At 73.4% G+C, this 55,725-nt stretch carries 62 protein-coding genes and 1 pseudogene (2 of these 63 running past the window's edge); 40 read left to right on the top strand and 23 right to left on the bottom strand.

Annotated features, from left to right (window positions below; all coding sequences use genetic code 11):
• The 5 genes from EKG83_RS04050 to EKG83_RS04070 all read left to right on the top strand — a co-directional run.
• Positions 1-419, top strand: the final stretch of a protein-coding gene (locus EKG83_RS04050; RefSeq protein ID WP_033430434.1) for an ABC transporter ATP-binding protein. It extends 766 nt beyond the left edge of the window; the window shows 419 of its 1,185 coding nt (coding positions 767-1,185); its start codon lies off the left edge, out of view; the stop codon is at positions 417-419.
• Complete coding sequence (locus EKG83_RS04055; RefSeq protein ID WP_051765490.1) at positions 416-1,480, top strand: ABC transporter ATP-binding protein; 1,065 nt, start codon at positions 416-418, stop codon at positions 1,478-1,480. Before EKG83_RS04050 ends, EKG83_RS04055 begins: the two co-directional genes overlap by 4 nt.
• A gap of 311 nt (positions 1,481-1,791) precedes the next feature.
• Positions 1,792-2,631, top strand: a complete 840-nt coding sequence (mshB, locus tag EKG83_RS04060) for an N-acetyl-1-D-myo-inositol-2-amino-2-deoxy-alpha-D-glucopyranoside deacetylase (protein WP_033430433.1) — start codon at positions 1,792-1,794, stop codon at positions 2,629-2,631.
• Positions 2,628-3,020 (top strand): hypothetical protein, encoded by a 393-nt coding sequence (locus EKG83_RS04065; protein WP_033430432.1) that lies wholly within the window; start codon positions 2,628-2,630, stop codon positions 3,018-3,020. The genes mshB and EKG83_RS04065 overlap by 4 nt, the downstream gene beginning before the upstream one ends.
• The gene (locus EKG83_RS04070) at positions 3,001-3,735 is read left to right on the top strand and encodes a hypothetical protein (protein WP_033430431.1); all 735 of its coding nucleotides are present in this window, start codon (positions 3,001-3,003) and stop codon (positions 3,733-3,735) included. The genes EKG83_RS04065 and EKG83_RS04070 overlap by 20 nt, the downstream gene beginning before the upstream one ends.
• On the opposite strand, the gene EKG83_RS04075 is transcribed toward EKG83_RS04070, so the two are convergent.
• Positions 3,711-4,505 (bottom strand): GNAT family N-acetyltransferase, encoded by a 795-nt coding sequence (locus EKG83_RS04075; protein ID WP_033430430.1) that lies wholly within the window; start codon positions 4,503-4,505, stop codon positions 3,711-3,713. The genes EKG83_RS04070 and EKG83_RS04075 overlap by 25 nt on opposite strands.
• A 157-nt stretch (positions 4,506-4,662) precedes the next feature.
• On the opposite strand from EKG83_RS04075, the gene fdxA reads away from it, so the two are divergent.
• Positions 4,663-4,989, top strand: a complete 327-nt coding sequence (gene fdxA / locus EKG83_RS04080) for a ferredoxin (RefSeq protein ID WP_033430540.1) — start codon at positions 4,663-4,665, stop codon at positions 4,987-4,989.
• Positions 4,986-6,071: a succinyldiaminopimelate transaminase gene (gene dapC, locus EKG83_RS04085; protein WP_033430429.1), complete on the top strand. Its 1,086-nt coding sequence runs from the start codon at positions 4,986-4,988 to the stop codon at positions 6,069-6,071. Before fdxA ends, dapC begins: the two co-directional genes overlap by 4 nt.
• Positions 6,072-6,206: 135 nt before the next feature.
• Here the strand turns inward: dapC and dapD are convergent, their stop codons facing one another.
• Entirely contained in the window at positions 6,207-7,178 is a 972-nt protein-coding gene (dapD, locus tag EKG83_RS04090) for a 2,3,4,5-tetrahydropyridine-2,6-dicarboxylate N-succinyltransferase (protein WP_033430428.1), read from the bottom strand.
• 25 nt (positions 7,179-7,203) lie between these two features.
• Here dapD and dapE point away from each other — a divergent pair, with 25 nt between their 5' ends.
• From dapE to EKG83_RS04105, 3 genes are read left to right on the top strand one after another with little or no spacing between them, the layout of a single operon-like run.
• Complete coding sequence (gene dapE, locus EKG83_RS04095; protein WP_033430539.1) at positions 7,204-8,265, top strand: succinyl-diaminopimelate desuccinylase; 1,062 nt, start codon at positions 7,204-7,206, stop codon at positions 8,263-8,265.
• 27 nt (positions 8,266-8,292) lie between these two features.
• Positions 8,293-9,060: an LOG family protein gene (locus EKG83_RS04100; RefSeq protein ID WP_033430427.1), complete on the top strand. Its 768-nt coding sequence runs from the start codon at positions 8,293-8,295 to the stop codon at positions 9,058-9,060.
• Positions 9,057-9,608 (top strand): LOG family protein, encoded by a 552-nt coding sequence (locus EKG83_RS04105; RefSeq protein WP_033430426.1) that lies wholly within the window; start codon positions 9,057-9,059, stop codon positions 9,606-9,608. Before EKG83_RS04100 ends, EKG83_RS04105 begins: the two co-directional genes overlap by 4 nt.
• On the opposite strand, the gene EKG83_RS04110 is transcribed toward EKG83_RS04105, so the two are convergent.
• From EKG83_RS04110 to EKG83_RS04120, 3 genes are read right to left on the bottom strand one after another with little or no spacing between them, the layout of a single operon-like run.
• Positions 9,601-10,650, bottom strand: coding sequence for a DNA glycosylase AlkZ-like family protein (locus EKG83_RS04110; RefSeq protein ID WP_033430425.1), 1,050 nt, complete (start codon positions 10,648-10,650; stop codon positions 9,601-9,603). The two genes, EKG83_RS04105 and EKG83_RS04110, sit on opposite strands and share 8 nt — an antisense overlap.
• The gene (locus EKG83_RS04115) at positions 10,643-11,023 is read right to left on the bottom strand and encodes a DUF3224 domain-containing protein (protein WP_033430424.1); all 381 of its coding nucleotides are present in this window, start codon (positions 11,021-11,023) and stop codon (positions 10,643-10,645) included. The genes EKG83_RS04110 and EKG83_RS04115 overlap by 8 nt, the downstream gene beginning before the upstream one ends.
• A gap of 36 nt (positions 11,024-11,059) precedes the next feature.
• Complete coding sequence (locus EKG83_RS04120; protein WP_033430538.1) at positions 11,060-12,550, bottom strand: CocE/NonD family hydrolase; 1,491 nt, start codon at positions 12,548-12,550, stop codon at positions 11,060-11,062.
• 124 nt (positions 12,551-12,674) lie between these two features.
• On the opposite strand from EKG83_RS04120, the gene folP reads away from it, so the two are divergent.
• Entirely contained in the window at positions 12,675-13,538 is an 864-nt protein-coding gene (folP, locus tag EKG83_RS04125) for a dihydropteroate synthase (protein ID WP_033430423.1), read from the top strand.
• A 56-nt stretch (positions 13,539-13,594) separates the two neighbouring features.
• On the opposite strand, the gene EKG83_RS04130 is transcribed toward folP, so the two are convergent.
• Positions 13,595-14,362 carry an ATP-binding cassette domain-containing protein gene (locus EKG83_RS04130; protein ID WP_194282994.1) on the bottom strand — a complete coding sequence of 256 codons (768 nt, stop codon included), beginning with the start codon at positions 14,360-14,362 and terminating at the stop codon, positions 13,595-13,597.
• 206 nt (positions 14,363-14,568) lie between these two features.
• On the opposite strand from EKG83_RS04130, the gene EKG83_RS04135 reads away from it, so the two are divergent.
• Entirely contained in the window at positions 14,569-14,757 is a 189-nt protein-coding gene (locus EKG83_RS04135) for a hypothetical protein (RefSeq protein ID WP_153277864.1), read from the top strand.
• A gap of 286 nt (positions 14,758-15,043) precedes the next feature.
• Here EKG83_RS04135 and cydD read toward each other — a convergent pair whose 3' ends face one another.
• The 3 genes from cydD to EKG83_RS04150 are packed head-to-tail and all read right to left on the bottom strand — an operon-like array spanning position 15,044 to position 18,537.
• Complete coding sequence (gene cydD / locus EKG83_RS04140) at positions 15,044-16,531, bottom strand: thiol reductant ABC exporter subunit CydD (RefSeq protein ID WP_153277865.1); 1,488 nt, start codon at positions 16,529-16,531, stop codon at positions 15,044-15,046.
• Positions 16,518-17,363, bottom strand: a complete 846-nt coding sequence (locus tag EKG83_RS04145) for a cytochrome d ubiquinol oxidase subunit II (RefSeq protein ID WP_033430421.1) — start codon at positions 17,361-17,363, stop codon at positions 16,518-16,520. The genes cydD and EKG83_RS04145 overlap by 14 nt, the downstream gene beginning before the upstream one ends.
• 10 nt (positions 17,364-17,373) lie before the next feature.
• Positions 17,374-18,537 carry a cytochrome ubiquinol oxidase subunit I gene (locus EKG83_RS04150; protein WP_033430420.1) on the bottom strand — a complete coding sequence of 388 codons (1,164 nt, stop codon included), beginning with the start codon at positions 18,535-18,537 and terminating at the stop codon, positions 17,374-17,376.
• Positions 18,538-18,625: 88 nt separating this feature from the next.
• Here EKG83_RS04150 and EKG83_RS04155 point away from each other — a divergent pair, with 88 nt between their 5' ends.
• From EKG83_RS04155 to EKG83_RS04175, 5 genes and pseudogenes are all read left to right on the top strand, one after another.
• Positions 18,626-18,964, top strand: a complete 339-nt coding sequence (locus tag EKG83_RS04155) for a PadR family transcriptional regulator (protein ID WP_033430419.1) — start codon at positions 18,626-18,628, stop codon at positions 18,962-18,964.
• The gene (locus tag EKG83_RS04160; protein ID WP_051765485.1) at positions 18,946-19,623 is read left to right on the top strand and encodes a permease prefix domain 1-containing protein; all 678 of its coding nucleotides are present in this window, start codon (positions 18,946-18,948) and stop codon (positions 19,621-19,623) included. Before EKG83_RS04155 ends, EKG83_RS04160 begins: the two co-directional genes overlap by 19 nt.
• A 27-nt stretch (positions 19,624-19,650) precedes the next feature.
• Positions 19,651-19,932, top strand: a pseudogene (locus EKG83_RS04165) (DivIVA domain-containing protein); the annotation flags it as partial.
• A 147-nt stretch (positions 19,933-20,079) separates the two neighbouring features.
• Positions 20,080-20,490 carry an SRPBCC family protein gene (locus EKG83_RS04170; RefSeq protein WP_033430418.1) on the top strand — a complete coding sequence of 137 codons (411 nt, stop codon included), beginning with the start codon at positions 20,080-20,082 and terminating at the stop codon, positions 20,488-20,490.
• Entirely contained in the window at positions 20,487-21,053 is a 567-nt protein-coding gene (locus tag EKG83_RS04175; RefSeq protein WP_033430417.1) for a DNA-3-methyladenine glycosylase I, read from the top strand. The genes EKG83_RS04170 and EKG83_RS04175 overlap by 4 nt, the downstream gene beginning before the upstream one ends.
• On the opposite strand, the gene EKG83_RS04180 is transcribed toward EKG83_RS04175, so the two are convergent.
• The gene (locus EKG83_RS04180; RefSeq protein WP_033430416.1) at positions 21,050-21,829 is read right to left on the bottom strand and encodes an enoyl-CoA hydratase-related protein; all 780 of its coding nucleotides are present in this window, start codon (positions 21,827-21,829) and stop codon (positions 21,050-21,052) included. The two genes, EKG83_RS04175 and EKG83_RS04180, sit on opposite strands and share 4 nt — an antisense overlap.
• A 31-nt stretch (positions 21,830-21,860) precedes the next feature.
• Complete coding sequence (locus EKG83_RS48875) at positions 21,861-22,640, bottom strand: PaaX family transcriptional regulator (RefSeq protein ID WP_033430415.1); 780 nt, start codon at positions 22,638-22,640, stop codon at positions 21,861-21,863.
• 263 nt (positions 22,641-22,903) lie between these two features.
• On the opposite strand from EKG83_RS48875, the gene EKG83_RS04190 reads away from it, so the two are divergent.
• A complete protein-coding gene (locus tag EKG83_RS04190) occupies positions 22,904-23,071 on the top strand; it encodes a DUF3117 domain-containing protein (protein ID WP_012783412.1) in 168 nt (55 codons plus the stop codon).
• Positions 23,072-23,196: 125 nt separating this feature from the next.
• Positions 23,197-24,648, top strand: a complete 1,452-nt coding sequence (locus EKG83_RS04195) for a leucyl aminopeptidase family protein (protein ID WP_033430414.1) — start codon at positions 23,197-23,199, stop codon at positions 24,646-24,648.
• A gap of 358 nt (positions 24,649-25,006) precedes the next feature.
• Here the strand turns inward: EKG83_RS04195 and EKG83_RS04200 are convergent, their stop codons facing one another.
• The gene (locus EKG83_RS04200) at positions 25,007-26,365 is read right to left on the bottom strand and encodes a hypothetical protein (protein ID WP_033430413.1); all 1,359 of its coding nucleotides are present in this window, start codon (positions 26,363-26,365) and stop codon (positions 25,007-25,009) included.
• Between the two features lie 96 nt (positions 26,366-26,461).
• The gene (gene glgA / locus EKG83_RS04205; protein WP_033430412.1) at positions 26,462-27,625 is read right to left on the bottom strand and encodes a glycogen synthase; all 1,164 of its coding nucleotides are present in this window, start codon (positions 27,623-27,625) and stop codon (positions 26,462-26,464) included.
• A 91-nt stretch (positions 27,626-27,716) separates the two neighbouring features.
• On the opposite strand from glgA, the gene glgC reads away from it, so the two are divergent.
• Positions 27,717-28,931 carry a glucose-1-phosphate adenylyltransferase gene (glgC, locus tag EKG83_RS04210; RefSeq protein WP_033430411.1) on the top strand — a complete coding sequence of 405 codons (1,215 nt, stop codon included), beginning with the start codon at positions 27,717-27,719 and terminating at the stop codon, positions 28,929-28,931.
• A 24-nt stretch (positions 28,932-28,955) separates the two neighbouring features.
• On the opposite strand, the gene EKG83_RS04215 is transcribed toward glgC, so the two are convergent.
• Entirely contained in the window at positions 28,956-29,582 is a 627-nt protein-coding gene (locus tag EKG83_RS04215) for an O-methyltransferase (RefSeq protein ID WP_033430410.1), read from the bottom strand.
• A gap of 188 nt (positions 29,583-29,770) precedes the next feature.
• Between EKG83_RS04215 and sigE the strand changes: the two genes are divergently transcribed.
• From sigE to tatB, 4 genes are all read left to right on the top strand, one after another.
• A complete protein-coding gene (gene sigE, locus EKG83_RS04220) occupies positions 29,771-30,370 on the top strand; it encodes an RNA polymerase sigma factor SigE (RefSeq protein WP_033430534.1) in 600 nt (199 codons plus the stop codon).
• Complete coding sequence (locus EKG83_RS04225) at positions 30,367-30,960, top strand: anti-sigma factor family protein (protein WP_051765483.1); 594 nt, start codon at positions 30,367-30,369, stop codon at positions 30,958-30,960. Before sigE ends, EKG83_RS04225 begins: the two co-directional genes overlap by 4 nt.
• 68 nt (positions 30,961-31,028) lie before the next feature.
• Positions 31,029-32,555, top strand: a complete 1,527-nt coding sequence (locus EKG83_RS04230) for a S1C family serine protease (protein WP_033430409.1) — start codon at positions 31,029-31,031, stop codon at positions 32,553-32,555.
• 51 nt (positions 32,556-32,606) lie between these two features.
• Positions 32,607-32,984, top strand: a complete 378-nt coding sequence (gene tatB / locus EKG83_RS04235; RefSeq protein WP_033430408.1) for a Sec-independent protein translocase protein TatB — start codon at positions 32,607-32,609, stop codon at positions 32,982-32,984.
• A 6-nt stretch (positions 32,985-32,990) separates the two neighbouring features.
• Here tatB and EKG83_RS04240 read toward each other — a convergent pair whose 3' ends face one another.
• From EKG83_RS04240 to EKG83_RS04255, 4 genes are all read right to left on the bottom strand, one after another.
• Positions 32,991-34,205: a helix-turn-helix domain-containing protein gene (locus tag EKG83_RS04240; RefSeq protein WP_033430407.1), complete on the bottom strand. Its 1,215-nt coding sequence runs from the start codon at positions 34,203-34,205 to the stop codon at positions 32,991-32,993.
• 395 nt (positions 34,206-34,600) lie between these two features.
• Positions 34,601-34,879 (bottom strand): hypothetical protein, encoded by a 279-nt coding sequence (locus EKG83_RS04245; protein ID WP_033430406.1) that lies wholly within the window; start codon positions 34,877-34,879, stop codon positions 34,601-34,603.
• A 110-nt stretch (positions 34,880-34,989) separates the two neighbouring features.
• A complete protein-coding gene (locus EKG83_RS04250; RefSeq protein WP_153277868.1) occupies positions 34,990-35,142 on the bottom strand; it encodes a hypothetical protein in 153 nt (50 codons plus the stop codon).
• A 97-nt stretch (positions 35,143-35,239) separates the two neighbouring features.
• Entirely contained in the window at positions 35,240-36,373 is a 1,134-nt protein-coding gene (locus EKG83_RS04255; RefSeq protein WP_033430405.1) for an Mrp/NBP35 family ATP-binding protein, read from the bottom strand.
• A 135-nt stretch (positions 36,374-36,508) separates the two neighbouring features.
• Between EKG83_RS04255 and EKG83_RS04260 the strand changes: the two genes are divergently transcribed.
• On the top strand, positions 36,509-36,970 hold the full coding sequence (locus EKG83_RS04260) for a MarR family winged helix-turn-helix transcriptional regulator (protein ID WP_033430404.1): 462 nt from the start codon (positions 36,509-36,511) through the stop codon (positions 36,968-36,970).
• Here the strand turns inward: EKG83_RS04260 and EKG83_RS04265 are convergent.
• Genes EKG83_RS04265 through EKG83_RS04280 form a run of 4 tightly spaced genes read right to left on the bottom strand, consistent with a single transcriptional unit; the run spans position 36,965 to position 39,936 of the window.
• A complete protein-coding gene (locus EKG83_RS04265; protein WP_033430403.1) occupies positions 36,965-37,465 on the bottom strand; it encodes a DUF1003 domain-containing protein in 501 nt (166 codons plus the stop codon). The genes EKG83_RS04260 and EKG83_RS04265 overlap by 6 nt on opposite strands.
• Positions 37,458-38,711, bottom strand: a complete 1,254-nt coding sequence (locus EKG83_RS04270; RefSeq protein WP_153277870.1) for a magnesium transporter MgtE N-terminal domain-containing protein — start codon at positions 38,709-38,711, stop codon at positions 37,458-37,460. The genes EKG83_RS04265 and EKG83_RS04270 overlap by 8 nt, the downstream gene beginning before the upstream one ends.
• 50 nt (positions 38,712-38,761) lie before the next feature.
• The gene (locus tag EKG83_RS04275; RefSeq protein WP_033430401.1) at positions 38,762-39,604 is read right to left on the bottom strand and encodes an aminoglycoside phosphotransferase family protein; all 843 of its coding nucleotides are present in this window, start codon (positions 39,602-39,604) and stop codon (positions 38,762-38,764) included.
• Complete coding sequence (locus EKG83_RS04280) at positions 39,601-39,936, bottom strand: hypothetical protein (RefSeq protein WP_228122496.1); 336 nt, start codon at positions 39,934-39,936, stop codon at positions 39,601-39,603. Before EKG83_RS04280 ends, EKG83_RS04275 begins: the two co-directional genes overlap by 4 nt.
• 115 nt (positions 39,937-40,051) lie before the next feature.
• On the opposite strand from EKG83_RS04280, the gene EKG83_RS04285 reads away from it, so the two are divergent.
• The 13 genes from EKG83_RS04285 (at position 40,052) to EKG83_RS04345 (ending at position 53,495) form a co-directional block, all read left to right on the top strand.
• Positions 40,052-41,011: an HpcH/HpaI aldolase/citrate lyase family protein gene (locus tag EKG83_RS04285; protein WP_033430400.1), complete on the top strand. Its 960-nt coding sequence runs from the start codon at positions 40,052-40,054 to the stop codon at positions 41,009-41,011.
• Between the two features lie 44 nt (positions 41,012-41,055).
• Entirely contained in the window at positions 41,056-42,159 is a 1,104-nt protein-coding gene (locus tag EKG83_RS04290) for an AAA family ATPase (protein WP_033430399.1), read from the top strand.
• Positions 42,156-42,818, top strand: coding sequence for a DUF4276 family protein (locus EKG83_RS04295; protein ID WP_033430398.1), 663 nt, complete (start codon positions 42,156-42,158; stop codon positions 42,816-42,818). The genes EKG83_RS04290 and EKG83_RS04295 overlap by 4 nt, the downstream gene beginning before the upstream one ends.
• A gap of 99 nt (positions 42,819-42,917) precedes the next feature.
• Positions 42,918-43,082 carry a hypothetical protein gene (locus tag EKG83_RS04300; protein WP_153277871.1) on the top strand — a complete coding sequence of 55 codons (165 nt, stop codon included), beginning with the start codon at positions 42,918-42,920 and terminating at the stop codon, positions 43,080-43,082.
• 326 nt (positions 43,083-43,408) lie between these two features.
• Positions 43,409-44,605: an acyl-CoA dehydrogenase family protein gene (locus EKG83_RS04305; RefSeq protein ID WP_033430397.1), complete on the top strand. Its 1,197-nt coding sequence runs from the start codon at positions 43,409-43,411 to the stop codon at positions 44,603-44,605.
• A gap of 437 nt (positions 44,606-45,042) precedes the next feature.
• A complete protein-coding gene (locus EKG83_RS04310; protein ID WP_051765482.1) occupies positions 45,043-45,534 on the top strand; it encodes a general stress protein in 492 nt (163 codons plus the stop codon).
• A gap of 179 nt (positions 45,535-45,713) precedes the next feature.
• On the top strand, positions 45,714-46,967 hold the full coding sequence (locus EKG83_RS04315) for an ABC transporter substrate-binding protein (RefSeq protein WP_033430396.1): 1,254 nt from the start codon (positions 45,714-45,716) through the stop codon (positions 46,965-46,967).
• A complete protein-coding gene (locus tag EKG83_RS04320) occupies positions 46,964-47,911 on the top strand; it encodes a carbohydrate ABC transporter permease (RefSeq protein WP_033430395.1) in 948 nt (315 codons plus the stop codon). Before EKG83_RS04315 ends, EKG83_RS04320 begins: the two co-directional genes overlap by 4 nt.
• Positions 47,911-48,756 (top strand): carbohydrate ABC transporter permease, encoded by an 846-nt coding sequence (locus tag EKG83_RS04325; RefSeq protein ID WP_033430394.1) that lies wholly within the window; start codon positions 47,911-47,913, stop codon positions 48,754-48,756. The genes EKG83_RS04320 and EKG83_RS04325 overlap by 1 nt, the downstream gene beginning before the upstream one ends.
• A 6-nt stretch (positions 48,757-48,762) precedes the next feature.
• Positions 48,763-49,956, top strand: a complete 1,194-nt coding sequence (locus tag EKG83_RS04330; RefSeq protein ID WP_033430393.1) for an ABC transporter ATP-binding protein — start codon at positions 48,763-48,765, stop codon at positions 49,954-49,956.
• A 252-nt stretch (positions 49,957-50,208) separates the two neighbouring features.
• Positions 50,209-51,096: an SDR family NAD(P)-dependent oxidoreductase gene (locus EKG83_RS04335; protein ID WP_033430392.1), complete on the top strand. Its 888-nt coding sequence runs from the start codon at positions 50,209-50,211 to the stop codon at positions 51,094-51,096.
• 33 nt (positions 51,097-51,129) lie between these two features.
• On the top strand, positions 51,130-52,146 hold the full coding sequence (locus EKG83_RS04340; RefSeq protein WP_228122498.1) for a hypothetical protein: 1,017 nt from the start codon (positions 51,130-51,132) through the stop codon (positions 52,144-52,146).
• Between the two features lie 263 nt (positions 52,147-52,409).
• The gene (locus EKG83_RS04345) at positions 52,410-53,495 is read left to right on the top strand and encodes a DUF2332 domain-containing protein (RefSeq protein WP_033430391.1); all 1,086 of its coding nucleotides are present in this window, start codon (positions 52,410-52,412) and stop codon (positions 53,493-53,495) included.
• Positions 53,496-53,645: 150 nt separating this feature from the next.
• Here the strand turns inward: EKG83_RS04345 and corA are convergent, their stop codons facing one another.
• Positions 53,646-54,722, bottom strand: coding sequence for a magnesium/cobalt transporter CorA (corA, locus tag EKG83_RS04350; protein ID WP_033430390.1), 1,077 nt, complete (start codon positions 54,720-54,722; stop codon positions 53,646-53,648).
• Positions 54,723-55,021: 299 nt separating this feature from the next.
• Here corA and EKG83_RS04355 point away from each other — a divergent pair, with 299 nt between their 5' ends.
• Positions 55,022-55,528, top strand: a complete 507-nt coding sequence (locus tag EKG83_RS04355) for a MaoC family dehydratase (RefSeq protein ID WP_033430389.1) — start codon at positions 55,022-55,024, stop codon at positions 55,526-55,528.
• A gap of 72 nt (positions 55,529-55,600) precedes the next feature.
• On the top strand, positions 55,601-55,725 hold the 5' portion of the coding sequence (locus EKG83_RS04360) for a DUF2332 domain-containing protein (RefSeq protein ID WP_033430388.1). Its footprint extends 961 nt past the window's final position; 125 of the gene's 1,086 nt are visible here — the first part of the coding sequence; it begins with the start codon at positions 55,601-55,603; its stop codon lies beyond the right edge, outside the window.

Consider the following 55,725-nt stretch of genomic DNA (forward strand, 5'->3'; position numbering starts at 1 on the left):
GCGCGGTGGACGAGGTCTTCGAGGCCCAGCGCATGCCCTACACGGTCGGCCTGCTCGGCTCGATCCCGAACCCGAGCATGCTGGGCAAGCGGCTCACCCCCATCAAGGGCGCGCCGCCCTCGCTGATGAACCTGCCGCAGGGCTGCACGTTCTCGCCGCGCTGCCCGCTCGTGATCGACGAGTGCCGGGAGGCCGAGCCGAGGCTGCTGGAGACCGACCGCGCCGGTCACTTCGCGCGGTGCCACCGCTCCGCGCACCTGGCGACCATCGAGAACCCGCAGCGCCTGTTCGCGCACGACGAGATCGGTGTCGTGGAGAACCCGGCCGCCCTCACCACGGCGAACCCGGACATCCCGGTGACCGAGACCGTCGACGAGGTGGAAGCGCGGATGCACGAAGAGGAGAAGCCGACCTCATGACCACGTCCACCGATGTGAACCCGCAGGCAGGCGGCGCCGCCTCCGGCCGGCCGGGTGAGACCCCGCTGCTGGAGGTCCGGGACCTGGTCAAGTCCTTCCCGGTGCGCGGCGGCGGCATCATCCCGCGCACGGTCGGGCAGGTGCAGGCCGTGTCGGGCGTCACCTTCGACCTGTACCCGGGCGAGACCCTGGGCCTGGTCGGCGAGTCCGGCTGCGGCAAGTCCACCACCGGGCGCGCGATCCTCCAGCTGCACAAGCCGACGTCCGGCTCGGTGAAGTTCGAGGGCCGCGAGCTGACGCAGCTGCGCGGCAGGCAGCTGCGCGGGGTGCGGCGGGACATGCAGATCGTGTTCCAGGACCCGTACGCCTCGCTCAACCCGCGCTGGCAGATCAACGAGCTGATCTCCGAGCCGTTCAGGATCCACGGCACCGGCGGCAACGGCCGGGACGTGCAGTCGCGGGTCAACGAGCTGATGGAGCTCGTCGGCCTCAACCCGGAGCACCGCAACCGGTACGCGCACGAGTTCTCCGGCGGCCAGCGCCAGCGCATCGGCATCGCCCGGGCGCTCGCGCTGAACCCGAAGCTCGTGGTGCTGGACGAGCCGGTGTCGGCGCTGGACGTGTCGGTGCAGGCCGGCGTGGTGAACCTGCTGGAGGAGCTGCAGGAGCGCCTCGGCCTGGCGTACCTGTTCGTGGCGCACGACCTGTCGGTGGTGCGGCACATCTCCGACCGGGTCGCCGTGATGTACCTCGGCAAGATCATCGAGATCGGTGCGCGCGAGGACATCTACAACCGGCCGATGCACCCCTACACGCAGGCGCTGCTGTCGGCGGTGCCGGTGCCCGACCCGAAGCTGGAGCGCAGGCGGCAGCGGATCGTGCTCACCGGTGACGTGCCGTCGCCGGTGAACCCGCCCTCGGGCTGCCGGTTCCGCACCCGCTGCTGGAAGGCGCAGGACATCTGCGCCGTCGAGGAGCCGAAGCTGGAGCGCCGCGGCGACGGCGAGGGCACGCTGTCCGCGTGCCACTTCGCCGAGGTCAAGCCCCTCCTGGTCGGCTGACCGACCCCGGCGGGAGAACCGACGCGGTCGGGGCGACCCCGACGCGCGGACCGGCCCGTCGGGACCGCTCCCCGCGCGCGGACCGGCCCGTCGGGACCGCCCCCCGCGCGCGGACCGGCTTCTCGGGGCCGACCCCCGCCGCGAGGCCGCGTCGGTGGTTCGTGGCTCATCCCACGGCGATCACGCTCTTCGATCGTCGTGGGATCAGCCGCGAGCCACCGACTCCAGGCGGCCGAGCCGCGCTGCCGGAGGCGGCGCCATCCAACGCAGCCCCCGATCGCGTTGTCGTACCCGCCCCTTACTCTGATCCGGTGACGCTCACCGCACCACCACGGTTGCTGCTGGTACACGCGCACCCCGACGACGAGAGCCTGTGGACGGGCGGCACCATCGCCCGCTACTCGTCGCTGGGCGTGCACGTCACCGTGGTCACCTGCACCCTCGGCGAGGAGGGTGAGATCATCCCGCCCGCGCTGCGCAACCTCGCCGCGGACGCCGCCGACCAGCTCGGCGGGTACCGGGTCGCGGAGCTGCGCTCGGCGTGCGCCGCGCTGGGCGTGACCGACCACCGGTTCCTGGGCGGCATGGGCCGCTGGCGCGACTCCGGCATGGCCGGCGTCGAGGCCAACGGGCACCCGCGCGCGTTCGTCCAGGGCTCGTTCGACGAGCAGGTCGAGGAGCTGGCCGGGATCATCGCCTCGGTCAGGCCGCAGGTCGTGGTCACCTACGACGCGTTCGGCGGGTACGGGCACCCCGACCACATCCGGGCCCACCAGATCACCACCGCCGCGGCCGGCGACGTCGACCGCGTCTTCCACGCCGTCACCTCCCGCGCGGCCACCGCCGCGGGCGTGGCGAAGCTGGCCGGGATGCCCGACCTGCCGTGGCGGCTGCCCGCCGAGGGCGAGCTGCCGGTGACCGACGACGAGGCCATCACCACCGTCGTCGACGTCGCCGAGCACGTCGGCGCCAAGCTGCGCGCCCTGCGCGCCCACTCCACGCAGGTCAGCGTGTGGCAGGACGGCGCGGGCGGCGCGGCCTACGCGCTGTCCAACGGCATCGCGCAGCCGGTCGTGGACACCGAGCACTACGTGCTGGCCAAGGGGCCCGCCGAGGGCGCGGGCACCGACCTGTTCGGGGGGCTGGATTGACCGATCGCCTGGCCCTGGTCGGGATCGCGGTCGCGGCGGCCGTGCTCGCGGTGCTGGAGCTGTTCTTCCTGCCGCTGAGGCTGGACGGCACCCTGCTGCCGCGGCTGAACGACTGGCCGTTCCCGATCACGGTGGTGCCGGCGGTCGTGACGACCCCGCTGCTGGTGGCGCTGGCCTCCCGGTACGCGCGCACCACGCCCGGCGCGGCGTCGCCGCTGCTGGTGTGGATGGGGACGCTGCTGGTGTTCGGGCTGCTCGGGCCGGGCGGCGACGTTTTGCTGCTCGCCGACTGGCGCACCCTCCTGCTGTTCGCCGGCGGCGTGCTGCCCAGCGCCGTCGCCGTGGGTGCGTTCATGGGGAGGCAGGCCCGTGGCGGAAGCGATCACTGACCGGGACGTGGTGCGCGCGTTGCGCCCGTTCGTGCGCGCCACCGGCCCCCTGCTGGACACCCTGCGCGAGGCCAACCTGCTCGGCCTGCGCGACCGCGAGGTCGAGCACGGCGCCGACCGCCGCCTGGTCGACCGGCTGTGGGACCGGTTGGCGCAGGTCGAGGTGCCGGGCACGGCCGGGTGGGCGCGGATGGGCGTGCGGCAGCGCGACGACTGGTGGCTGGGCCGGTTGGGTCGCCTCCTGTCGCTGCTGGCCGCGATCCCCGGTGTCGGCGGCGCGCTGGCCGACCGGCTGCCGATCCAGGCCGCGCTGGGCGCGGCGGGCCAGGGCCTGCTGCTGTCGGCGATGGCGGGCGAGCGCGGGTTCACCTCGACCGAGGACCGGGTGCGGCTGCTCGCGCACGTGCTGTTCCGGCGCGAGGTCGACGGCCTGGCCGTGGACCCGGTCGAGGACGAGGACCGGCGCACCCGCGAGCTGACCGAGGAGCTGCGCGCCGAGCGGTCCACGTTCCGGGCCGTCGGCGCGACGGTCTGGAAGCTCGCCAGGGTCCTGTGGCGGCTGGAGGACGAGCTGGACAAGCGGCCGCGGGGGCGGCTGCACCACCAGGCGCTGGGCATGCTGCCGGTGGTGGGCGTGCTCGGCGACTACCTCGGCGAGCGCTGGGCGCTCAGGCGGGTCCGCGCCGACGCCTACGCGTGGTTCGGCACCCAGTAGCGGTAGCGGTGGTGCTCGACGCACCCCAGCGACGCGTACAGCGCGATCGCGGCCGCGTTGTGCTCGGCCACCTGCAACGCGCAGTGCTTCGCGCCCCGTTCCGCGCCCCACGCGGCCAGCCCGCCCATGAGCAGCCGCGCCAGCCCCCGCCTGCGGGCCTCGGGGCGCACCGCGAGCCGCGCGACGTGCAGCAGGTCGCCGACCACGGCGCCGCGCACCGCCGCCAGCACCTCGCCGTCCCGCACGACCGCGCCGAAGCCCACCGCGTCGAGCCCCGCCGCCCCGGGCCCTGAGGCACCGGGTTTCGTCGTGCCGGACCCCGTCACGCCCCCGGTCAGCACGTGCCGCTGCGCCGCCGTCGGCTCCGGCTGCGCGACCAGTTCCCACCAGCCGGGAAACGGGGCGTCCGCGACGACCACGTCGGGCCGCTTCGGGGTGGCGAACCCGGCCGGCTCGCCCGTCATCACCAGCGACTCGACCCCGCCGGGGTGCTCCAGGTCGGGGCGCCAGCCGGCCCGCCCCACCGCCGCCTCCACCGGGGCGCCGACCACCACGTGGGCGGTCGGCCGGATGCCGTTGCGGCGGGCGAAGTCGATCACGCGGTCCAGTGCCGCGGGCACCGGCAGACCCGGGTCGCCCGTGGTCAGGGCGCTGTTGGCGCGCCCGGTGAACCCGCCGGCGGCCCGCAGCCGCCACCGGCCGAGCGGCACGTCCACCACCGCGGGCCACGCGTCCGCGCAGCGCTGCTCCAACCCGGTGACGTCGTGCACCCCGGCATGGTCCCCCACGGGCGCGCCCCCGCGGGTGTGAACTGGAGCACTGTCGCGGTATGGGCTGATAAGGCAAGCCTGAGCGTTGGACAATCGACTCCGCCGCGTACTCTCCGGCTTGCGCGGTGTGGACCAGAACAAGAAGCAGGAGAGCGCAGTGACCTATGTGATCGCCCAGCCGTGCGTGGACGTGCTCGACAAGGCGTGCATCGAAGAGTGCCCCGTCGACTGCATCTACGAAGGCGACCGGATGCTCTACATCCACCCGGATGAGTGCGTCGACTGTGGTGCTTGCGAGCCGGTGTGCCCCGTCGAGGCCATCTACTACGAGGACGACGTGCCGGACGAGTGGAAGGAGTACACGAAGGCGAACGTGGACTTCTTCGACGAGCTGGGGTCCCCCGGCGGCGCGTCCAAGGTGGGCAAGGTCAGCGCGGACCCGGCGTTCGTCAAGGCTCTCCCGCCGCAGGCGTCCCACGAGTGACCAGGAAGCTCCCGGACTTCCCCTGGGACTCGCTGGCCGACCACGCCGCCAGGGCGCGCGCGCACCCCGGCGGTGTGGTCGACCTGTCCATCGGCACGCCGGTGGACCCGGTCCCGGACGTGGTCCGGCGTGCCCTCGGCGCGGTCGCCGACCTGCCGGGCTACCCGACCACGCACGGCACCCGCGCGCTGAGGGAGGCCGTGGTGGGCGCGCTGGCCCGGCGGTACGGCGTCGACGGGCTCGACCCGGTGGCGGTGCTGCCGACCATCGGCTCCAAGGAACTCGTGGCGTGGCTGCCGACGCTGCTCGGCCTCGGCCCCGGTGACGTGGTCGCCTTCCCCGCGCTGGCCTACCCCACCTACGAGGTCGGGGTGAAGCTGGCGGGCGCGACGCCCGTGCGGCTGGCCGACGGCGAACCGCCACCCGAGGGCACCCGCCTGCTGTGGCTGAACTCCCCGTCCAACCCGACGGGGCGGGTGCGGTCGGCGTCCTCGCTGGCCCGCGCCGTGGCCGACGCGCGGGAGGTCGGCGCGGTCGTCGCGTCCGACGAGTGCTACCTGTCGCTGCCGTGGACGGCCTCCCCGGTGTCGGTGCTGCGGCCCGAGGTCAGCGGCGGCCGGCTGGACGGCCTGCTGGCCGTGCACTCGCTGTCGAAGTCCTCCAACCTCGCGGGCTACCGGGCCGGGTTCGTCACCGGCGACCCGGCGCTGGTCGCGTCGCTGCTGGAGGTGCGCAAGCACGCGGGCATGATCGTGCCGCGGCCCGTGCAGGAGGCCATGACGGCGGCGTTGACCGACGACGCGCACGTGGCCGAGCAGCGCGAGCGCTACCGCGCGCGGCGCGACCTGCTGCTGCCCGCGCTGACCAAGGCCGGTTTCGCCGTCGACCACTCCGAGGCGGGCCTGTACCTGTGGTCGACCCGCGACGAGCCCGCCTGGGACACCGTGGCGTGGCTGGCCGAGCGCGGCGTCCTGGCCGCACCCGGCACGTTCTACGGCCCGACGGGCGACCGGCACGTCCGCATCGCCCTGACCGCCACCGACGAGCGCATGGCCACCGCCGTCGAACGCCTCACCACCTGACCCACCACGAACGCAGAACTCGGGTGTCCCGAACGTTCGACACGACGGTCCCGGAGGTTCGACTCGCGCGAGTCGAACGTCCAGGCCCCTCGTGTCGAACCTCCGGGACCGGTGAGTTCCGCGTTCGTGGCGGGATCAGTCGTTGGCGTGGAGGGCGGCGTTCAGCTCGACGCCGGTGCCCTTGCGGGGCAGGACCTTGACCACGCCGGTGGTCGAGTCGCGGATGAACAGCAGGTTCGACATGCCCGACAGCTGGGCCGCCTTGACCACGGCGCCGTCCGCGCCGGTGACCTTCGTGCCCGCGGTCAGGTAGAGGCCGGCCTCGACCACGCAGTCGTCGCCCAGCGAGATGCCCAGGCCGGCGTTCGCGCCGATCAGGCAGCGCTCGCCCACGGAGATGACCTGCTTGCCGCCGCCGGACAGGGTGCCCATGATCGACGCGCCGCCGCCGACGTCCGAGCCGTCGCCCACGACCACGCCCGCCGAGATCCGGCCCTCCACCATGGACGCGCCGAGCGTGCCCGCGTTGAAGTTCACGAAGCCCTCGTGCATGACGGTGGTGCCGGGCGCCAGGTGCGCGCCCAGGCGCACGCGGTCGGCGTCGGCGATGCGCACGCCGCCCGGCAGCACGTAGTCCACCATGCGCGGGAACTTGTCCACCCCGTGCACGGCCACCGGCCCGCGCGAGCGCAGCCGCAGCCGGGTGTCCTCGAACCCCTCGACCGCGCACGGCCCGAAGTTCGTCCACACCACGTTGTTCAGCAGCCCGAAGATGCCGTCGAGGTTGGCCCCGTGCGGCTCGACCAGGCGCGACGACAGCAGGTGCAGCCGCAGCCAGACGTCGTAGGTGGACGCGGGCGGGTCGGCCAGCGAGGCGATGCCCACCCGGACGCCGACCACCTCGACGTCGCGCTCGGCGTCCGCGCCGAGCTGCTTCGCCGCGGCCTCGCCGAGGGCGGCGGCGACCTCCGGGGACGCCAGGAGCGCCGTCCCGGTGGTGGCCTCACCCAGCTGCGGTGCGGGGAACCACGTGTCCAGCACGGCGCCGGAAGGGGTGACGGTGGCGAGTCCGACGCCGTACGCGCCGGTGGGGTTCGCAGTGCTCACGGGGGTCAACGGTAACGTGCGGCGGGTGGCCGACACCCTGCACCTCGCCGCCGACCCCGTCGAGCTGACCGCCGCCCTGGTCGACATCCCCAGCGTGTCCGGGGACGAGCAGCGCATCGCCGACCTCGTGGAGCGGTCGCTGCGCGAGCAGACCGCCCTGGAGGTGGTGCGCTCCGGCAACGCCGTGCTGGCCCGCACGAACCTCGGCCGCCCCACCCGCGTGGTCCTCGCCGGCCACCTCGACACCGTGCCGGTCAACGACAACCTGCCCTCCCGCCTGGAGGACGGCGTGCTGCACGGCTGCGGCACCGTGGACATGAAGGGCGGTGACGCGGTGATGCTGCACCTGGCCGCCACCACCCCCGAGCCGCGCCACGACCTGACCTTCGTGTTCTACGACTGCGAGGAGGTCGAGGCGGTCCGCAACGGGCTCGGCCGCGTCGAGCGCGAGATGCCGGAGTGGCTGCGCGGCGACCTGGCGATCGTGTGCGAGTCGTCCAACGCCGTGGTCGAGGCCGGCTGCCAGGGCACCATCCGCGTCGAGGTGCGCGCCAGGGGCGTCCGGGCGCACACCGCGCGCGGCTGGATGGGCGTGAACGCCGTCCACGCCCTCGGCGAGGTCCTGCGCCGCCTGGAGACCTACGAGCCGCGGCGGGTCGACATCGACGGCTGCCTCTACCGCGAGGGCCTGCAGGCCGTGCGGGTCGCCGGCGGCGTGGCGGGCAACGTGGTGCCGGACGAGGCCGTGCTCACGGTCAACCACCGGTTCGCCCCCGACCGGTCGCCCGAGCAGGCCGAGCGGCACCTGCGCGAGCTGTTCGACGGCTACGAGGTCACCGTCACCGACGTGTCCGCGGGCGCCCTGCCCGGCCTCGCCCACCCGGTGACCCGGGAGCTGGTCGAGGCGTCCGGCGGCGCGCCCGTGGCCAAGCTCGGCTGGACCGACGTGGCCCGGTTCGCCGCCCTGGGCATGCCCGCGGTGAACTTCGGCCCCGGCGACCCGACCCTGGCCCACACCAAGCAGGAGAACGTCCCGGTGAACCAGGTGCGGCGGTGCGTCGAAGTCCTGCGTCGCTTCCTGGGCTAGGCCGATCCGCCCACTACACTCCGGCTGATGAGCGACAACGGCGTGGACGAGCACCCGAGGGAGAAGCAGCGCGGACCGGTCGTCCTGCGCCGCGGGCGCCGCGAGGAGCTCACGACCACGGACCAGCGCCTGCTGGACTCCCGCGGCCACAGCGACTGGGTGCACACCGACCCGTGGCGGGTGCTGCGCATCCAGGCGGAGTTCGTGGAGGGCTTCGGCGCGCTGGCCGAGGTGCCCAGCGCGGTCACCGTGTTCGGCTCGGCCCGCACCGGCCGCGACCACCCCGAGTACCAGATCGGCCGCGACCTGGGGCGGGCGCTGGCCGAGGCCGGGTTCGCCTGCATCACCGGCGGCGGCCCGGGCGCGATGGAGGCGGTCAACCGCGGCTGCTCGGAGGCGGGCGGGTTCAGCGTCGGGCTGGGCATCGAGCTGCCGTTCGAGCAGGGCCTGAACCCGTGGGTCGACCTGGGCGTGAACTTCCGCTACTTCTTCGTCCGCAAGACCATGTTCATCAAGTACTCGCAGGCGTTCATCTGCCTGCCGGGCGGGTTCGGCACGCTCGACGAGCTGTTCGAGGCGCTGACCCTGGTGCAGACCAAGAAGGTCACCAAGTTCCCGGTGGTGCTGTTCGGCACCGAGTACTGGCAGGGCCTTTACGACTGGGTGAAGGGCTCGGTGCTGGGCGGCGGCAAGGTCGGCGAGAAGGACGTGGACCTGCTGTACCTGACCGACGACATCGAGGACGCGGTGCGGATCGTGCGCGAGGCGCACCAGGCGTGGGCGGACGCGCATTGACCGCCGGGGAGGGCATCTCGGTCACCGTCTACTGCGGTTCGCTGCGCACCGTCCCGGAGTCCTACCTGGAGCTGGCCGCCGAGGTGGGTCGGCAGATCGCCGCGCGCGGCTGGTCGCTGACCTGGGGCGGTGGCCGGACGTCGATGATGGGCGCGGTGGCGCGGGCGGCCCGCGAGGGCGGGGCCCGCACCACCGGCGTCATCCCGCGCGGCCTGGTGGACCGCGAGGTGGCCGACTCCGACGCCGACGACCTGCTGGTCGTGGACACCATGCGGGACCGCAAGGCGCTGATGGAGGCGCACGGCGACGCGTTCCTGGCACTGCCCGGCGGCATCGGCACCCTGGAGGAGGTGTTCGAGGTCTGGACCTCCAGGGTGCTCGCCATGCACGCCAAGCCGGTGGTGCTGCTCGACGTGGACGGCCACTACCAGGGGCTGCTGGAGTGGCTGGCCGAGCTGCACCGGCGGGGGTTCGTCTCGCGGTTCGCGCTGGACTCGCTGGTGGTCACGGAAGACGTGACCACAGCGCTCGATGCCTGCGCTAGCTGATCACGGCCTCCTCCAGCCCCCGGGCGCGGGCCAGGCGGGCGGCCTCCTCGGCGAACATGTCGACGTCGAGCGACACGAACGGCGACACCTTCACGTCCAGCCGCCCGCCCGCGGCCCTGGCCTGCCAGGTGCCCAGGACCTCGCCGTCCACCAGCAGCGCGCCGCGGCGGCCCAGCACGCGCCACACCTGCTTCTGGTGCTCCTCGTCGGGCACGAGCAGGTCGCGGTCGCGGGCGTTGAGGTACGGGTCGAGCGGCGGCAGCAGCCGCACGACCTCGGGCTCGGGCGGGTCCTCGAAGGCGTCGACCCGGTCGGCGGGCAGCCAGGACTTCTTCGAGATCGCGACCAGGTCGTCGGGCCAGGCGGCCTTGACGTCGCGGACGGGCGCGCCGAAGTACTGGGCGACCTCGGCGTACCCGGCGGGGCCGTGCAGCCGCAGGTAGTCGGTGACCAGGTCGCCGAACCCCTCGGCGCGGGCCGGCACCTCGCGGCGGTGCTCCAGCGGCACGAACGTCACGGTCTGCTCCGCCGGGTCGAACCGGAGGCCGGCGGGCAGCACGGCGAGCCGGAACACCGGGTCGTGCACGTGGGTCGCCTCGCAGCCGCGGCACCAGCCGGTGACCTCGGGCGGCACCAGCGGGGTGAGCCGGGCGGACGCCTCGCCCTTGGTCATCGGCCCGGTCACCACGTCCCGCAGCGCCGAGGCGACCTCGTGCAGCACCCGCAGGCCCTCGGTGACCGGCGGCCGGTTCATCCGGGCCACCGCGTCGGCGTCGCCCAGCGGCCACAGCCGGGCCGCGAGCGCGGGCACCTCGCCGGCGCGGTGCCAGTGCGGCGCGCCCCGCACGGTCCAGGTGAGGGTGAACGCGCCGCCGTCGAGCGGGGGCACGGTCTCCAGCCGGGCGGCCAGTGCGGGCACGGCCGAGCGCTCGGAGTCCTGCAACCCCAGGTCGAACACCCGCAGCCGGGCGGCGTCGGCGGTGGCGCGGTCGAACTGGTGGGCGGCGACGCGGTAGGCGATCACCCGCTCGCGGTCAGCCAAGGCCGGTGCCCCCGAACGCGACGTCCAGGGTGATCAGCTCGTGCGCGAGCCGCACCTCGCCGCCGATGCCCGCCGGTTCGCCGGTGCCCGAGCCGGGCACGACGTGGCCGAAGCTGCGCGCCCCGTCGGCGGGGACGACGCCGCCGTGCCGCACGACGAACGACCCGGTGCGGCCCTCCGGCGTGCCGGTGAACCGCTCCGTGCCGACGTACCCGGCCTGCCCCTCGGACGGCTGGCAGGTGGTCGGCTCGGCGACGCCCGTCCCCGCCATGAGGCCGGTGCAGGTCTTCTCGACGAGCACCCGGGCGAGGGCGGGCGCCGCGGCGTCCCGGGTGGTCTCGCCCCACCGGGTGATCGTGAACTTCGATTCCATGGGCGCGATCCTGGCAGGGATACCTGTCAACCGCCGTCAGCCCAGCGGCACGGCCAGCGTCGAGTCCGCGCCGAAGGCCACCGTGGCGCCGGGGGTGCTGGTACCCCGGTAGCGGGCGTCGACCGTGTCGACCACCAGCACGAGCCGGTTGCCCGCGCCGACCCGCCACACCACCGGCTCCAGGTCGAGGTCCACCACGCGGGTGCCGGTGCCGGCCAGGGTGACCGGCTTGTGCGTGACCAGGGCGCCCAGGCCGAGCGCGTTCACCTCGTAGAGGTAGGCGTACAGGGTGGTCCGGTCGGCACTCGGGGTGACGGTGAGGCGGGCGCGGGGCGTGCCGCTGACCGTGGTCGGGGTCCACCGCACCGGGGTGTGCCACACGGCCGCCGCGCTCCGGTCGATCAGCGGCGTGGACACGCCGACGGGAACGCGGAAGTAGCCCTGGAGCGCGCCGGACAGCAGGACCGTGCCGCTCTCGGCGATGGTGGGCCGGCCGGCGCCGATCCGGTCGGCGGCCAGCGGCAGCACCTCGGTGCTCCCGGTGGCCGCGGCCCACGACGGGTGGGCGCGCCACGCGCCGCCGTTGTTGGGCTTGACCTGCACGGGCTGCTCGCGGTCGATGCCGTTGGCCACGCCCTTGAGGTGGTGGTCGAACCAGCGGCCGACCGACTCCCAGACCTCGTTGGGCAGGCCGGCCGCGCCGAACAGCTCGGCGGTGGCGTGGTCGCCGGGGGAGAGCATGAGCCGCTTGGGCCCGGTCAGCCGGGCGAAGAAGTCGGTGACCTGGCTCGGCGGGAACAGCCCGTCGTTCCACGCGTTGGCGATCAGCACGGCGGCCTTGATCGACGACACCCCCGTGGCGGGGGAGCGGGGCGGTGAGATGGGCAGCACGTCGGTGAACCGGCCCTGCCGGTAGGCGGCCTCGGCCTCGCGCAGCACCGGTCCCGGCCGCCCGGTGAGGTGGCCCGCGGCCAGCAGCAGCTCCACCGCCTGCCCGCTGACGGTCTCGTTCGGGTAGAGCGAGCGGGCCAGGTCGGTCCACGTGCTCAGCGACGCCACCGCCTTCACCCGCGGGTCGGCCGCGGCGGCGAGCAGCGCCTGACCGGCGCCGTAGGAGATGCCGCCGACGCCGACCCGCGCCGGGTCGCCGTGCGCGTGCGCCACGCCCCAGTCGATCACCCGGCTCACGTCGGCCACGGTGTCGGGGCCCGCCACGTCGATCTCGCCGCCCGAGTCGTGGAAGCCGCGGCTGGTGTAGCTGATCACCGAGTAGCCGGACTCGTAGGCCAGCTTCGCCGCCGCGCCGACGTACTCCAGGTTGGGCAGGCCCCAGCTCGACGGCAGCACGACCAGCGGGAACGGGCCGCCGCCGCGTCCGGTGGGCGTGATGACGAACGCCTTGAGCGGGGTGCCGCCCGCGCCGGGGATCGTCTCGTACGAGGCGCTGAAGCCGGGCGCGGCCTGCGCGGGCGGCGCCAGGACCAGCGCCAGCAGCGCGGCGAGCAGCAGGGGGAGCGGTCGGCGCACGAGGTCCTCCTTGACCGTGACCGGCATCACGCGTGGTGCCGAGAAGTCAACACCACTGCTACTGGCGGGTAGCAACGGCCTGTGACGCGGATCACCGGAGAGCGGTTCGTGGCACGATGCGCTCATGCTGCGGTTCGGTGCACGGCAGGTCGCCCACGACCGCGCGCTGGTGATGGCCATCGTCAACCGGACGCGCGACTCGTTCTACGACCGCGGCGCGACGTTCGAGGACGCCGCCGCCATGGCCGCGGTCGACCGGGCGGTCGCCGAGGGCGCGGACATCGTCGACATCGGCGGGGTGCGGGCGGGGTCCAAGGGCGAGGTCGTGGACGCGGCCGAGGAGGCGCGGCGGGTGGTGCCGTTCGTGGCGGCCGTCCGCGAGCGCCACCCGGACCTGGTGATCAGCGTGGACACCTGGCGGCACGAGGTGGGGCGCGCGGTGTGCGAGGCGGGCGCCGACCTGCTCAACGACACGTGGGCGGGCGCGGACCCCCGGCTGGCCGAGGTGGCGGCCGAGTTCGGCGTCGGCATCGTGTGCTCGCACACCGGGGGCCTGGCGCCGCGCACCGACCCGCACCGGGTGCGGTACCGGGACGTGGTGGCGGCGGTGGTGGCCGAGCTGGTGGAGCGGGCGGAGCGGGTGGTGGCGCTGGGCGTGCCCGCGGCGGGCGTGCTGATCGACCCGACGCACGACTTCGGCAAGAACACCTGGCACGGGCTGGAGCTGCTGCGGCGGCTGGACGAGCTGGTGGGGACCGGGTGGCCGGTGCTGATGGCGCTGTCCAACAAGGACTTCGTGGGCGAGACGCTGGACGTGGGGGTGGAGGACCGGGTGGACGGCACGCTGGCCGCGACGTCGGTGGCGGCGTGGACGGGGGCGAAGGTGTTCCGGGCGCACCAGGTGCGGCGGACCCGGATGGTGCTGGAGATGGTGGCGAGCATCGCGGGCACCCGCCCGCCGGCGCGGGTGCTGCGGTCGATGGCCTGACGGCGCGGGTGCCGTGGTGGACGGCCTGACGGCGCGGGTGGGCCTGACGGCCCGGCTCACTCCACTGTGGAGGGGACCGCGGCGCGTTCGGCCAGCCAGCGGTTCCGGTAGTACCCCGGCTCCGCGACCAGCTCGGCGTGCGTGCCCCGCCGGGTGACCGCGCCGCCCTCGAACACCAGCACCAGGTCGAAGTCGACCAGCGGCGCGAGCCGGTGGGTGACCAGCACGACGTCCCCGGCGGCGGCCAGCACCCGGTCGAGCACCGCGTCGCCGTGCCCGACCGCCAAACCCTCCACGGGTTCGTCGAGCAGCAGCACCCCCGGCCGCGCGAGCAGGGCGCGGGCCAGCAGCAACCGCCGCCGCTGGCCGCCGGACAGGGCGTCGCCGTCCTCGCCGACCACGGTGTCCCACGGCACGTCCAGGTCGACCAGGGCGGCCACCCGGTCCAGCTCGGCGCGGGTCGCGCCCGGGCGGGCCAGCCGCACGTTGGCCTCGACGGTCGCGTGGAACACGTGCGCGTCGTCCAGCACGCCCTTCGCGGCGGGGTGCGCGGCCAACGCGCGCAGGTACGTGCTCTTGCCCGCCCCGCTCGGCCCCACCACGCCCACCCGCCCGCGCGGCGGCTCGACCGGCACGGGCGCGGGCGCGGCCGGTGCCGCCAGCGCCTCCCGGACCCGGCGCACCGACCCGCGCACCTCCGCCCAGTGCCGCGCCGCGGCGGCCAGCGGCGCGGTCGCCTCCAGCACGGCCACCGAGCCGAGCAGCACGTGCGCCGGCGCGCCCGAGCGCAGCAGCGCCAGCGCGACGCCGCCCTGCACCAGCACGACCACCGCCGCCGGCGCGGCGGGCGAGGCGGTCCACCAGGGTCCCGGCCGCGGCCAGCTCCCGGTCCAGGGCGCCGAACGCGGTCAGCTCGTCCGCGCCGTCCAGCAGGACCGCGGTCCGCTCGGCCAGCGCCGACCGCAGCGGCGCGAGCGCGCGCAGGTGCCGCGACACCAGGGCGTGCACGACGGCCGGCACCACGCCCACCGTGATCACCAGGCCCACCGCGAGGGGCGCGGCGAACCCCGTGGCGACCAGCCCGGCCAGGCCGACCGCGACCGCCACCGCCGCGGGCAGCAGGCAGCGCAGCAGGGCGTCCCGCACGGCGTCCACATCGGACACCAGGCGGGTGAGCGCGTCCCCGTCGCGCAGGGGGCGGCGCAGCAGGGAGTCGTAGACGCGGCCCCGCAGCCCGGCCAGGTGCCGCAGCACGGCCGAGTGCCCGGCGAGCCGTTCGGCGTACCGCAGGCCGCCGCGCGCGAGGGCCAGCGCCCGCACGGCCACGATCGCCACGGCCAGCGCCGGCAGCGGCGGCTGCCCGGCCGCCCGCACGACCAGCCACACCGCCGTGGCGGTCAGCCCGACGCCCGCCAGCTCGGCCGCGACACCCGCCACGACCGCCCACACCAGCCGCCCCACCCCGACCCCCTCACGACCTCGCGACCACCACCCGCACCGCCCCCTCACGGCAGCGCCACCACCCGGTCCACCCCACCGAGCAGCGCGGGCCGGTGCGCCACCACCAGCGCCGTCCGCCCGGCCGACAACCGCGCGACCGCCCGCAGCACCGCCTCCTCGGTCCCGCCGTCCAACCGGGATGTCGGCTCGTCCAGCAGCAGCATCCGCGCGTCCACCCGCACCAGCGCCCGGGCCAGCGCGACCCGCTGCCGCTCACCCGAGGACAGCGCGTGCGAGGCGCCCACCAGGTGCCCCAGCCCCACCGCGCGAGCCGCCCCGAGCACGTCGCCGGGCCCGCCGAGCGCGATGGTGTCGGCGACCGTGCCGGGGAACGGCGTCGGCCGCTGCGGCACCCACGCCACCTGCGCCAGCCACGACTCGCGGTCCACCCCGCGCAGGTCCACCCCGCCCACCAGCACCCGCCCGGACGCGGGCACGACGAACCCCAGCAGCACCCGCAGCAGCGTGGACTTGCCCGCGCCGCTCGGCCCGACCAGCGCCACCCGCTCGCCGGGCGCGATCCGCAGCGACACCTCGGGCAGCGGGTCGCGCCCGGGGTGCCGCACCACGACCCGGTCCACCACGACCTCGGCGGTGCGCAGGTCCGGTGCCCGGGTGCCGCCGACCGACACCACCGGCCGGTGCGCGGCCGCCAGCACGGCCAGGCCCTCGGCCGAGGCGTGGAACTGCGCGCCGGCCGCCCGCAGCGGCAGGTACGCCTCGGGTGCCAGCAGCAGCACCAGCAGCGCCACGTGGAGGGTCACGCCGCCGTGCAGCAGCCGCAGGCCCACGGGCACCGCCACCAGCGCCACGGACAGCGTCGCCACCAGTTCCAGGACCAGCGCGGACAGGAACGCCACGCGCAGCGCGCGCAGGGTCGCCGACGCGTGCGCGCCCGCCATCTCCCGCACGGTCCGGGCCTGGGCCGCCGCCCGCCCGAACAGCCGCAGCGTGCCCAGGCCGCGCACCACGTCCAGGAAGTGCCCGCCGACCACGGCCAGCCCGGCCCACTGCTCGCGCGTCCGGTCGCGGGTGTGCAGGCCGACCAGCGCGGCGAAGACCGGCACCAGCGGCAGCGTGGCCAGCACCACCAGCGCCGAGGACAGGTCGGCGAACGACAGCCGGGCCACCACCGCGACCGGCACCACCGCGGCCACCGCGAGCTGCGGCAGGTACCCGGCGAAGTACGGCTCGACCGCGTCCAGGCCCCTCACCACCAGCGTGACCACCGACCCGGCCGGTTCGCCCGTGCCGCACGCCCCGCGCAGCACCCGCTTGCGCAGCCCGGCCTTCACCGCGGTGGCGGCGCGTTGCGCGAACACCCGACCCGCCCACACCACGAGCGCCCGGCCCACGGCCGCCGCCGCGAGCCACCACGGCGGGCCGCCCGTCAGCACGGCTGCCAGCGCCTCCGCCTGGGCGAGCACGACCGCGGCGGTGACCACCGCCAGGGCGGTCAGCGCGACCGGGTACCGCCGGTCAACGTGGGACACGCCGCACCCACCAGGTCGTCCACTGGAACAGCAGCACCAGCGGCAGCACCACCAGCGCCGCCCAGCCCAGCGGGCGCAGCGTGCCCGGCCCGGCCATCGCCGCCACGCCCACCACGTCCCGCGCCCCGAACACCGCCACCACCGGCAGCGCGCTCACCAGCGCCGTGCAGCCGAACGCCACCCGGTGCCGCCCGGAGCGCAGCGCGAGCCACGCCCCGCCGAGCAGCGGCACGGCGACCCCCGCGACCAGCCCGTACCCCGGTGCCGGCACCGGCCCGGCCAGCGGCACCGCCGCCACCGCGAACCCCGCGACCGGCGGCACCAGCCCCGCGGCGACCCGCACGGCCCGCCGGCGCGGCCCGTCGCGCAGCCGCCAGGCCAGGAACACCGCGCCGTGCAGCGCGAACAGCAGCGGCACGCCCGCCGCCCACAGCACCACCGGGCCGCCGAGCACCCGCCCGAGCAGCACGCCCCAACCCACCGCGACCACCAGCGCCGAGCCGACCAGCACGACGTCCCACGCGGGGGAGCGCAGCTGCGCGGCGGCGGTGAACGCGACCAGCCCGACCAGCAGCACCGCGAACGCGGTGTGGTGCCCGGACAGCAGTTCGCCCTCCAGCCGGGGGAACGCGCCGAACAGCACGCCGACCGCCGCCACCAGCCACACCTCGTTGCCGAGCAGGAACGGCGTCACCGCGCCCAGCACGTGCCGCCGTTCCCGCTCGTCGCGCGCCAGCACCCGCAGCAGCAGCCCGACGCCGTAGTCGAACCCGGCCAGCGCGAAGTACCCGCAGGTCAACAAGGCCAGCACCACGATCCAGGCGGTTTCCACCACGCACCCCCTACAGCGCCGGGACCAGCGGCGACACCGGCTCGCGGTCCGCCACCGGCCCGCGCCGCGCGTACCTCGCGATCAGCGCCCAGTCGGCCACGGCCAGCGCGGTGAACACGGCCGTGAACGCGACGAACGAGAACAGCAGTTGGCCGCGGCCCACGTGCGACAGCGCGTCCTCGGTGGTCAGCAGCCCCTGCACCAGCCACGGCTGACGCCCCACCTCGCGGAACAGCCAGCCGCCGACGGCCGCGACGAACGGCAGCGGGATGCCCAGCACCATCAGGTACAGCGGGAACCGCAGCCGCACCACCCAGTCCCGGAACAGCAGCGGCACGGTTGCCCAACTGGCCAGCAGCAGCGCGAACCCGATCTGGATCATGAACCCGAGGCCGGCGCCGTCGACCGCGCCGACGGTGCCCAGTTTCTCCGGTTGGTACTCGGCGAGGATCGGGAACTGGGCGAACCCCAGGCCGACGAGCACGGGCGCGGCCAGCGCCGTGGTGACCACCCCGAGCCGCAGCGACCGGCGGAAGAACGCCACCTCGGTGGTGCGGCGGAGGAAGTGGTGGGCGCTGATGCCGGTGACGAGCACCCCGCCCGTGGTCAGCGCGGCGGCGCACACGTGCAGGAACGCCGTGCCGAACGTCGGGTTGGCCAGGAGCGCGGAGAAGTCCGTCATCCGCAGCACGCCGTCGCGCAGCTCGTGGCCGACGGGGTGCTGGAGGAACCCGTTGGCCACCATGATCCAGAACGCCGAGGCGTAGGCGGTCAGCGCGACCAGCCAGACCAGCGCCAGGTGCACCCACCTGTGCAACCGGTCCCAGCCGAAGATCCACAGGCCGAGGAAGGTCGACTCCAGGAAGAACGCCACCAGCGCCTCCAGCGCCAGCGGCGCGCCGAACACGTCGCCGGCGAACGCCGACAGGCCCGACCAGTTCAGCCCGAACTGGAACTCCATGACGATGCCGGTCGCGGTGCCGAGCGCGTAGTTGACCACGTAGAGCCGACCCCAGAAGCGGGTCATCCGCGCGTGCACGGGGTCGGCGGAGAACGCGGCCCGGGTCTGCATCACCGCCACCAGCGCCACCAAACCCAGCGTGACCAGCACGAACAGGAAGTGGAACGACGTGGTGACGGCGAACTGGAGCCGGGCCAGTCCGAGGGCATCCATGGGTAGCGAAGTTATACGTAGACTGCCTACATGACATCGGGGATGACCCCGATGTGGCCCCTTGGTCCGATGGGTAGAGTCACTACGCGTGAAGTCCGACGCGCTGCGCGGTCACCTCGACGCGCTGCTGCTCGCCACGCTCGACGGCGAGCGGCTGCACGGCTACGCGATCATCGAGGCCCTGCAGCGGCGCAGCGGCGGCGTGCTCGACCTGCCCACCGGCACCGTCTACCCGGCGCTGCGCCGGCTGGAGTCCGCGGGCCTGGTGACCAGCGAGTGGAGCACCGTCGGCGGCCGGCAGCGCCGCACCTACCGGCTGACCAGGTCCGGGCAGCGGGCGCTGGCGGCCGAGCGGACCGCGTGGCGCGAGTTCACCACCGCGATCGAGGGCGTGCTGGGGGGTGGGCAGTGGCCGGCGCAGGCGTGATCGACGAGTACGTGACCGCGCTGGACCGGCGGCTGCGCGGCCCCGGGCACGTCAAGGACGACCTGCTCGCCGAGGCCCGCGACGGCCTGGACGACGCGGCCCGCGCCCACCGCGACCGCGGCCTGGACGAGGAGGCCGCCCAGCGGCGCGCCGTCGCCGAGTTCGGCCCGGTCACCGCGGTGGCCCGCGACTACCAGGGCCTGCTCGGCCTCGCCCACGGCGCCCGCACCCTGCGGACGCTGATGCTGGTGCTGCCCGCGGTGCACGTCATCTGGGAGCTCAACCGCCGGTTCTGGATCGGCGCGTGGCAGGGCTTCGACGCCCCGCCGCCCTCCTGGTACCTGTTCGTGGCCCGGTTCAACGACACCGCGTCGTGGGTGGTCGCGGGCGTGGCCGTGGTCGCCCTGCTGGTCGGGCGGCGGCTGGCCCGCACGGCGGTCAGCACGCTGACCCTGGCCAGGCTCGCGGCCGTGCTGGCGGTGGTCGCGGTCGGCGCCGCGCTGTGCGGCAACCTCGGCATCCTGCTCGCCACCGCCCACCTGGACCCGGCGCGGCTGCTGTTCTCGCCGCCGGTGGCCGCGGCCACCCTGTTCTCGCTGGCGGTCCTGCTGCGGCTGGCCGTGCTCGCCCGCAGGTGCCTGGTGTTCTCGTCGGTGTGACCGGCGGGCGTGTGCCACGATCGTCACGTGACCTCAGCGCTCATCTACATCGTCGTCATGGCGCTCGTCGCGGCCGTGGTGTTCCTGCTGGCCGCGCTGGTGTTCGGGCGGGGCGAGGAACTGGCGCCGCTGCCGCCGGGCGCGTCGCCGACCCGCCTGCCCGCCGACGGCGTGACCCCCGAGGACGTGCGGGGGCTGCGGTTCCAGCAGGTCCTGCGCGGCTACAAGATGGCGGAGGTGGACTGGGCGCTGGAGCGGCTGGCGGACGAGGTCTCGCAGCTCCGGGCCCGGGTCGCCGAGCTGGAGGCCGGGCACGCGGGCGACCGGGACGGCGACGCGCGTGCCGACGTGCGGACCGGTGACGGCGCCGGGGCGGCCCCCGACGCCTCCCGCGACGGCCGGGCGGCCCGGGAAGCCGAGCATGACCGGGCCTGAGCCCCACCGGGCGGTGCCGGCGTGACCAGGTTCGAGCTGCGCGTCCCGGTCGACGCGCCCGCCGCCCGCACCTGGGCCGCGCTGACCGACTGGGAGCGGCAGGGCGAGTGGATGCTCGGCACCCGCGTCCGCGTCACCGCGGGCGACGGCGCGAGCACGGGCAGCGAGCTGACCGCGTTCACCGGCATCGGCCCCCTCGGGTTCACCGACACCATGCGCATCACCGCGTGGGAACCGCCGCTGCGCTGCGCCGTCGACCACACCGGCCGGCTCGTCCGCGGCACCGGCGAGTTCCTGGTCCTGCCCCGCGGCGCGCGCAGCGAGCTGGTCTGGGCCGAGGACGTGGCCCTGCCGCTGAACCTCGCGTTCGCGCCGGGTGTGAAGCTGTCCCTGCTCAGGTTCGCGCGATTCGCCCGGGAGTACCCCGCATGACCGTCCAGACCGACCCGGTGCGCTGCCCGTGGGGCGACAGCACCCCCGACTACGCCGACTACCACGACACCGAGTGGGGCGTGGAGCTGCACGGCGAGACCGCGATGTTCGAGCGCATGGCGCTGGAGTCGTTCCAGTCCGGCCTGTCCTGGATCACCATCCTGCGCAAGCGCGAGAACTTCCGCCGCGCCTTCGCCGGGTTCGAGCCCGCGGCCGTGGCCCGGTTCGACGACGCCGACGTCGAGCGCCTGATGGCCGACGCGGGCATCGTGCGCAACCGGGCCAAGATCCTCGCCACGATCAACAACGCCCGCGCCGTCGCCCGGCTGGACGTGCCGCTCGACGACCTGCTGTGGTCGTTCAAGCCCGAGCGGCACACCCGCCCCGCGACGATCGGCGACGTGCCGGCCGTCACCCCGGAGTCGAAGGCCATGGCCAAGGAGCTCAAGCGCCGCGGCTTCGCCTTCCTCGGCCCCACCACCTGCTACGCGTTGATGCAGGCCACGGGCATGGTCGACGACCACGTCGCGACCTGCTTCCGGGCCTCCGGGCCCGTGGGCTAGCGGCCGGTGAACCGGGGCGCCCGCTTGGCCACGAACGCGGCCACCGCCTCCCGGTGGTCGGCCGTCGCGCCCGCCTCGGCCTGCGTGCGGGCCTCCACGTCCAGCGCCGCCGCCAGCTCGCCGGAGAACGCCATCGCCTCCTTGATCTTGGCGTAGGCGGTGGTGGGCCCGGCGGCGAGCCGGGCGGCCAGCTCCAGCGCCGCGGTCAGCGCCTCGCCGTCGGGCACCACCCGGTTGACCATGCCGACGCGCAGCGCCTCCTCGGCGCCCACCGGCTGGGCCAGCAGCATCATCTCCATCGCCCGGCCGTGCCCGATCAGCCGCGGCAGCGTCCACGACGCGCCGGAGTCCGCGGTCAGGCCCACGTTGGCGAAGGCCATCAGGAACTTCGCGCCCGCCGCCGCGACCCGCAGGTCGCAGGCGTAGGCCAGGGACGCGCCCGCGCCCGCCGCGGTGCCGTTGACCGCCGCGACCACCGGCTTGGGCATCCCGACGATCGCCCGCACCATCGGGTTGTAGTGCCGCTCGACGGTGTGCAGCGGCGCCGGGTCGCCCGCCTCCAGCAGCGCGATGTGCTCCTTGAGGTCCTGGCCCGCGCAGAACGCCCGACCCGCCCCGGTGACCACCACGGCGCGCACGGAGTCGTCCGCGGAGGTGTCCTCCAGGACCTCCAGGAACCGCTCCTTCAACGCGATCGTGAACGAGTTGAACGACTCCGGGCGGTTGAGGGTGAGGGTGCGAACGCCGTCGGCGTCGTCGACGAGGAGTTCGGGCACGGTGGGACCTCCGGTTGCGTCACGTGGGTGGTCAGTGGGCGCTCAGGCAGTCGTCGACGAACTCGGCCGCCGCCGGCGCCAGCCGCGCGGTGTGCCGGTCGAAGAACTCCGCGGCCCCCGCGCCCGGCCAGTCCGCGGGCAGCAGCTCGCGCGGCAGGCCGGGGTCGCGGAACAGGAACTTCCGCCACGCGTGCAGGAAGCGCTGCGACGCGGCGAACGCCCCGGCCGGCGAGGAACCGTCCACAGCGGACACCACGGGCTCCCACTCGGCGACGAACAGGGCGTAGTCGCGGCCCAGGCCGGCCAGGTCCCAGGCGCGGGCCGCCAGCGCGGCCGGGTCGTCCTCGTGCCGGCCCAGGAACGTGCTGCCGCGCACGCCCTCGCCCGCCAGCACGTCCGCCAGCTCCGCCGACGGGCGCGGTGCGACCCACGTCACCGGGCCCAGCGCGCCGTAGCCGAGCAGCTGCAGCGAGGAGGCCAGCCGCTCCCGCGCCTCCCGCGCGGGCAGCTCCTCCAGCACCACCACGTGCCACAGACCGTCCCAGGTGGACGGCCGGGTGCGGTAGATGCGGGCCGCGGCCTCGTCCAGCCGCCGCTCCGCGCGGGGCGTCATGGCGTAGCCCGGGCCGCCCGGCAGGCGGACCGGCCGCAGCCAGCCCTGCCGGACCGTCCGCGACACCGCCGTGCGCACCGCCGGCGCGGCGAAGTCCAGCGGTTCGAGCAGCCGGACCAGCGCGGCGATCGTCGCGGCACCACCCCGCTCGCGGAGGTGGCCGCCGTAGACGTCGAAGAGCGCGGAACGGGCTCGCACGAGAGCCGAGTGTGTCAGGGCGGCCCCACGACACGCCACAGCGCCGTCCCGGGTCACGGCCGGGTGACGGTTTCCGCAGGGGCGCGGAAGTCGTTGGGGCACGGCGTTCCTGGCCCTGAGCAGGGCGTTGGCCAAGATCACCCGGGGAGTCCACGGCGGCCGGAAAGATCGGTTCGGTTTCGCAGGTGAGTCCGCATAGGGGAGAATGGGGGCGGTATCCGGCCCTGGTCGGACGGGGAAGATGTTGACGGAGGGAGCACGCGATGGCGGCCATGAAGCCCCGGACCGGCGACGGTCCCCTCGAGGTCACCAAGGAGGGGCGCGGCATCGTGATGCGCGTTCCGCTCGAGGGTGGTGGGCGCCTCGTCGTCGAGATGTCGGCGGACGAGGCCAACGCCCTGGGCGACGCCCTCAAGGCAGCCGCTGGCTGACCAGCCGGAGCGAGACAGCGTCGGGCGGGCCCCGGTCTCCACTGTGGAACCGGGGCGTCGCCCTGTCGTGACCAGCAGTTTCCCCCGGGCCCGGCGCCCCGGGGACGAGAAGTCGAGGAGCGCCCGTGCGAGCACCCCTGCCCACCCCGCTGGTCGCCGTCGAGGTGGCCACCACCCTCCGGCGGGGTGTGCCCGCGGTGCTCGTCGCGTTCGCGGGCGACCCGGCCAGACCCGGCCCGGGAGCCGGTGAGGGGCCCCTCCCCGACGAGGTCACCGGCAAGGCCGGCACCACGTCGAAGGTGGCGGGCACCTGGTACGCGGGCGTGGGCGACGGCGAGGTCGCCGACTGGCGCAAGGCCGGCGCGGCGCTGGTCCGGGCCCTGCACGGCGACGCCGAGCACGGCGGCCCCACCAGCTACGACGTCCGGCTGCCGCGGGACCTGCCGCCCGCCGCGGCCGAGGCGTTCACCCTCGGCGCGGCCCTGGGCGGCTACCGCTACAAGATCACCGGAGCGGAGGAACCCAAGCGGGTGAAATCCCTCCGCCTGGTCACCGCCCCGGAGCTGGCGGACGCCGTGCGCCGGGCGGGCACCCTGGCCGCCGCCACCGCCCTGAGCCGCGACCTGGCCAACGCCCCGTCGAACGTGAAGGACCCGGCCTGGCTCGCGTCGGCCGCCGTCCGCGCGGCCCAGGGCGTCCCGGGCCTGCGCGTCGAGGTCCGCGACGAGCGCTGGCTGGCCGCCCACGACTTCGGCGGCGTCCTGGCCGTGGGCGGCGGCTCGTCCCGCCCGCCCAGGCTCGTCGAGCTCACCTGGGAGGGTGAGGCGAACGCCCCCCACCTGGTGCTGGTCGGCAAGGGCATCACCTTCGACACCGGCGGCATCTCCATCAAGCCCGCCGACGGCATGCACCTGATGCGCACGGACATGTCCGGCGGCGCCGCGGTGGTGTCCGCGCTGGTCGCCATAGCGCGCCTGGGCCTGCCGATCCGGGTGACCGGCCTCGTGCCCGCGGCGGAGAACCACGTGTCGGGTTCCGCCTACCGGCCGGGCGACGTGATCAAGCACTACGGCGGCAAGACCACCGAGGTGACCAACACGGACGCCGAGGGCAGGCTCGTGCTGGCCGACGCGCTCGCGTACGCGGTCGACACCCTGAAGCCCGACCACCTCGTGGACGTCGCCACCCTGACCGGCGCGATGAAGGTCACCCTGGGCCTGCGCACCGGCGGCCTGTTCGCCACCGACGACGACCTGGCCCGTCGGGTGGCGGAAGCCGGCCGGGCGGCGGGCGAGCAGTGGTGGCGCATGCCGCTGCCGGAGGACTTGGCGGAGGACGTGCGCAGCGACATCGCCGACGTGCGGCAGTGCCCCCCGGGCCCGGGTGGAATCACGGCGGCGCTGTTCCTGAAGGAGTTCACCGGCGGGGTGCCGTGGGCCCACCTGGACATCGCCGGGCCCGCGCGGGCCGACAAGACGTACGACGAGGTCGTACCGGGTGCGACGGGGTTCGCCGCGCGGACGCTGGTGGAGCTGGCGGCGAGCTGGGGCGGGGGAGGGGCGGACACGATCGGGTGATCATCGGCGGAAGGTGTACGTAAACCGGGGGTTCGGCACTCGGTTGATCATGAGGAAACCGCAACCCCCGCCGACCACCCCTGAAACCGACGCCCGCCAACCCGCTCCGACGCCGACCACGCCGAGGCAGGCCAAGCGGAGGCCGACCGGCCCCAGCTCTCGATTCCAGCCCCAGCCCCAGACCCAGCCCCGACCTCGCCCAGCCCTGGCTCCGGCCAGTTCCAGCCCCAGCCAGCCCCGGCCCCGGCTTCAGACAGCCCCGGCCAGGCCCTGTCCGCGCCTGCCCTGCCCGCGCGCATGGCCCCCACCCCTGCCCCCAACTCCACCCCACCAGCCAAAACACCCCCCGAGCCGCAGCTCAGAAGTCCAGCCCCACCACCCCGGCCTCCCCACCGCTGACCGCCACCGCCCCCAGCTGCGGCAACGTCACCACCCCCGCCATCACCGAGAACCGCACCGAGCGCACGTCCTCCGGCACCTCGAACACCGCCGCCGCGGGCAACAGCTCACCCCCGTAGCGGGCACCCACGAACGGCGCCCGGCTCCCGTCCGGCAGCTCGACCACCAGCAACCCCGCCGTCGCCCACGCCCCCACGACCGCAGGCAGCCCGTGCCCGCGCAACCGCAGCTCCAGCAGGGCCTTGCCGGGCGCCGCGGTGGCCAGTTCGTACTGGTCGCTGAACGCCACCGGTCGCTGGCGCCCCAGCCTGGCCCGCACGACCTCGACCGACCCGGCCGCGGTCCCCACCGACACCGGCGTCGACACCGACGTCGCCTCGGGGCCCGGCCCCCGCCGCAGCACCCCCGCCGCCGCGCCGAGGACCTGCCCGGACGGCACCTCGACCCGCTGCTCCAGCGACTTGGCCCCCACGGTGTTGAGCACCAGCGCCTCGGCCCCGCCCCCGGCCGGCACCGTGTACACCACCAGCACCGACCCGCGGTCGGGCAACCGGTCCGCGGGCAGCCGGTGCCGCCGCCCGGGCACCTCCAGCGACAGCTCCGGCGGCTGCGGCAGCCAGCCGCGCCACGGGGTCTGGCCGAACGCCGAGTCGACCTCGCCGTGCCGGGTCACGTCCAGCCGCAGCACGCGCAGCTCCACGCCGTGCTCCGCGCGCAGCTCCCCGGCCTCCGTCGGCCACGCCGCGGGCCTCGCGTACCCGGTGACCCGCACTTCGAGCTGGTCGTCACGCACAAAAGCGGACGCGGCGTCCACTTGAGCCCCGACGTCCGGCAGCACCGCCAGGAAGTCCGGCCCCGCCTCGCCCACGCCCCGGTCCGCCGCGATCTCGCGCCCGTCCGTGCGCACCAGCTTCCCCACCGGCGCGCTGCGCGCTCCGGTCGCGGGCACCTGGGGCGGCTGCACCTCCAACCGCACCCCGCCGTCGCTCCGGTCGACCGCCTTGAGCGGCACCGGCACCCAGTCGGGCGCGGGCGCCGTGCCGGGCACCTGCACGGGACCGCACCACAGCCGGGTGTCCACCTCGAACGCCCGACCGGTCCGGGCGAACCAGCAGCTCACCGCCTCCGGACCGGTGCGCGCCACGTACCCGAACGACAGCGTGTAGCTCAGCTCCGCCTCGGCCAGCACCTGCAACCCGGTCGCGTCGAGGACCGGCATGCCCTCGATGGTCAACCGCACCCGCTCGGTGCTGAACGCCGGTGTCGCGCACGCGGCGGTCAGCACCACCAGCAGGAGGGCGCCCCATCGCGTTGCCACTGCCAGTAGTCGCTTCACTACCTGAAAGAGGCATTTGTGCCCTTGAGGGTTGCCCCCAACCGGGTGTGATGAATGTCACGCTACATCATTAAACGGTTACTTAACGTTGTTAAGCGCCGCCCGGTACACCTCCACCGTCCGCTCCGCCACCGCGGCCCAGGAGAAGTCCCGCACCGCCCGCTCCCGCCCGGCCGCGCCGAACGCCGCCGCCCGCGCCGGGTCGCCCAGCACCTCGTTCACGGCGTCCGCCAGCCCCGCCCGGAACGCGTCCGCGTCCGCCTCGTCGTAGTGCACCAGCAACCCGGTCTCCCCGTGCACCACCACCTCCGGGATGCCGCCCACGTCCGACGCCACCACGGCCGTCCCGCACGCCATCGCCTCCAGGTTCACGATCCCCAGCGGCTCGTACACCGACGGGCACACGAACACCGTCGACCGGCTCAGGACCTGCCTGACCTCCTCCGCGGGCAGCATCTCCCGGATCCAGAACACCCCGGGCCGCGCCGCCGCCAGGGCCGCCACCGCCTCCCGCGTCTCCTCGGCGATCTCCGGCGTGTCCGGCGCGCCCGCGCACAGCACGACCTGCGCGTCCGCCGAGATCCGGTGCGCGGCGGCGACCAGGTGCCCCAGCCCCTTCTGCCGCGTGATCCGCCCGACGAACGTCACGATCGGCCGCCCGGGGTCGATGCCGTGCCGCTCCAGCGCGTCGGTGCCCGGCACCGGGCGGTACGCCTCCGCGTCGATGCCGTTGCGCACGACGTGCACCCGCGCCGGGTCCAGCGCCGGGTAGCAGTCCAGCACGTCGGCCCGCATGCCCTCGCTCACCGCGATCACCGCGTCCGCCGCCTCGTACGCGGTGCGCTCCACCCACGACGACACCCGATACCCGCCGCCCAGCTGCTCGGCCTTCCACGGCCGCCGCGGCTCCAGGGAGTGCGCGGTCACCACGTGCGGGATGCCGTGCAGCAGCTTGGCCAGGTGCCCGGCCATGTTCGCGTACCAGGTGTGGGAGTGCGCGACCTGCACGTCGCCCAGCGCCGCCGCCATCCCCAGGTCCACCGACAGCGTGGCGAGCGCGGCGTTGGCGCCCTCCAGCCCGGGGGCCGGGTCGTGCGCCCGCGCGTCGGCCCGCGGCCCGCCGAAGGCGTGCACGTCCACGTCGACCAGCTCGCGCAACCGCGGCACCAGGAAACCGACGTGCACCCCCGCCCCGCCGTACACCTCGGGCGGGTACTCACGTGTCAGCAGTCCGATTCGCACGGGCTCACCGTAACCCCGCGGAGTCGGGCGGCCGGGTGACGCGCCGGCTCGCCGTTGGTGGGGCGGTGCTCACCCGGTTAGGGTCTTCGCCGTGAAGGGGCAACCGCACGTCCTGGGAATTGTCCTCGCCGGTGGCGAAGGCAAACGGTTGTGGCCGCTGACCGCCGACCGGGCGAAACCGGCGGTGCCCTTCGGCGGGAACTACCGGCTGGTGGACTTCGTCCTGTCCAACCTGGTGAACGCGGGCTTCGTCAAGCTCTGCGTGCTCACCCAGTACAAGTCCCACTCCCTGGACCGGCACATCTCCACCACGTGGCGGCTGTCCAACGTGCTGGGCCAGTACGTCACGCCGGTGCCGGCGCAGCAGCGGCTGGGCCCGCGCTGGTACACCGGCAGCGCGGACGCCATCTTCCAGTCGCTCAACCTCGTCAACGACGAGAAGCCGGAGCACGTGGTGGTGTTCGGCGCCGACCACGTCTACCGGATGGACCCCGGCCAGATGGTGCAGCAGCACGTCGAGACCGGCGCGGGCGTCACCGTCGCGGGCATCCGGGTGCCGCGGGCCGAGGCCAAGGCGTTCGGGTGCATCGACTCCGACGAGTTCGGGCAGATCACCCGGTTCCTGGAGAAGCCGTCCGACCCGCCGCACGTGCCCGGCGACCCGGCGGTCACGTTCGCGTCGATGGGCAACTACGTGTTCACCACGGAGGCCCTGATCGAGGCGCTGCGCGCGGACGCGGCCAACCCCGACTCCGACCACGACATGGGCGGCGACATCATCCCGATGCTCGTCGACCAGGGCCGCGCGCACGTCTACGACTTCGCCGACAACGTCGTGCCGGGCGAGACCGACCGGGACCGCGGGTACTGGCGGGACGTGGGCACCGTGGACGCCTACTACGAGGCCCACATGGACCTGGTGTCGGTGCACCCGGTGTTCAACATCTACAACCGGGCGTGGCCGATCCGGACCGCGACGCCGCCGCTGCCGCCGGCGAAGTTCGTCGCGGGCGGCAGCGCGGAGGACTCGATGGTGGGGCCGGGGTCGATCATCTCCGGCACCGTGCACGGGTCGGTGCTGTCGTCGGACGTGGTGGTGGAGTCCGGGTCGGTGGTCCAGGGGAGCGTGCTGCTGCCCGGCGTGCGGATCGGCCGCGGCGCGGTGGTGCGGCGGGCGATCCTGGACAAGAACGTCGTGGTGCCCGACGGCGCGCTGATCGGCGTGGACCCGGCGATGGACCGGCAGCGGTACACGGTTTCAGCCGGTGGTGTGACCGTGCTGGGCAAGAACGTCACGGCCGAGTGAAAGGCGGGGGCCCGGCCCCCGCCCTCACCCCGTCCTCGCGGCCACCAGCAGCCCGTCGCCCAGCGGCAGGATCACCGGCACCAGCCGGTCGTCGTCGCGGACCGACCGGGCCACCTCCCGCATCGCCACCGTGTCCGCGTCCCGGTGCGACGGGTCGACCACCCGCCCGTGCCACAGCACGTTGTCGAACGCGATCACCCCGCCCGGCCGCAGCAGCCGCACGCCTTCCTCCAGGTACCGGGGGTACTCGGCCTTCGCCGCGTCGACGAACACCAGGTCGTAGGCCCCGTCGGCCAGCCGCGGCAGGACGTCCAGCGCCCGCCCGGTGATCAGCCGCGTCCGCGACACCGCCACCCCGGCCTCCGCGAACGCCACCCGCGCCGCCCGCTGGTGCTCCGGCCGCACGTCGATCGAGGTCAGCACCCCGCTCGCGGGCATGCCGCCGAGCAGGTACAGGGCGCCGACGCCCGCACCGGTGCCGACCTCCACCACGGCCCTGGCCCGCAGCGCCGCCGCCAGGAAGCGCAGCGCCGCGCCGCCACCGGCCCCGATCGGCACGCAGCCCAGCTCGGCGCCGCGGGCCCGGGCGGCCGTCAGCACGGCGTCCTCGGGCAGGTAGTGCTCCACGTACTCGCGCGTAGGCGCATCCACAGCACGAAGGCTAACGCCGGAGGCGGCCGTCCGGGACCGACTGGGCGAAGCCGTGATTCTCAGCCTGCTCTCAGCACCTTCTCACCATCGTTATAAGCGGACCGGTCAACCTGGTTCCAGTGCAGGACCAACGGGGAACATGTGAGGTACGCCGAGCGTTGACCCGTGCAGCAGGGCGAGCCAGCCCACTGGAGGTGCTCAACCCCCCTATGCCGAAGCAGCCGACCGCCCCCGCGCCGACCGCGCCCATCGAGGACGCGGAGTGGACCGTCCCCTCGTGGGACCAGGTCGTGCGCGAGCACGCCGACCGGGTCTACCGGCTGGCCTACCGCCTCACCGGCAACCAGCACGACGCCGAGGACCTCACCCAGGAGACGTTCATCCGGGTGTTCCGCTCCCTCGCGTCGTACAAGCCCGGCACGTTCGAGGGCTGGCTGCACCGCATCACCACGAACCTGTTCCTCGACATGGCCCGCCGCCGCTCGCGCGTGCGCATGGAGGCCCTGCCCGAGGAGCAGGACCGGATCGCGGGCGACGACCCGAGCCCCGAGGAGGTCTACGACGAGACCCACCTCGACCCGGAGCTGCAGGCCGCCCTGGACGAGCTGCCGCCGGAGTTCCGCGCGGCCGTGGTGCTGTGCGACGTCGAGGGCCTCTCCTACGAGGAGATCGGTGCCACCCTGGGCATCAAACTGGGTACGGTGAGGAGCAGGATCCACCGGGGCCGCCAGGCCCTGCGGTTGGACATGGAACGCCGTCGGGGTCTTGTTCGGGAGGACTCTGCATGACAGAGGTGCGAGGTTGGCAACTGCCCGAGCAGCACCTGCTGCCCGACGCGGTGGTCGCCTTCGTCGACGGTGAGCTGTCCACCTCGGCGCACAACCGGGCCGCCGCGCACCTGGCGCGCTGCCCGTTCTGCGCGGCCGAGGCGTACTCGCAGCAGCAGGCGCGCTCCGCCGTGCGCGCCGCGCCGACCCCGTGCGCGCCCGCCGGCCTGCTGGCCAGGCTGGGCGCGATCCCGGAGCAGGTCGAGCTGCCCAGCGCGCCCGACAACCTCGCCGTCACCGAGGACGGCCAACTGGTCACCGTGCAGCGGCCCGACCGCGCCGCCGCCTTCGGCTCCGGTCCCGTGCTGGGGCAGAGCCGCCCTTTCGGCACCGGCGGTAGCCGCTTCGGCAGCCGCGCCCGCCAGGGCGCCGGTGTCGTGGTCTCCGGGCTCATGCTGGGCGCCCTCGCCCTGGTCGTGCCCGCCGGCGAGGACCCGGCACCCACGCCCGCCTCCGGCACCACCCCGCCGCTCACGCCCGCCGTCGCGCCGACGCTGACCGGCGCCGACCGGGCCGACGCGCTGCGCCCCGTGGCCGACCTGGGCCGCTGACGGCGACTTCACCGCTCAGGGGGCACGATTGTCCCGCGAAGGTGTTGCGTGACGACGTGCGGGGAGCGATGAGCGAGCCAGAACAGGGCAACGGGACCCCCAGGTCGGGAGTCGACGACGGGGCGCACCGCAGGCTCGCGCCCCGCCCGCTCGCCCGCCCGGCCGTGGACCCCGGCCAGGCCGCCGTGTTCGGCAGGCCCCGGGGGGTGCCGGGCGCGTTCGGCGCCGACCGCCCCGTCCTGGGCGGCAACGGCGCGGTCCGCCTGGCACCGCCACCGCCCGAGGCGCTGGCCACCGCATTCGGCAGGCCCGACGGCGACGCCGGCACGCGCCTGCAGCGCCCGCCGCTGGACCTGCACGGCGAGCCCGAGGTGGAGCCCGTCTTCTGGGAGGGCAGGCCCGCGGGCGACGCGTGGCGCGACCCCGGCGCGTCCGCGGTGATCGGACCGCCCGCCGTGACCGAGGAGGCACCCGCCGAGGCCGAGGCCGCCGCCCGGCCCGGACCCCGGCTCAGCGTGCCGGAACTGCTGTTCGGGCGGCGCGTGAAGCCCACCGCCCTGGGGCTGCTGCTCGTGGTGGCGCTGCTGGTCGGCGCGGCCGGCGGCGTGGTGGGCTGGCTGCTGGGCCGCATCGGCAACCCGCTGACCGACGGCGGCGTGACGCTGGCCGAGGTCAAGCCCGCCAAGGAGCGCCCCGTCGGCTCGGTCGCCGACATCGCGGGCCGGGTCACGCCCAGCGTGGTGTCCATCGAGTTCAAGGGCGCCAACGTCGCGGGCGTCGGCTCCGGCGTGGTCATCGACGGCGCCGGCTACGTGCTCACCAACGACCACGTGGTCGCCCCGGCCGTGCAGGACACCTCGGCCAAGCTGACCGTGGTGTTCACCGACGGCAAGCGGGCCGTGGCGCAGGTCGTGGGCCGCGACGCCAAGACCGACCTCGCGGTGGTCAAGGTCGACGTGGAGAACCCGACCGTGCTCCAGTTCGGCGACTCCGACGAGCTGGCCGTGGGCGACACGGTGCTGGCCATCGGCTCGCCGCTGTCGCTGTCCAACACCGTCACCGAGGGCATCGTCAGCGCCCTGCACCGCCCCGTGACCGCGGCGGGCGAGAACGGCGGCCCCCAGGTCACCTACGACGCGATCCAGACCGACGCCGCCATCAACCCCGGCAACTCCGGCGGCGCGCTGGTCGACTCGTCCGGGGCGCTGGTCGGCATCAACTCCTCGATCCGCACCGAGACCGGCGGCTCGGTCGGCCTCGGGTTCGCCATCACCGGCAACTACGCGCGCAAGATCTCCCAGGCCCTCATCCGCGAGGGCCAGGTCAAGCACGCCGAGATGAACGTCAACGTGCGGTCGGCGTCGGCGGAGACGGCCGAGGGCGCGCAGGTGCAGAACGTCCCCGAGGGCGGCGCGGCCGCGGCGGCCGGCGTCGAGGAGGGTGACGTGATCATCCGGGTGGGTGACCGGTTGGTGCGCAATGCCGCAGAGTTGACCGTCGCGGTAAGGGACCGTGAAATCGGCGAGACGGTACCGGTGGTGCTGGTCAGGCAGGGTCGGGAACTCACCGTGCAGGTAACCCTGCGGTCCGACTGACGGCTACGCTGGGGAACGGGCGGGAACCGGGCGCGGAAGGCGGGCAGGCGGGTGTTCGACAGCATCGGGTGGGTCGAGATCCTGGTGATCATCGTCGCCGGCCTGTTCATCCTGGGACCGGAGCGGCTGCCGTCGGCGGCGGCGTGGGTGGGGCGGACGATCCGCCAGGTCCGCGACTACGCGACCGGCGCCCGCGAGCAGCTCAAGCAGGAGATGGGGCCGGAGTTCGAGCAGCTGCGCAAGCCGCTGGAGGACCTGCGGGAACTGCGCAACTTCGACCCGAAGCGGGCCATCACCAAGCACCTGTGGGACGACCCGCCGGCCACCGAGAAGCCCAACGGCTACCCGGCCGCCACGCCCCCGCCGCGGCCGCCGGAGCGGTCGCTGGGGCAGGGCGAGCGGCCGCCGTTCGACCCGGACGCGACCTGAGGCCGTTCAAGCCGCCACGCCGACGAAGTCGGCCAGTCGGCGCAGGTCGCCCTTGATCGAGCGCCGTTCGCGGCGCAGCATGCCGCGCAGCATCGAGTGCACCCGGCCGGTGAACAGCAGTTGTTCGGGTGCGGACAGCTTGGCCAGGTTCAGCGCGTCCACTGCTTCGCGATCGTGCCGTCGCAGGTAATGCGCCCAGGCGACGGTGATCAGGTGCGAGGTCCGCCGTTCGGACAGCTCCTCGGGCAGGTTGTCGTACGGCACGTTGTCCGCCTGCGCGATGGCCGCTGTCGGGTCACCCAGTTCCAGGTCCAGCCACACGCGGTGGATGGCGACGTTCGTCGGGCCGAAGGCGAGCCAGAAATCGTTCCGGTCCCCGATCACCTCCGCCGCCCGCGCGGCTTCGTCGAAGTAGTCGCGCGCCGCCCGGTGGTCGCCGAGCGTGGCCGCACCCACGGCGCCTTTGAGCATCAGTGATCCGTACATGCTGTAGGACTGAGGCGAGTCGAGGTGGGGACGCAGGGCGTCGGCCGCCGTGACGGGCGCGTCGGTTGATTCGGCCAGGCGGCCCGCGTGGCGCAGCACAACAGCCAGTCGCCACGCGCCGCCCGCGATCAGGAGGCGGTCGTCAGATTCCTCGGCGGCGTGCATCGAGCGTTCGGCTGCGACCCAGGGCAGGTGCGGTTCGCCCAGGCGGTCGAGCATCCCGGAGGTCACCCGGTAGACCAGGGCCTGGAGTTTGGTCGCCGCGCGCCTCTGCTCGTCGTTCTCGGCGGCGTGCACCAGGTGCCAGGCGTCCGCGATCATGTCCGGGACGATCGGGGCCATCTCCGACCACCGCTCCGTTTGCGAGCACAGGAATGCCTTCTCCACCCTGGCCCGGAGGTGCTCCGGCGCGACAGGTGCCCGGTCCGGCACGCCGGCCAGCGAAGCGATCCCGTTGTAGCGCATCATCGCGGCTTCGATGGCCGGGACGACGGTCCGGGCGGTGCCGAGCGAGTCCTTGCGCTTGGCCGTCGCCCGGAAAGGTCCCGGTAGCAGCGCCGATGATGGAATTTTCAGCGCCTCGGCCACCGCCACGATCGTGGACAGTTCGTCCACTTCGCGCTTGCCATTCTCGATCTGCCTGAGCCACTCTGTCGTGCGTCCCCCGACCAGGCCGCACAACACCTCTTGTGTGATGCCCTGTCGCTTGCGGTAGTAGGCGATGCGCTCGCCCACGGTCGCCTCGTTATCTGGCCGCATAACCCGAGGGTACTCATCCCGGCTTCAACCGATAGGCCCCAAAAAATGATTTGGGGTTGACGCGGAGGGGTGGTCATGTCCTTCACGGTCGAAGTGCGCTCGAACGAATTCCGCAAGCTCACCAAGCTTGCGGGTTATCCTCTGAGTACGCGCTGGCAAGAGCCATGCGGGTGAACCGGACGACGGTGGCCCGGGTGCTCAGAGGTGATCAGCGACCGGGTTCCGCCTTCATCGCCGGTGCGTTGAAAGCGCTGAACCCATGACGTTCGACGACATCTTCCACATCGCGACCGGCGCGACGGCTGAAGGAAATTCATGAAAACCGGCACGGCGAAGTCCATGGCACAACCGGTCGACTCGTTGCCAGTCCCCTACGTGACCGCATGGTCGGCGGAAAACTGAACAGCTGCGACCCGATCGTCCTTCCCGGCAACCGCGGAATCGGCTACCGCGACGAAACACCCCTCGACCGCGACGAGCGGGGCGTCCTGCTGAAGCGCACCCGCGACGCGCAGGGCCACGGCAAACCGAGGTTCGGCGCGGTCCACCCAGCCAGGCAACGCCGAGCCATGGCGAACCTGCTCTGCCAGGTGTGCGGGAACCCGGCCGACACGAACGACGAAGGCACCCTCTGGCTCCTCCAGGACCACCGCGAGGACTGGCCGAACCGCCCGGTCGCCACGTCCGCTCCCGGCGGGGGAGGGCGGGGCGGCGCAGCTCCCGCCGCAGCACCGGCGCGCGCAGCAGCACCCGCAGGCAGTTAGCGGGGCCGACCCCACCGACCAACGTCGTCCCGGGCGAGGTCGTGCAGCTCCGAGCGGAAGATCTCGCCGTACTCGGCCCGCGTCCCGCCGGGCAACCCGGCCACCGCGCGGATCTCCAGCCCGTGCACCTCCCGGGTCGGGTCGTCCACCAGCGACCGCGGCACGAGCCGGGTCGGCAGCGTCGTCCTCGGCCCGGTCGTGCCCCGACTCCGCCCAGCCCCCGGGCGGAGAACGACCGAGACGGAGCTACCGCCCGGCCGGCGACACGTTCAGCAGCCGCCCGGCCAGCCCGCGCGACCGCGTCGACAGCTTCGCCGCCACCGAGGTCAGCGCCTGCCCGGCCGCCGAGTCGGGGTGCGCCAGCACGATCGGCGTGCCCGCGTCGCCCTGCTCGCGCAGCCGCGGGTCGAGCGGCACCTGGCCCAGCAGCGGCACGTCGGCGCCCACGGCCTGGGTCAGCGACGAGGCCACCGCCTGCCCGCCGCCCGAGCCGAAGACGTCCATGCGGGTCCCGTCCGGCAGCTCCAGCCACGACATGTTCTCGATCACACCCGCCACCCGCTGCCGCGTCTGCACGGCGATCGACCCGGCCCGCTCGGCCACCTCGGCCGCCGCCTGCTGCGGCGTGGTCACCACCAGGATCTCGGCGTTGGGCACGAGCTGCGCCACCGAGATCGCCACGTCGCCGGTGCCCGGCGGCAGGTCCATCAGCAGCACGTCCAGGTCGCCCCAGAACACGTCGGCGAGGAACTGCTGGAGCGCGCGGTGCAGCATCGGGCCGCGCCACACCACCGGGGTGTTGCCCGGGGTGAACATGCCGATCGAGATCAGCTTCACGCCGTGCGCCTGCGGCGGCATGATCATCTTCTCGACCTGCGTCGGCCGGTCCTCGGTGCCCAGCATCCGCGGGATCGAGTGGCCGTAGATGTCGGCGTCCACCACGCCGACCGACAGGCCCCGCGCGGCCATCGCCACGGCCAGGTTCACCGTCACCGACGACTTGCCCACGCCGCCCTTGCCCGACGCCACGCAGTACACCCGGGTCAGCGACCCGGGCTGGGCGAACGGGATCACCGGCTCCTCGACCCCGCCGCGCAGGGTCTTGCGCAGCTCGGTGCGCTGGGCGTCGCTCATCACGTCGAGCTCCACCCGCACCCCGGCCACGCCGGGCAGCGCCGACACGGCCGCGGTCACGTCGGCGGTGATCTTGTCCCGCAGCGGGCAGCCGGACACGGTCAGGAACACCGCCACGTCCACGACGCCGTCGGAGCCGACCACGACGTCCTTCACCATGCCCAGCTCGGTGATCGGACGCCGGATCTCCGGGTCCTGCACGCCGGCCAACGCCTTGTGCACGTCGTCAACGGTTGGAAGAGTCACTGCGCGCGCCTTTGCCGAAAGTGGTGGGAACCGCCATGCTACGGCGGCCCGTGCACCCCCAAGCTACCGGTTGGTCACCGCCGGGTCCGGGGGCAGCGCGAAGCCGGTTGCGTGCTTTCCGTAACATTGGTATCCGTGCCGGAAACCGGAAGCGCCCGGTTGCCCACCCGAACCGAGCTGGGGGTGTGGCGATCCTTCCTCCGGGCGCACGCCCGGCTCACTCGGGTGCTGGAAGCCGAACTGATCGCCGAGCAGCGCCTGTCGCTCGCGGCCTACGACGTCCTGGTCCAGCTCGCCGAGGCCCCGCAGCACCGCCTGCGGATGACCGAGCTGGCCGAGGCCGTGCTGTTGTCGCGCTCCGGCGTGACCAGGCTGGTCGACCGCCTCGAACGCGCGAACCTGGTGCTGCGGGAGCGGGCCGACGGCGACGGCCGCGGCGTGGTCGCGGTGCTCACACCGCAGGGCCTGGAGCGGCTGCGCGTCGCCTCGGGCACCCACCTCGCGGGTGTGGCGCGCCACTTCGCCGAGGTGTTCGACGCCGCGGGGCTGGAGGCGTTCGGCCGGGCCTGCGACCGGCTCGCCGCCGGCGGCTCATGACGGCACGTCGTCCCTGAGCTGCCTCTTCTGCTTCTTGCGGTCCAGCAGCACGCGCTCCAGCTCGCCGCGCAGGTAGTCGCGGGTCACCACCTCGCCGACGGCCAGCCGCAGCGCGGCCAGCTCCCGCGCCAGGTACTCGGTGTCGGCCTTGGTCTGCGCGGCCCGCGCCCGGTCCTCCTCCAGCGCCACCCGGTCGCGGTCGTCCTGCCGGTTCTGGGCCAGCAGGATCAGCGGCGCGGCGTAGGCGGCCTGCGTGGAGAACGCCAGGTTGAGCAGGATGAACGGGTACGGGTCCCAGCGCAGGGACACCGCGAACAGGTTCAGCGTGATCCACGCCAGCACCAGCAGCGTCTGCCAGAACAGGAACTTCCCGGTGCCCAGGAACCGGGCCAGCCGCTCGGCCAGCCGCCCGAACCGCTCCGGGTCCAGCACCAGCCGGAAGGGCGTCGCCGTGCGCGGCTGGTCCAGCCGCCGGCGCGACTGGGGCTCAGGCATGGGTCAGCCCCGTTTCCCGCCAGTTGTCCGGCAGCAGGTGGTCCAGCACGTCGTCCACGGTCACCGCGCCCAGCAGGTGGTCGGTCTCGTCCACCACCGGACCGCACACCAGGTTGTAGGCGGCGAAGTACCGGGTCACCTCGCCCAGCGACGCGGCGGGCGACAGCGTGGCCAGGTCGGTGTCCAGCACGCCCGCCACCAGGTCCGACGGCGGTTCCCGCAGCAGCCGCTGGATGTGCACGCTGCCCAGGTAGCGGCCGGTCGGCGTGGCCGTCGGCGGCCGGCACACGAACACCATGCTGGCCAGCGCGGGCGTCAGGTCCGGGTTGCGCACGTGCGCCAGCGCCTCGGCCACCGTCGCGTCCGGCGCCAGCACCACCGGCTCGGGCGTCATCAGGCCGCCCGCGGTGTCGTAGCTGTACTCCAGCAGCCGCCGCACCGGCGCCGACTCGGCCGGTTCCATCAGCTCCAGCAGCCGGTCCTTCTCCCGCTCGGGCAGCTCGGCCAGCAGGTCCGCGGCGTCGTCGGGGTTCATCGCCTCCAGGACGTCCGCGGCCCGCTCGTCGTCGAGGTGGGCCAGCAGGTCCTTCTGGTCCTCCTCGCCCAGCTCCTCGATCACGTCGGCGAGCCGCTCGTCGTCCAGCGCCTCGGCCACCTCGTAGCGGCGCTTGGCCGGCAGCGTGTGCAGGGCCAGCGCCACGTCGGCGGCGCGCATCGTCTCGAACACCGCCACCAGGTGCTGGGCGCCCTGCGGCTGGTCGGCCAGCTCGGTCACCGACAGCCCGGTCAGCTCCTCCCAGCGCAGCACCTGCACGGGCCCGCGCCGGCCCAGCCGCCCGGTCCGCTCGCGCACCGCCACCCGCGTCATCCGCCAGTCGCGGGTCCGGCTGGGCTCCATGGCCGCGTCGACCAGCACCGCGGCCGCGCCCGAGTCGAGCCGCACGCGGGCGTCCAGCAGCTCGCCGACCACCAGCACCTCGTTGGTGCGCTGGTGGAACTGGCGCAGGTTGACCGAGCCGGTGGCCAGCGTCACCGCGTTCGGCTCGATCGAGGTCACCCGCAGCATCGGCACGAAGATCCGCCGCCGGGTCGCCAGCTCCAGCACCAGGCCCAGCACGCGCGGCGGCTGGCGGTCCACGCGCAGGCCGACGACCAGGTCGCGGACCTTGCCGATCGACTCCCCGTCGGGGCCGAACACGGGCAGGCCGGCGAGCTGGGCGGCGAAGACGCGGTTCACGGCTCCCACGTTGATCAGGCTAGTCCGCCCGCCGCCGGCCCGCCGCGTTCCACTGTGGACTACCACAGCGCGCGGGCGACGTGCTCGGACACCGCGGCCGGGTCGTCCGGGTGCATCTCCCCGACCCACAGCCAGTTGTCCACCGCCCGGTAGAACGTCCAGGCGCGCGCCAGGTCCGGGTCCAGCCCGCCCAGGTCGCACAGCGCGGCGATCCGCCCGTGCAGGTCGTCCTCGCCGAACCTGTTCCACAGCAACGGGATCAGGCCGAACTCGGGGTCGCCCGCCAGCGGCTTGGGGTCGATCACCAACCACGGCTCGCGCTCGCCGCGCAGCACGTTGTCGTAGTGCAGGTCCTCGTTGACCAGGGTGTTCCCGGCCGCGGCGGCGAGGTCGCGGCCCAGCTCGGTGGCCCGCTCGGCGAACGCCGCGGGCACCGGCCCGCCCAACTCGGCGTTGCGCGCGACCAGGTCGGCCGGGACGTGGCGGCGGAACTCGGGGCCCGCCGGGACGCGCAGCCGGCGCAGCAGCCCGCCGGCGACGGCCAGGGCCTCCGCGAGCGGCGCGCGTTCCAGGGGGCGGGTGTGGTCCAGGCGCTCCAGCAGCAGCGCGCCGCGCTCGTCGTCGTGGTCGAGCAGCCGGACCACGCCGTCGCCGTCCCACGTCTTGAGGGCCAGCGCCTCGTGCTCGTTCTCCTCGTGCGGCCAGCCCAGCTTGAGCGCGACGGGTTCGCCGTCGGCGCGCAGGACCGGCAGGACGACCCCGACGAAGCCGTTGAGCAGGGGGCCGTCGGGGGTCAGCCGCCAGCGGTCGCAGAACTCGCGGGCCAGCGCGGGCAGGGTCTCCCGCCAGGCCAGCGCCTCCGGGCCGAGGGTGGTGGCGAAGTCGTCCGGGACGGTGATCACGCGGGCTCCAGCCGGTAGACGTCGGCCCACTCGGGGCGGGTGTTCAGGCGGGCGGCGCGCAGGGCGGCGGCCGTGTCGTCGTCCGGGTCGACCAGCCGGGCGGTGGCCGGGACGTCGACCAGGTGCGAGTGGGTGGTCGGCGAGCGCACGGTGACCGCGCACGCCACCCCGTCGGCCAGCCCCGGCACGACCTGCTCCGTGCCGCCGACGGCCACCAGCACCGCCCCGTCGCGCCACAGCGCCCACACCAGCCGGGGCGCGTGCCCCGCCGGCCGCACCCACACCGCGGCCGCCTTGCGCAGCGCGTTGTCCAGCACCTGTGCGATCTCCACCGGTTCAGCCTGCCACGGACCTGTGAATCGGGACTCACGGAATAGCGGGCGCACCCGGTGCGTGCCACCCTTCGCCCAGCAGGAGTTACCGGCCGGTACGAGGAGGTACCCCACAGTGGTCGACCAGCAGCGTCCCCGTCGTTCGTGCCTGGCCGTGCCCGGGTCGAGCCAGAAGATGATCGACAAGGCCCGCACGCTGCCCGCGGACCAGGTGTTCCTCGACCTGGAGGACGCCTGCGCGCCGCTGGCCAAGCCGGACGCGCGCAAGACCATCGTCGCCTCCCTCAACGAGGGCGGCTGGGGCTCCCGCGCGCGGGTGGTCCGGGTCAACGACTGGACCACCGAGTGGACCTACCGGGACGTCACCGAGGTCGTCGAGGGCGCGGGTGCCAACCTCGACTGCGTCATGCTGCCCAAGGTGCAGACCCCGGAGCAGGTGCACGCCCTGGACCTGCTGCTCACCCAGATCGAGAAGACCATGGGCTACGAGGTCGGCCGCATCGGCATCGAGGCGCAGATCGAGAACGCCCTGGGCCTGACCAACGTCAACGCGATCGCCACCGCGTCGCCGCGGGTGGAGACGATCATCTTCGGCCCGGCCGACTTCATGGCGTCGATCAACATGAAGTCCCTGGTCGTGGGCGAGCAGCCGCCCGGCTACGACGTGGGCGACGCCTACCACCACATCCTGATGTCGATCCTGATGGCCGCGCGGGCCCACGACAAGCAGGCCATCGACGGCCCGTACCTGCAGATCCGCGACGTGGACGGGTTCAAGCGGGTGGCGGGCCGCTCGGCGGCGCTCGGCTTCGACGGCAAGTGGGTGCTGCACCCGGGCCAGATCGACGCGGCCAACGAGGTGTTCAGCCCCAAGCAGGAGGACTACGACCACGCCGAGAACATCCTCGACGCGTACGACTACTACACGTCCGAGGCGGGCGGGAAGCGCGGCGCGGTGATGCTCGGCGACGAGATGATCGACGAGGCGTCGCGGAAGATGGCGCTGGTCATCTCGTCCAAGGGGCGCGCGGCGGGCATGTCGCGCACGGACGTGTGGACGCCGCCGGAGCAGTGAGCTTCGACGGTCCCCGGCTGGTCGCGTGGTCGTAGAGTGATCGCGTGGCCGACCGGGGACTGGAGTCGATCGAGGTCGAGGGGTACACCTCGATCCGGTCGGCGACCGTGTCGCTCGGCCGGTTGAACGTGCTGATCGGCGCGAACGGCGCGGGCAAGAGCAACTTCATCCGGGTCTTCGAGCTGCTGGGGCGACTGGTCGAGTCGGACCTGGCCTACTTCGTCGGGCTGAACGGCGGCGCTTCGGCCCTGCTGAACAGCGAGCCCGGGACGCGGCGCATCCGCATCCAGGTCGACACGCCGCTCAACGGCTACGAGGTGCAACTCGTACCGGCCGGCGGCGATGAGTTGATCTTCGAGAACGAGTTCATCCACCACGAGGAGCCCGCGCCCGGCGGCATCGTGAGGATCGGGCGCGGTAGCCGCGAGACGGGCCTTCACGACAGGGCAGTCCTCCGCTTCCGCCCGCACGTGCGATCCGTGGTCGACCTGCTCCGGGGCTGCCGGGTCTACCACTTCCACGACACCAGCCGGAACGCGCCGGTCAAGCAGTTGGTGCCCACGGCGGACAACCTGTCGTTGCGCAGCGACGCGGGCAACCTCGCCGCTGTTCTTCTCGCCCTTGCGGAGAGCGAGGACAGGGCCGACCAGGCGGCCTACCGCCGGATCATCGGCGTGATCCGCCAGGTCGCCCCCTTCTTCCGCGACTTCGTGCTGCGGCCGGAGAAGGGCGACCGGTTGCGGCTGCGCTGGCGCCCGAACGACTCGGACGCCGTCTTCTCCGCCGACCAGATGTCCGACGGCACCCTCCGGTTCGCGTGCCTCGCGACCCTCCTGCTCCACCCGAGGCTGCCCGCCCTGGTGGTCCTCGACGAGCCGGAACTCGGCCTGCACCCCTACGCGGTGGTCCAGCTCGCCGGTTTGCTCCGTCAGGCGTCGGCGCGCGGCCAGGTGCTCATCGCCACCCAGTCGGTCACCTTGATGAACCAGTTCGACATCGACGACCTGATCGTGGTGGAGCGGGTCGACGGCGCTTCGGCCTTCACGCGCCCGGACCGGGAGCGGCTGACCGAGTGGCTCCAGGAGTACTCGCTGGGCGAGCTGTGGGAGAAGAACATCATCGGTGGAAGGCCGGGCGGCGGGGCGTGACGAGCGGGTACCGGCGGGTGCACCTCCTGGTGGAGGGGCAGACCGAGGAGGTGGTGGTCAACTCGGTGATCGCGCCCCATCTGCGGTCCCTCGGGTGGACGCCCACCCTGTCGCTGGTGAAGACCAAGCGGCCCGCCGGGGGACCCGCGCATAAGGGCGGCGTCACGAGCTGGGCCCGGGTGGAGCGGGACGTCGGACTGCTGCTCAACGACTCCAGCGTCGAGGTCCTGACCACGCTGTTCGACTACTACGCCTTCCCGGCCGACGCGCCGGGCATGGACGACCGGCCGCCCGGCGACGCGTACCGGCGCGTCGACCACGTCGAGCGCCGGCTGGCGGAGGCGGTCGGCGACCGCCGGTTCCGGCCGCACCTGGTCCTGCACGAGGTGGAGGCGTGGGTCTTCGCCGCCGCCGAGGAGCTGGGGCTGCTCCTCGGCGACGACCTGGCCAGCCTGCTGCGCCGTGACGTGGCGGTCGCCGGTGGCCCGGAACTGGTCAACGACGGTCCGGCCACCGCGCCGTCCAAGCGCCTGCTCGCCTACTGCCCGACCTACCTCAAGACCTCCGACGGTCCGCTGGCCATCCAGGAGTTGGGCGTCGGCGGACTGCGTGCGCGGTGCCCGCACCTCGATGCGTGGCTCCGCTCCTTCGAAGAGTGACGAAATGCTCACCACCCGCTGATCACAGGTGGTGAGCATCCCCACAGATCCCGGCCCTGATTGGCGATCATGCCGGGGGCCGTGTGCATGGTGGAGGGCGTGTCACGACATCGAGCCGAGCGGAGGCGGTTGTTCCGGCGCCGACCCGCCGACGACCTGCTGGAGCGCAGCTTCCGGACCTGCCCGAGGTGCAGCCGGGACGTCCACGTGTTCTTCGACGTCTGCCGCCACTGCGGCGGCACCCTGGAGCTGACCGGCGCCTAGGGCGGCCGCCCGGCCGCGCGGTGCGGCCACGCGACCGGCACGACCCGCGGCACGAGCGCGATGGCCGCCGAGGAGAACGGGAACGCGGTGGTCAGCGCCGCGGTCGCCATCCCGCCGGTGTCCCGCGGCGGCGGCTCGCAGCAGCTCGGCGGCTGCCGGCGGGGCGGCGGCCGGGACGTCGTTCCCCCTGGTGGTCGGCTTGCGGGGGGGACGGGCTGACCGCTGTTTCGGTTCAGCGGGTGGCGAGGAGCACTCTTGTGGCGCGAACGTGCGTTAACCGGTCCATACTCGCCGGTAACCCACGTGAGCTACGAAGGGAACCCGCGATGGCGCGCCTGGCACGGACCGCAGGGCTGACCGACGTCCAGGAGGAGATCCTCTCGACGGTCCGCACCTTCGTGGACAAGGAGATCATCCCGCACGCCCAGGCGCTGGAGCACGGCGACACCTACCCCGCCGACATCGTCGAGGGCATGAAGGAGATGGGCCTGTTCGGGCTCACCATCCCCGAGGAGTTCGGCGGGCTCGGCGAGTCGCTGCTGACCTACGCCCTGGTGGTCGAGCAGATCGCGCGCGGCTGGATGTCGGTGTCCGGGGTGATCAACACCCACTTCATCGTGGCGCACATGCTCAAGCAGCACGGCACGCCCGAGCAGAAGCAGCGGTACCTGCCGCGCATGGCCACCGGCGAGGTGCGCGGGTCGTTCTCCATGTCCGAGCCCGAGCTGGGCTCCGACGTGGCGGCCATCCGCACCAAGGCCACCCGCGACGGCGACGGCTTCGTGGTCAACGGCCAGAAGATGTGGCTGACCAACGGCGGCACGTCCAACCTGACCGCCGTGCTGGTGCGCACCGACGAGGGCGCGGACAAGCCGCACCGGAACCTGACCACGTTCCTGGTGGACAAGCCCGAGGGCTACGGCGAGGTCGCGCCCGGCCTGACCGTCCCCGGCAAGATCGACAAGATGGGCTACAAGGGCGTCGACACCACGGAACTGGTGTTCGACGGCTTCCGCATCGGCGCCGACCAGGTGCTGGGCGGCGAGACCGGGCACGGGTTCCGCCAGATGATGGACGGCGTCGAGGTGGGCCGGGTCAACGTGGCCGCGCGGGCGTGCGGCATCGCGCTGCGGTCCTTCGAGCTGGCCATCGAGTACGCGCAGCAGCGCAGGACGTTCGGCAAGCCCATCGCCGAGCACCAGGCCATCGCCTTCAAGCTGGCCGAGATGGCGACCAAGGTCGAGGCCGCCCACCTGATGATGGTCAACGCGGCGCGCCTGAAGGACAGCGGCGAGCGCAACGACGTCGAGGCCGGCATGGCCAAGCTCATCGCCTCGGAGTACTGCGCCGAGGTGACCCAGGAGGCGTTCCGCATCCACGGCGGCTACGGCTACTCCAAGGAGTACGAGATCGAGCGCCTGATGCGCGAGGCCCCCTTCCTGCTCATCGGCGAGGGCACCAGCGAGATCCAGAAGACCATCATCAGCCGGGGCCTCCTCCGCGACTACCAGTCTCGCTCCTGACCCCGCTCCCGCGCGAGTCCTCCACCCAGACACCGCGTGTCCTCCACTCAGACACCGCGAGTCGAACGTTCAGGACCGTCGTGTCGAACGCTCAAGACCCCCGAGTTCCACATTCGCACCCCGGCCCGGAGCGCGAATGTGGAACTCGGGGGTCCTGGAGGTTCGACACGACGGGTCCGGAGGTTCGACACGCGGTGTCGCAGTGGAGGACACGCGCGGGTGGGGTGTGACACGCCCGGGTGGGAGCGGGGAGGCCGAAGCTTCGGGGTCGGAGGGGAACGGGGGGTGGGCCGGACGGGGTACGAGGGTCACGTTCGCGTTAGTTTCGCGCTTACCCGTTTCGCGCCCTTCACCCGGTGTTGGCAGGATGGGGTGATCAGCACCGCGAAGAGGTGGTCCCCGTGACGAGTTCCTTCTCCGGCCAGAACCGACCCGGCATGCCGCCGCGCCTGCCGACCCCGCCCACGGGCTGGCCCATCGGGTCCTACAGCACCTACGAGGAGGCGCAGCGGGCGGTCGACTTCCTGGCCGACGGCGACTTCCCCGTCCAGGAGGTCACCATCGTCGGGGTCGACCTGATGCTCGTGGAACGGGTCACCGGCCGCCTCACCTGGGGCCGCGTGCTGGGCACCGGCGCCGCCTCCGGCGCCTGGTTCGGCCTGTTCGTCGGCGTGCTGCTCAGCCTGTTCAACACCACCCCCGGCGCGAGCCTCGGCCCGATCGTGGCGGGCCTGGTCGTGGGTGTCGCCTTCGGCCTGATCTTCGCCGCCGTCGGCTACGGCTCCGCCCGCGGCAAGCGCGACTTCCAGAGCGCCAGCCAACTGGTCGCGGGCCGCTACGACGTGCTGTGCCAGCCCCGCTCCGCCGAGCGCGGCCGCGACCTGCTCGCCCGCCTGGCCATGCGCCCCTCCGACACCGGGCGCGAGTGAAAGTTTGCCGCCGGCACCCGTCGGGTAGAGGCCGTTCGGGCCCGGGTGGTTGCGGCACCTGATCACCGGGCCTAGGTTTCGTCCCACCGGTCGGCCCCCTTGGCCGGTCGGTTGGGGGCACGACGAGGTGCCGGGCGCTGCGGTCTGGCTCCTCCGTTGTCGGGAAGGAGGCAGGACCGATGAGGGGCACGCGGAAACGTCATCGGTTGGCCGCCGCCGGATCCGCCGCGCTGGTCGCGACGTCCGTGCTGGCGGGGTGCGGTTCGGGTGACGGCGGGATCACCATCAACGTCTACAAGTACCCGCAGGAGAACTTCCAGAAGATCGTCGACAACTGCAACGCGGCCGCCGACGGCTACGAGATCGTCTACCACAAGCTGCCGCGCGAGGCGGACGGCCAGCGCGAGCAGATGGTCCGCAGGCTCGCCGCCGGCGACACGGGCATGGACGTGCTGGGCCTGGACGTCACCTGGACCGCGGAGCTGGCCGAGGCCGGCTGGATCCGGGAGTTCACCGGGCAGGTCAAGGACCGGGTCGAGGACGGCACCCTGGGGCCGCCGCTGGACACGGCCCGCTACCAGGGCAAGCTGTACGGCGCGCCGGACAACACCAACGTCCAGCTCCTCTGGTACCGGGGCGACCTGGTGCAGACCCCGCCGAAGACGTGGGCCGAGATGATCGAGACCGGCGGCCGGCTCATCCGGGAGGGCAAGCCCGGCCTGGTCGAGGCGACCGGCAAGCAGTACGAGGGCCTGGTCGTGCTGTTCAACTCGCTGGTCGAGTCCGCGGGCGGGACCATCGTCGGCGAGGACGGCACCAAGGCCGTGGTCGACGACGGCGCGGTCAAGGCGCTGGAGGTGCTCAAGACCTTCGCCACCTCCGACGTGGTCGACCCGTCGTTCTCCAACGCCGCCGAGGACAACGCGCGGCTGGCCATGGAGGCCGGCCAGGCCGCCTTCATGATCAACTGGCCGTACGTCTACGCCGCCGCGCAGGCCAAGCCCGAGTTCGCCAAGAACCTCAGGTGGGCGCCGTACCCGGCGGTCGAGGGCGGCGAGTCCACGGCGACCGTCGGCGGCGTCAACTACGCGGTCAGCGCGTTCAGCGAGCACCCCGACGAGTCCTTCGACGCCGTGCTGTGCCTGCGCAACGCCGAGAACCAGAAGTACGCGGCCATCAACGACGGCGTGCCGCCGACCATCGAGTCCGTCTACCGGGACCCGGAGATGGCCGAGCCGTACCCGATGAGGGAAGCCATCCTGGAAACGCTGAAGAACGCGAGCACGCGGCCGGTCACCCCCGCGTACCAGAACGTCTCGACGGTGCTGTCCACCATCCTGTCGCCGCCCGCGAGCATCGACCCGCGGGCCACGGCCGACCGCATGCGCACCGAGCTGCAGGACGCGCTCGACTCCAAGGGGGTGCTGCCGTGAGCCAGGCCGTCGACACCGGGACCGCCGAGACCCGCCCGTCGCCCAAGGCGAAGGCCGCGCTCAGCGAGGGCAAGAAGGCCGAGCGCCGGCTGGGCCTGCTGCTGTGCGCGCCCGCGATCGTCATCATGGCCGCCGTCGCCGGCTGGCCGATCATCTACTCGCTGTGGCTGTCGCTGCAGCGCTACGACCTGAAGTTCCCGGACCGCACGCAGTTCGTCGGCCTCGACAACTACGTCACCGTGCTGTCCAACGCGTACTGGTGGAACGCCATGTGGATCACGGTGCTGATCACCGTCGTCTCCGTGGCGATCGAGCTGGTGCTGGGCATGGCGCTGGCCCTGGTCATGCACCGCACGCTGGTGGGCCGCGGCATCGTGCGCACCGCCTCGCTCATCCCGTACGGCATCGTCACGGTGGTGGCCGCGTTCTCCTGGCGCTACGCCTGGACCCCGGACACCGGCTACCTGGCCGAGACGATCGCGGGCGGCGACCCGGTGCTGACCGAGAAGGTCCCCGCGGTCATGGTGGTGATCCTGGCCGAGGTGTGGAAGACCACGCCGTTCATGGCGCTGCTGCTCATGGCGGGCCTGGCGCTGGTGCCCGACGACCTGCTCAAGGCCGCCGCGATGGACGGCGCGAGCGCCTGGCAGCGGTTCACCAGGATCATCGTGCCGGTGATGAAGCCCGCGATCCTGGTCGCGCTGCTGTTCCGCACGCTCGACGCGTTCCGCATCTTCGACAACCTGTTCGTGCTCACCGCGGGCTCGCAGGGGACCTCGTCGGTGTCGATGCTGACCTACAACAACCTGATCAAGGGCCTGAACCTGGGCATCGGCTCGACCATGTCGGTGCTGATCTTCATCGTGGTGGCGGTCATCGCGTTCGTCTTCATCAAGCTGTTCGGCACCGCCGCGCCGGGCAGCGACAGCGGGGGGAGGCGCTGATGGCGGGCATCGGCGGAGCCGAGACCTCGGCGCGCAAGGCCAGGTGGGCGGTCCTCAACGTCCTGGTGGTGGCCTACGCGCTGATCCCGGTGCTGTGGATCGTGTCGCTGTCGTTCAAGAGCAAGGCGACCCTGAACGACGGCAACTTCATCCCGCGCGAGTGGACGCTGGACAACTACGCGGCCATCTTCTCCACCACGGAGTTCGTGCGGGCGCTGGTGAACTCCATCGGCATCGCGCTCATCGCCACCGCGATCGCGGTCGTGTTCGGCACGATGGCCGCCTACGCGATCGCGCGCCTGGACTTCCCGGGCAAGCGGGTGCTGGTGGGCGTGTCGCTGCTGGTGGCGATGTTCCCGCAGATCTCGCTGGTCTCGCCGCTGTTCCAGATCGAGCGCTCGCTCGGCCTGTTCGACACCTGGCCCGGCCTGATCCTGCCCTACATCACCTTCGCCCTGCCGCTGGCGATCTACACGCTGTCGGCGTTCTTCCGGGAGATCCCCTGGGAGCTGGAGAAGGCGGCGAAGATGGACGGGGCGACGCCCGCCCAGGCGTTCCGGCGGGTCATCGCGCCGCTGGCCGCGCCGGGCGTGTTCACCACGGCCATCCTGGTGTTCATCTTCTGCTGGAACGACTTCCTGTTCGCGATCTCGCTGACCTCGACCGAGTCGTCGCGCACGGTGCCGGTGGCGCTGTCGTTCTTCACCGGCAGCTCGCAGTTCGAGGACCCGACCGGGTCGGTGGCCGCCGCCGCGGTGGTCATCACCATCCCGATCGTCCTGTTCGTGTTGTTCTTCCAGCGTCGGATCGTCGCCGGGTTGACCTCCGGCGCCGTCAAGGGGTGAGTCGTTGTGGCCGAGATCGTCCTGGACAAGGTGACCAAGCAGTACCCCGACGGCGCCGTGGCCGTGCGGGACGTGGACCTGGAGATCGCCGACGGCGAGTTCGTCATCCTGGTCGGCCCGTCCGGCTGCGGGAAGTCCACGACCCTGAACATGATCGCGGGCCTGGAGGACATCACGTCCGGCGAGCTGCGCATCGGCGGCGAGCGGGTCAACGAGCGGGCGCCCAAGGACCGCGACATCGCCATGGTGTTCCAGTCCTACGCGCTGTACCCGCACATGACGGTGAAGGAGAACATGGCCTTCCCGCTGCGGCTGGCCAAGGTCGACGACGCCACCGTGGACAAGAAGGTCAAGGAGGCGGCGGAGATCCTGGACCTGACCGCCCACCTGGACCGCAAGCCGTCGAACCTGTCCGGCGGCCAGCGCCAGCGCGTGGCCATGGGCCGGGCGATCGTGCGCAGCCCCAAGGCGTTCCTGATGGACGAGCCGCTGTCCAACCTGGACGCCAAGCTGCGCGTGCAGATGCGCACCTCGGTGTCGCGGCTCCAGCGGCAGCTGGGCACCACCACGGTGTACGTCACGCACGACCAGACCGAGGCGATGACGCTGGGCGACCGGGTCGTGGTGATGCGCGGCGGCCTGGTGCAGCAGGTCGGGGCGCCGCAGTTCCTCTACGAGCACCCGGCCAACCTGTTCGTGGCGGGCTTCATCGGCTCGCCCGCGATGAACTTCGTGCCGGCGGGGCTGGAGAACGGGGTGCTGCGGTCGCCGCTGGGCGACGTGCCGCTCACCGACCGGGTGCGCAGGCTGCTGGAGGGCGCCGACGCGCCCCGCGAGGTGATCGTGGGCCTGCGCCCCGAGCACTTCGAGGACGCCCGGCTGGTCGAGGACCACGTCCGCTCGTCCGGCGCGGTGTTCACCAGCCAGGTCGAGGTGCTGGAGTCGATGGGCTCGGACAAGTTCGCCTACTTCAGCCTCTCGGGGGACCAGGCGGCGTCGGCCGAGCTGGCCGAGCTGGCCGCCGACGCGGGCACGGCCGAGGTGCCCGGCACCGGCGCGTCCGGCGGCGTGCCCCTGGTGACCCGCCTGTCCGCCGCGTCCACCGCGACGGAGGGTGAGCAGGCCGAGATCTGGTTCGACGCGGACAAGGTCCAGCTGTTCGACCCGGGGAACGGGCGGAACCTCACCTACACCGGCTGAAACCGGTCCCGCCGACAGGGCCGCCCCCCGTTCGGGGCGGCCCTGTCGCATTGCGTCACGGGGAGTTACTGATCGGCCGGGACCATCGGCCGGGACGAACTCCATAGGCCATTCAGCGCAGCAAACCCGCATCTCGCCGCTTGGTCCGCGCTGTCGCTTCGGCCGGTGCCCAACCCTGGTCGAAGGCGGGGACGACTCCGGCCGGAATAAGTCGGGGCAGGGGAGTCCGCCGAGCACAGAGAAGAGCGCGAGATGGGGATTCTTGACGGCAAAGCAGTGGTGATCACCGGTGCCGGGCGAGGACTCGGCGAGGCGTACGCGATGCACGCGGCCCAGGCCGGCGCGTCCGTCGTGGTCAACGACATCGACGCCGACCTGGCCGACCAGGTGGCGGAGCGGATCCGGGAGCACGGTGCGCGGGCCGTGGCCAGCGGCCACGACGTGGCCGACCCGGACGCGGCCGAGAAGGTCGTGGGGATGTGCCAGGCCGAGTTCGGCCGGGTGGACGGGCTCGTGAACAACGCGGGGCTGAATTACGAGACGCTGCCGTGGGAGGACGACCCGGATTCGATCCGGCGCATCGTCGAGGTGAATGTTCTAGGGGTCATATTCACCGGTATGGCCGCGATGCGCGCGATGCGGGAGCAGGGCGGCGGCTCCATCGTGAACATCTCCTCCGGCGCGTTCTTCGGGCAGCGCAAACTGGGCACCTACTCCGCCACCAAGGGCGCGGTCGCCTCGCTCAGCTCGTCGTGGGCGCTCGACCTGGAGGGTGAGGGCATCCGGGTCAACGCCGTGTGCCCGGTCGCGCACACCCGCATGGTGTGGAAGTCCGAGCGCTCCCTGCGCGCCATCCCGGCCGACCGCACGCCGGGCAAGGTCGCGCCGCTGGTGCTGTTCCTGCTCAGCGACGCGGCGCGGGGCATCACCGGGCAGGTCGTCCGCTGCAACGGCCGCCAGCTCCACCTCGTGGGCCACCCGTACTTCAAGCAGCCGATCCTGGAGAGCGACACCTGGGACACCACCTCGGTCCAGCGGGCGTTCGAGGGGGTGCTCCAGGCGCACCTGGAGCCGTTCGGCCTGGAGAAGCGCATGCCGCCGCGGCTGCGCGAGCTGGTCGAGCCCGGCCGCACGGCCTGACCCGCCGCCCCACCCGGTTCCGCGATCACCCCGATGGCTGATCGCGGAACCGCCGCGTTCCGCTGTCCCATGGGGGACGTGGTCGCGCGCAAGCCCCGCATCACGGACTGGCGGCTGGTGGTCCAGTCGCGGCTGGACCGCGTGCGCGCCGACCTCGCCGCGCTGGGCCCGCCCGACCCGCTGGACCAGGAGGGGCAGCGCTGGCGCGAGGCGGCCGAGCAGCAGGCCGCCGTGGTCGAGGACATGATCACCCGCGGCGAGTCGCGGTGGCGCGTGGTGGCGTCGTGGTGGTCCGGCTGGCACATCGAGCGCGCCTGGCGGTCCCTGCACGAGGCGGAGATCGCGGTCGTCGCCGCGGGCAGCGGCTTCCTGGGCAGGCTGCCCGGCCTCAAGGCCCGCGTCGCGGAGAACCTGGACGAGGACGACCCGCGCCGCCGGGCCCTGGAGGAGCTGCGCCCCGGCGAGTTCCCGCTGCCGGTGGAGCGGGAGATCGTCGTCGACGCGCTGCGGGCCGCGTTCGACGCCTCCGACTTCGCCCACGCCGGGTCGCGGGCGCTGCGCAACAAGCTCATCGCCACGTCCGTGGTGCTGTTCGCGGTCAACACCCTGCTGGGCGCGGTCGGCTTCGCCGAGCCGGGCATGATCCCGATGTGCGTGGGCTCGGAGAAGCTGCCCACGGTGTGCCCGTCGGGCCGGGGCCCGACCGGCGCGGACGTGTGGCTGATCCAGGTCCTGGGCGCGTTCGGCGCGGTGCTGTCGGCGGTGGTGCTGCTGCTGAGGCGGCGGCCGAGCCTGTCGCCCTACGTGATGGTCGGCTACCAGGCCATGATCAAGGTGCTGCTGGGCTCGGCCCTGGCCGTGGTGGGGGTGCTCGCGCTGGGGGCGGGGGTGACCACCGGGCTGATCGCGGTGGCCTCGCAGGCGGCGCTGCTGGTGTGGGCGGTCCTGCTCGGCTACGGCCAGCAGTTGGCCACCCGCCTGCTCGACAGCTACACCGACCGCGTGATGGACCAGGCACGCCCGCTGCCGCGCCTGGAGGAGCAGCGCTGACCGGGGTCCGCCGCCCCGGTCCACCGGCCGCGCCCCGCCGGGGCGGCGTCGTGGTCGCCCGGCGCGAACCCGCACGGCCTGTCGAGCGCGGTCGACGACGACTCCGGCCGACCACCCCCGAGCGGCTCGCGGGACCAGGCACGACGGCGCTGGGCGCCTCGCGGGACCAGGCGCGACGGCGCTGGGTGACACCTCGCGGTGAAAGGGTGAAAAGCCGAGCGCTCCCCCTGCCGCACAAGGGGAACCGGGCTAGCGTCACAGGGGTGCTCGCCGAGCTGTTCCTCGACGCGGCCCGCTCCTGCCAGGGCCACAGCCCGCTCACGCACGCCCTGCTCGTGGCGGCGGCCGGGGACCTGGCGCGCGGCGGCGTCACCGCGCGGGTGATGGCGGGCGCCGAGTGCGACCGCCAGGGCACCGTGCCCGGCCTGCGGTTCGCGGGCGCCCTGCACCGGCTCGTGCTGGAGGGCCGGGCACCGGCGCTGGCCGCGCACTACCCGACCGCGGGCGGCGAACCGGACCTGCGCACCCTCTGGGACGACGTGCTGCCCGTGCTGCACGAGCACGCCGACGAGCTGCGCGCCGCGATCGCCTCGACGGTCGTGCAGACCAACGAGCCGGGCCGCAGCGCGCCGCTGTTCGGCGGCCTGCAGACCGCGACGCACCTGGCCGCGGTCGCCGCGGGCAGGCGCACCCGCTTCCCGGTCCGGCTGCTGGAGGTCGGCGCGTCGGGCGGGCTGAACCTGCGGCCGCACCGCATCGCCTACCTCGTCGACGGGGTGAAGCTGGGCGACCCGGGCAGCGCGTTCGCCCTCGACCCGCGCTGGACCGGACGCCCGCCGGCCGACCTGGACCACAACCTGCGCCTGGTGCGGCGCGCGGGCTGCGACCTCGACCCGGTGGACGTCACCACCGAGGACGGCAGGCTGCACCTCCAGTCGTTCGTGTGGGCCGACCAGGTGCACCGCTTCGAGCGCCTGCGGGCCGCGCTGGACCTGGCCCAGCTCGACCCGGTGCCGGTGCGGCGGGCGGCCGGGCCGGAGTGGCTGGCCGAGCAGCTGGCCCGCCCCGAGCGGGACGTGCTGACCGTCGTGTGGCACTCGGTGGTGTGGCAGTACACCTCACCGGCCGACCGCGCGATGGGCCGGGCGGTGCTGGCCGACGCGGCCGGCCGGGCCACGCCGATGGCGCCGCTGGCGCTGCTGGTCTACGAGCCCAGGCGCACGCACGGCGCCGACCCGTACCAGTTCCAGCTGCTGCTCAAGCTGTGGCCCGCGGGCGTGTCGCTGCGCCTGGGTTCCGGTGCCGGGCACGGCATCCCGTTCACCTGGGACCCGCGGCCCTGGACCTGAGCGGTCCGATGTGGACGGTCAGGCGCCGGTGGCGATGAGCAGCGTCACGGTGGCGAGCCAGCCCAGCAGGAGGGTGAGCGCCCAGAAGCGGAGGTTGGTGAGCATCCTGGTCATGTCCGAGGTTCCCGTCGCAGGAGAAGGGGAGGGGGTCTACAGCCACTCGTTGCGACGGAATATTCGGTACAGCGTCAGGCACACCACGAGGATCACCGAGATCACCATGGGGTAGCCGTACTTCCAGTGCAGCTCCGGCATGTGGTCGAAGTTCATGCCGTACACGCCGACCACCATGGTCGGCACGGAGATGATCGCCACCCACGAGGCGAGCTTGCGCATGTCCATGTTCTGCTGGAGCGTGATCTTCGCCAGCACGGCGTTGACCAGCGTGGTGAGCAGCTCGTCGAAGTTCGACACGCGCTCGGAGACCTGCGTGAGGTGGTCGTCGACGTCGCGGAAGTAGGAGCGCACCTGCTCCGGGATCATCGGCGTGTAGCCCTCGGCCAGCCTGCGCAGCGGCACGGCCAGCGGCATCACCGCGCGGCGCAGCTCCAGCACCTCGCGCTTCATCAGGTAGATCTGGTCGGCGCTGACCCGGCTGCGCGGCTGGAAGACCAGCGCCTCCATCTGGTCGATGTCCTGCTCGATGTGGTCGGTCACGTCGAGGTAGGTGTCCACCACGTGGTCGGCGATCGAGTACAGCACCGCGGCCGGGCCGACCTTCATCCGCTCCGGCTCGGCCTCCAGCTCGTGGCGCACCGCGGCCAGCCCGGAGTGGTTGCCGTGCCGGACCGTCACCACGAAGTCCCGGCCCAGGAACACCATGATCTCGCCGCTCTCGACGATCTCGTTGGCCGTGTCGGGGGAGGAGTTCTGGATGTAGCGGACCGTCTTGAGCACCATGAACAGCGTGTCGTCGTAGCGCTCCAGCTTCGGCCGCTGGTGGGCGTGCACGGCGTCCTCCACGGCCAGCTCGTGCAGGCCGAAGGTCTCCGCGACGCCCTCGATCTGCTCGGCGTCCGGCTCGTGCAGGCCGATCCAGACGAACCCCTCGCCGCGCCCGCGCACCTCCTCGACCGCGGCCGAGTGCGACCAGCGGCCGGGCAGGCGCGCACCGTCGACGTACACGCCGCAGTCGACGACGTAGGCCGACAGGGGCACGGGGACGGGCACGGCGGGACGGTCGGGCGAGCGGCCTCTCAGGCCGCCGAGCGAGGGCAGGCTGGGCACGGGGCACCTCCGGGGAGCGGGCGTCGACATCGAGCGAACGACGACGGCACGTCCCCGACCGGTGCGGCCGGCCTAGCCGGCGGGAGCGGGCTCCACGGTGAGGACGCGCGAGGTACTCGCAGGGTGGGGGTCATTACCCATCGGTAGTCCTCACCTCCTCGGGTCGGTCGGCCGTGGCGGTGGAGTCGCTCACAGACCGGTTGCCGAGGGTACTCCTCCGGTGCTCACACTGTCGTCCCGGTCGGCGTGGTCCTCGATCACACGGGCCGCACACACCACGACAGCCAACGGAGGCGGTAGTGCAGTTCGGGCGTTACTACGAGGAGTTCGAGGTCGGCGCGGTCTACAAGCACTGGCCCGGCAAGACGGTCACCGAGTACGACGACCACCTGTTCTGCCTGCTGACCATGAACCACCACCCGCTGCACATGGACGCGCACTACGCGGCGGAGACCACCGACTTCGGCAAGAACGTGGTGGTGGGCAACTACGTCTACTCGCTGCTGCTGGGCATGTCCGTGCCCGACGTCTCGGGCAAGGCCATCGCCAACCTGGAGGTCGAGTCGCTCAGGCACGTCAAGCCGACCTTCCACGGCGACACCATCTACGGTGAGACCGAGGTGCTGGACAAGACCCCGTCGAAGTCGAAGGACGACCGGGGCGTGGTCTACGTCGAGACGCGCGGGTACAAACAGGATGGAACGGTCGTCTGCGTCTTCCGCCGCAAGGTGATGGTGCCCAAGCGGTCCTACGGCGAGGCGCGCGGCGGCGAGCAGCCGGGCAGGCCCGAGCCCGCCGCGGGCTGAGGACCGGCGGGCCGGGGACCGGTGGTCGGGCGGGCAGGGCGGCCGGACGGGCAGTGCGACGTTAGGAGCGACGTGACCTCGTTGGACCTCGTGCGGCAGCGCCTGGCTTCGTTCGCGCAACGGGAGGCGCACGGCGTCTCCCCGCTCTACGAGCACCTCGCCTCGCGCGCCGCCGGGGACGACGAGGTCGCCGGCCT

This window comes from Saccharothrix syringae (genome assembly GCF_009498035.1).
GTDB lineage: Bacteria > Actinomycetota > Actinomycetes > Mycobacteriales > Pseudonocardiaceae > Actinosynnema > Actinosynnema syringae.

Coding starts and splice junctions, on each gene's coding strand:
- EKG83_RS04310 (WP_051765482.1), top strand. CDS start 45,043: ATGCCGCCGCGCCTGCCGACCCCGCCCACGGGCTGGCCCATCGGGTCC.
- EKG83_RS04315 (WP_033430396.1), top strand. CDS start 45,714: ATGAGGGGCACGCGGAAACGTCATCGGTTGGCCGCCGCCGGATCCGCC.
- EKG83_RS04150 (WP_033430420.1), bottom strand. CDS start 18,537: ATGGATGCCCTCGGACTGGCCCGGCTCCAGTTCGCCGTCACCACGTCG.
- folP (WP_033430423.1), top strand. CDS start 12,675: ATGCTGCGGTTCGGTGCACGGCAGGTCGCCCACGACCGCGCGCTGGTG.
- EKG83_RS04175 (WP_033430417.1), top strand. CDS start 20,487: ATGACCGTCCAGACCGACCCGGTGCGCTGCCCGTGGGGCGACAGCACC.
- EKG83_RS04115 (WP_033430424.1), bottom strand. CDS start 11,023: ATGGAATCGAAGTTCACGATCACCCGGTGGGGCGAGACCACCCGGGAC.
- EKG83_RS04340 (WP_228122498.1), top strand. CDS start 51,130: ATGGCTGATCGCGGAACCGCCGCGTTCCGCTGTCCCATGGGGGACGTG.
- EKG83_RS04335 (WP_033430392.1), top strand. CDS start 50,209: ATGGGGATTCTTGACGGCAAAGCAGTGGTGATCACCGGTGCCGGGCGA.
- EKG83_RS04100 (WP_033430427.1), top strand. CDS start 8,293: ATGAGCGACAACGGCGTGGACGAGCACCCGAGGGAGAAGCAGCGCGGA.
- EKG83_RS04305 (WP_033430397.1), top strand. CDS start 43,409: ATGGCGCGCCTGGCACGGACCGCAGGGCTGACCGACGTCCAGGAGGAG.
- EKG83_RS04230 (WP_033430409.1), top strand. CDS start 31,029: ATGAGCGAGCCAGAACAGGGCAACGGGACCCCCAGGTCGGGAGTCGAC.
- EKG83_RS04265 (WP_033430403.1), bottom strand. CDS start 37,465: ATGCCTGAGCCCCAGTCGCGCCGGCGGCTGGACCAGCCGCGCACGGCG.
- EKG83_RS04055 (WP_051765490.1), top strand. CDS start 416: ATGACCACGTCCACCGATGTGAACCCGCAGGCAGGCGGCGCCGCCTCC.
- EKG83_RS04225 (WP_051765483.1), top strand. CDS start 30,367: ATGACAGAGGTGCGAGGTTGGCAACTGCCCGAGCAGCACCTGCTGCCC.
- EKG83_RS04325 (WP_033430394.1), top strand. CDS start 47,911: ATGGCGGGCATCGGCGGAGCCGAGACCTCGGCGCGCAAGGCCAGGTGG.
- EKG83_RS04190 (WP_012783412.1), top strand. CDS start 22,904: ATGGCGGCCATGAAGCCCCGGACCGGCGACGGTCCCCTCGAGGTCACC.